The following is a 57,671-nucleotide window of genomic DNA, read 5'->3' on the forward strand; positions in this document are numbered from 1 at the left end:
GCCATGAGGAAGCGACACCGCCTCCAAAATCCAGAGCGGTTTCAAAACACACTCTGAGCTGTCTTTTCCGCGATTACCCCACGTTGAGGGGTGAAACGGTCGGAGGTGGACGGTTGCCGCCGCACCTGACGTCCGGCCCGCACCCCGGCTCGCCCTACCGGCCGCAGGCGAAGCGGAACAGGATCTCGGCGGCGGGTTCGAGCTGCGACAGGTCGATCCATTCGTCCTTGGTGTGCGCCTGTTCGATGTCGCCGGGGCCGAACACGACCACGGGAACGCCGGCGTTCGCCACCGTCGAGGCGTCCGTTCCGAACGGCACCGGGTGAACCGTGTGCTTCCCCACTACCGAGTCGATCGTCGCCCCGAGCCGCGTCACCAACTCGCCGGACAGCGCCGGGCTCAGCGGCGGGCACGCGGCGTGCGACTGCGTCAGCGTGAACGGGAAGTCGAACCCCCTGCCCTTCAAGAAGTCCGAGAGGTGCGCCGCCCCGGCCGCGGCGGTTTCGCCCGGGACCAGCCGGCGGTCCACGTCGACGCGGCACACGTCCGGGACGGTGTTCGCCGAGACGCCGCCGGTGATGCGGCCGACGGAAATGGTTCGCGGCCCGAGCACCGGGTCGGCCGGGAGCGCCCGCAGCTGTGCGGCGTACTCCTCGACCGCGGCGACGAGCCGGGCCATGCGGTAGATCGCGTTCACGCCGTTCTCGGGCCGCGAACTGTGGCACGCCCGGCCGGTCGTCTCCAGCACCCAGCGCACCACGCCCTTGTGCGCGTTCACGATGTTCAGCAGCGTCGGCTCGGCGACGATGGCGTAGTCCGCACGCACGCCCGACTTCATCAACTCTTGGATGCCGAGGAACGTGTGCTCCTCGTCCACGGTGAACGCCATGGTGACGGCGGCGCTGCCCGCGGGCCGCTCCGCCACGAGCCGGGCGAACGCGGCGAGCATGACCGCGCCGCCGGCCTTCACGTCGCACGCCCCGCGGCCGTAGAGCCTGCCGCCCTCGACCTTCGCGCCGAACGGCTCCACGATCATCTCGTCAACGGGAACCGTGTCCTGGTGCGCTTCGAACATCACCGAGAACGGGGCGGGGTGCGGCGGGGCGTAGGTGGCGACGAGGTTGTCGCGCCCGGGCCGCACCGTGTGCCGGCGGACGGCGCACCCGAGGTCCCGGAGCCGCGCTTCGAGGAAGTCGGTGACCCGCGACTCGTAGAGGAGGTCCGCGGGGATGTCGGTGCGGCCCATCGGGTTGACCGACGGCCGGCGGACGAGTTCGGCGAGCAGTTGGGGCAGTGGGAGCATGCCTCTCATTGAACCACAAACCGGCTCGGCCCGCTACCCGCGGCGTACCCGCGGTCACACGACGTAGCTGTCGGCGGCCGCACGAGCGTACGTCGCCTCCAAGTCGATCCGGACCGAGGCGTCGAGGGTGAGGGGCAACGGCACCGGGGGCAGCGGTTCGTCGATCGCGAGGAGGTGCTGCCAGACCGCCAGCATTCGCCCGCCGGTCGCAGCGGTCGCGCCGACCCGGTAGCTGACCGCGGACGGCGCGGCCGCGGACGGGAGCGTTTGCGCGAAGCTGGCCGCGATTAACTGGGGGAACGAGAACTCCAGTGGCCGCCGGTGGACGTCGACCAACAGCAGGTGGACGCCGCCCCGGAGGTAGCCCAGGTAGCGGCTCGCGTACTGTTCGCGTGCCGACGGGCGGTCCTTGTTCCGCGGCGAGATCAACTCGACCACGGCGACCAACCGGCCCTCGCGCTCCACCTGAATGGACGCGTCTTCTTCCAGGGTGGCGACGGCGACCTCCACGTCCGGTTCCGGGGTGGAGCCCGCCGCAGCCGGCCCGGTCGGGGGCGGGTGGGCCGAGCCGTTCGTGACCGCCACGTCCGGCTTCACGGGTGAGACGCCGACCGCGACGAGGGGACTCGACCCGATCACGGCCCGGTAGCCGGGCGGGAGGTCCCCGCGGAGTGACCGCGCGATCTCGGTCATCCAAAAGATGTGCATCCCCTCCCAGCCGGGTCGGTCGGTCCAGTCGTGGAGCGGCACGGGCTTACCTCCTCGGGCCGGCGGTTCGGGTCGTGAGCCGCACGGGTCACGGCCGGCGGTACAGTTTCGGCCGCCCGGCCCCGTCTTGCGTAAAACACCTCCCCAAGTGTAACCTCCGCGCGGGATCCGCGCTTCTCGTATCTCGGGGCGACTCATGGCCGGGGAACGGTACTTCGTCGGGCTGGACGTGGGCGGCACCACCATGAAGTGCGCCGTGGTCAACGACCACGGGCACCCGCTCTCGGCCCCCGCGGTCATGGACACGCACCCCGAGCGCGGGCAGGACGCCGGGCTCGAAACGATGTGCGAGACGATCCGCCGGGCCGTCGCGGCCGCGAACCTGACCCTCGACGACGTCACCGCCATCGGCGTCGCCACCCCCGGCCTCATGGACATCAAGGCCGGCCTCATCCTCGACCCGCCCAACCTCAAGCCGTGGAAGAACGTCCCGGTCCGGGACCACGTCAAGGGCGTGTTCAAGAAGCCCACCGCGTACCAGAACGACGCGAACGCGGCCGCCTACGGCGAGTTCTGGGTCGGGGCCGCCCAGGAGGCCAAGAGCATGGTGCTGTTCACCCTCGGCACCGGGGTCGGCGGCGGCATCATCATCAACGACGTCATTATCGAGGGCGAACACAGCCACGGCGGCGAACTCGGGCACCTCCGCATCGACACCCCCGACCGCGGCCGCATCTGCGGGTGCGGCGCCCGCGGGTGCCTGGAGGCCTACGCCAGCGCCACCAACGTCGTCCGCCGCGCCCGCGAGGACATGGCCGCGTACCGCGGGACCACGAAGCTCCGCCAGTACTACACCGCCAACGACGACGTGTTCACCGCCCGGGTCATCTTTGAACTCGCGATGGCCGGCGACGAACTGGCCATGAAGGTCGTCGACGACACCGCCTACTACCTGGCCCTCGGGGCGTCCGCCCTCATCGCCACCGTGGACCCGGACACCATCGTGTTCGGCGGCGGCATGGTCGCGGCCGGCGAGCGGTTCCGGTCGCTCATCGACGGCCACGTCAAGCGGTTCGGCCTCCCGTACCCCACCAAGTCCGTGAAAATCACCTTCGCCAGCCTGGGCTCCGACGCCGGGTTCATCGGCGCCGCCGGGTGCGCCCGACTCCTTGTGCAGCAAGCGAAGCCGGAGTGAGTCGGCACGCATTTCGCGGTTTCGGCCCGTCGTCCGAGCCCGAGCGCCGAGCGAGGGTCCACCCTCACCCCTCGCTCGGCGCTCGGGCTCGGACCGATCAGCAAGTCAGTTCACCGCCACCACCGTACCGGTCTTCACCGAATCGCACTCGCGGTGGCACAGCACGAGGGCGTCGCGTGCGAGCTGGCCCGACAGCAGGTCCGGTTCGGTGCCGCTCGCCACGCCGTCCACCGCCGTCTGAAGCTCGTCCGCGAAGGCACTGAGCGGGTCGCCCCCGCCCGCGAGCGTCGGTTGTTCGGACTTCCCGTCGGCCGTCAGCAGCGTCAGCGGCGTGCCGCCCGAGTCGTAGATCAGGCTCGCCCGTTCGAGGTAGATCTCGAAGCCGTGAGCGAACGGCCGGCCGCCCATCGCCACCGCCCCGCTCGAACACGTCACCGCCGGCCCGCCCGGCCCGTACAGGTAGGACGTCGTGAGGTAGGTGACCGCGTCCTTCTCCACCCTCCCGACCGAGAAGACCTGCTTCGGCACGCCGCAGACCAGCCCGATGAAGTGCGTGTCGTGAATGTGGAGGTCGACCGCGGGGCCGCCGGTCTTGGCCGCGTCGCCGATGTCGGCCGACCAGTCCGGCTTCGCGATCACCCGCTTGAAGTGCGCTGCGACCAACTTACCGTACCGCCCGCCGCGGACCGCCTCGGCCGCGAACTTGAACTCGGGGAAGAACGGCAGCACGTGGGCGACCATCAGTAACTTCCCCGACGCCTTCGCGGCCGCGACCATTGCGTCGGCGTCGGCCGTGGTCAGCGCGATCGCCTTCTCGACGAGGACGTGCTTCCCGGCCTCGAGCGCCTGGATCGCGAGCGGGGCGTGCTGGTCGGTCACCGTGCAAATGTCGATGAGGTCGATGTCCGGGTCGGCGAGGAGATCGGCGACGTTCGCGTACGCCTTGACGCCGGTGAGATCGACGTGCCCCGGTTCCGGTCCGAAGTTCCCGCGGGTGTTCCGCCAGTCGCCCGCGAGCTTCGCCGCGTCGCGACTACACACGGCCGCAACGGACCCGCCCCGGAGACGTTGCGACGCGAGGTAGTGAATCCGGCCCATGAAGCCGATCCCGACGATTCCGATCCTCACCATCCGCGTATCCCCTTGTTTTGCAGGGCATCTCCGAGTCCACCACCCCTACGGCCCCGTTGCTGGTGGTATCGCACCGTGCCGGTGATCGTGTCGTCCTTGGCGTGGTGGGCCGCGTCGGCGGCGGCTCCATTGACCTCGCCGCCCGCGTCCGTGCCACCCACCCGTCGATCACCCCCGACTGATCTGAGCGCCGAACGCGAACGTGGCCGGACAACCGCTTGGACTCGGTGTGGGTAATGAGGACGTGGGGATCGTTCCATGGCGCGGCCCCGTTCGGCAGCCAGCTCGCCGGCTGGCTCGCGGGGGTCGTCGGTGGTGACGGGGTCGGGGGCGCTGGTGCTACTCGGCGGGCGGTGTTCGCCACGCAACTCCCCCTCCTGCGGCAGCACGCCCGGCCCGAACCCGCTACCGCTTCGGCTTCGGGCCGGTCGCCCGACCGCCACCCGGGCCGGACGACCGCTCGTCCTTCGGCAGGACCGTCACGTTCTTCGACATCAGCTTTCCGGCCGCCGTCGTGTTCCGCGGGGCCGGCGGGGTGGCCGCCGCCTCGGCCGGCTTCTCCGGCTTCTCCCGCTTCTCCTGCTTCTCGCGCACGAACCGGGCCCGCTTCGGCTTCTCGGCCGCCGCCGGCCGGGCGGGGCGCTCCGCGACGACCTTGGCTGCTGCGGGCTCGGCGGCGGGCTCACGGGCCGCCGGGGCGGCCGGCGGCACCACCTCCGCGACCTCGTCCGCCACGTCCGCCTCCGCGGCGGCGGCCTTCGCCGCATCCGCTCTGGCCGCCCGGAGGGCCTGCTTCGCCGCCCTGGCTTCGACCGCTTTGGCCGCGGAGAGGGCCGCCTGCTCCTCTTCCAGTTTCTGCGCGTCCCGCCTCGACTTCTTCCCCATTGCACCGCTCCCGATGGCGAATAAAACCTCCTTTGTAGCCGATTCCCGCCCGCCGGAAAGGACCGGGCGGCCGCAGCGGGTACGGGGGCCGCGTCGTGCGGCCGAACCACGCCGATCTTTCGCGTGCCCCGGAGAATCCCACCAGCACGGGAACGGAAGCCGCCGCGGCCGAGAACGGGAGCCGTTACGCTCCCCTGGCGGGCGGTACACTATTCCTGTTTGGTCGGGCCACGCTCGACGGGATCGGCGGGAAGCGAAGGGTGGTAATTTTGTCCGACTCGACGCACGTCGGCGCCCACCCCTTCGCCGTACTTCGCCGAAAGATTCCGGGCGTCCGTGAGCGAATCTTGACCCCGCAACTCCACGAACTCGAAGCCGGTGGTTTCGTTCACCGGGAGGATTACGACGATCTGCCGCCCGAGGTCGAGTACCCGCTGGCCGACTCCGGCAAGACCCTTTGCCCCATCTCCGAGGTCACGCGCGAGTGGGCCTGCCACACGCGGGGGCTATTGACGGATACAAAGAGGTCCGCGGCGTGAGGGTGACGCCACCGGGCGCCGTTCGGACGATCAACGGGACCGCACAGGAGCCGACATGCGCGACACCTCGACGCCGCTGCCCGTGGTGAGCGAACTCACCCTCCCCCTCGAACGGGATGTGTTCCTTCGGACGCTCCTGAGGCACCTAGCGGGGACGTTGCAGAAGGTGGTCGGCCTGGAGGAAGCGTCCGGGTTCGTCAGCGTCGTCGGCCAGGAGATCGGCGACGAGATCAACCACGCCTACAAGAGCGCCCTGGGCGTGGAGGCCCTGAGTCGGGGGCAAGTGGCCGAAGTCCTGGTGGACCTCAAGCGCCGCATCCGGGGCGAGTTCTACGTCATCGAGCAGGACGAGGAGAAGATCGTGCTGGGCAACCGGGCGTGCCCCTTCGCCGAGAAGGTCGTCGGTCGCCCCGCCCTGTGCATGATGACCTCGAACGTCTTCGGCAGCATTGCGGCCGACAACCTCGGCTACGCCAAGGTCAGCATCGAACAGGCCATTGCCCGGGGCGATCCGGGCTGCCGGGTCGTGGTGTACCTCAAGCCAACGGCACAAGCCGGAGCGGCGCAGGGGCGGGAATACTTCAAGGGATGACAGGGCACGCCGTGACACCCGAGCAGTTCCTCACCTTCGCCGACCCGCTCCCGGAGCCGATGCTCCTCCTGACGGGCAGCGGCCTCGTCCTCGCCGGCAACCGGGCCGTCGAGAAGCGGCTGGGCGTTGCGGTGCACGAGGTCCGGGGGAAGAACCTGGCCGCCGTCGTGGCCGACCCGCCCGACGAGGTGGCGCACTACCTTCGGGCCTGTTCCCGCACCCGCTCGCTGGTCCTCGGCTCGCTCGCGCTCCTCGCGCCGGGCGGGGGCGTTGAGTGCCGGGCGGAGGGGACGCTGCTGAGTCCGCGTACGGAAGGGTCGGGAGCCGTCCTCATGCTCCGGCTGGTTCCGAAGGAATCGGCGGTCGGGCGGTTCGTCGCCCTCAACCAGCGGATCGCGGACCTCGGCAGGGAGGTCCACCGCCGCGAGGCCGCCGAAGCCGCCGCCCGGCAGGAGGCGGAGCGGCTGCGGGTGACGCTCCACAGCATCGGGGACGGCGTCATTGTTACCGACGCCGAGGGGCGGGTCCGGCTCCTCAACCCGGTCGCCCAGGCGATGACCGGGTGGGCGCTCGACGTGGCGACCGGTGCGCCCCTGCCGGAAGTGTTCCACATCGTCAACGAGGACACCCGCCGGCCGGTCGAGAACCCGGCCCTGCGGGCGCTCCGGGACGGCGTGATCGTCGGGCTGGCGAACCACACCGTCCTGATCGCCCGGGACGGCACGGAGCGCCCCATCGACGACAGCGCCGCCCCCATCCGGGACGCCGGGGGCAGCGTCATCGGGAGCGTGCTGGTGTTCCGGGACATCAGCGAGCGGAAGCGGGGCGAGACCGCCGTGCGGCAGAGCGAGCAGCGGTTCCGCCAGCTCGCCGACGCCATGCCGCAGATCGTCTGGACCGCCCTGCCGGGCGGCGACATCGACTACATGAACCGCCGCTGGACCGGGTTCACCGGGCTGCCGGAGTCCCTGGGGAACGAGGGCTGGGGCCAGATCCTTCACCCCGAGGACGCCCCGCCCGCCACCGAGCGCTGGGCGGCGTCCGTCCGAACTGGCACGCCGTTCGAGATGGAGGTGCGGCTGCTGGACCTGCGGCAGCGGACCTACCGCTGGCACCTCATCCGGACGGTGGCGGTCCGCGACGAGGCGGGGAACATCGCCCGCTGGTTCGGAACCGCCACGGACATCCACGAGCAGAAGCGGGCCGCGGAGGCGTCCCGGTACCTGGCCGCGGCCAGCGCCGCCCTGGCCGGGGTGGTGGACTACGAGAGCACGTTGCAGAAGGTCGCGAACCTGGCCGTCCCGTACTTCGCCGACTGGTCGGCCGTGGACGTGGCGGGCGCCGACGGCACGCTGCGGCGGCTGGCCGTCTCGCACCAGGACGCCGCCAAGGTCGCCCTGGCCCACGAGTTGATGCGGAACTACCCGCCGGGCCCGGACGCGCCGACCGGCGGGTACGCCGTCCTCCGCACGGGGCGGCCGGAACTCGTCGCCGACATCACCGACGAGATGCTGGTGCGGGGGGCGAGGGACGAGCGGCACCTGGGCCTGATCCGCTCGCTCGGGCTGCGGTCGTACCTGTGCGTCCCCCTGGTCGTGTCGGGCCGGCCGTTCGGCGTTCTGACGTTCGCCACGGCCGAGTCGGGGCGGGCCTACACGGCCGGGGACCTCGCCCTGGCGGTCGACCTGGCGCAACGGGCCGGGGTCGCCGTCGAGAACACCCACCTGTACCAGGCGCTCCGCGAGGCCGACCGGCGGAAGGACGAGTTCCTGGCGACCCTCGCCCACGAGCTCCGCAACCCGCTGGCCCCGATCCGCAACGCCCTCCAGATCCTCAAGCTGCCGCGGGTCGATGCCACCACGGTCGAACGGTCCCGGGACATGATGGAGCGACAGGTCCACCACCTCGTGCGGCTGGTGGACGACCTCCTGGACGTGTCCCGGGTGATGCGGGGCAAGATCGAACTCCGCAAGGAGCGGATCGAACTCGCCACCGTCGCCGCCCGTGCCGTCGAGACGGTGCAGCCCCTCATCGACGCCCAGGGCCACGACTTGAAGGTGCTGCTCCCCCCCGACCCCCTCCCGCTCCACGCCGACCCGGTGCGGATGGCCCAGGTCGTCGGCAACCTCCTGACGAACGCGGCCAAGTACACGGAACCGGGCGGGCGCATCTGGCTCACCGCCGAGCGGGAGGGCGGCGAGGCCGTGCTGCGGGTGCGGGACAGCGGCATCGGAATCGCCCCGAACATGCTGCCCCGCATCTTCGAGTTGTTCGTGCAGGTGGACCACGCCTCCACGAAGGCCCAGGGCGGTCTAGGCATCGGGCTGACCCTGGTGAAGAACCTGGTCGAGATGCACAACGGGTCGGTCGCGGCCCGGAGCGCCGGGTTGGGCCGGGGGAGCGAGTTCGTGGTTCGGCTGCCGGTCGCGGTGCAGGGACCCGAACAAGCCCAGGCCCAAGGTACGGGGGAGCAACAACATGCGGCGGTGCCCTCGGGGCACCGCCTGTTGATCGTGGACGACAACCGGGACGCCGCCGACAGCCTCGCCGTGCTGCTCGAACTCCAGGGCCACGAGGTCCGGGTGGCGCACAACGGCCCGGCCGCGCTGGAGGTCACGAAGGGATACAGGCCGGACGTGGTGTTCCTGGACATCGGGATGCCGGGGATGGACGGGTACGAAGTGGCCCGCCGGTTGCGCCAGCAGCCCGGCCTGGAGAACGTGGTGCTAGCGGCGCTGACCGGGTGGGGGCAGAAGGAGGACCGCCGCCGCACGGCGGACGCCGGATTCAATCACCACCTCGTGAAGCCGCCGGAACCGAAGGCGGTGGCGGGCGTGCTGGCCGAGGTGAAGCGAGCAGGGGCCCGTTAATCGCGGGCGGCGGGCCGCGCCCGCGAAAACGGAGCGAGCCGAACACGAACGGCCCCGTGGGTACAGAGCCGGCAGGTTACCGGCCGCGTCGTCACCGGGGTTCCCACCCGAGGGTCTTCGACGAGCCGGTGCCCAACGACGCCCAGTAGTTCCCGCACCGGCGTCCGTGTTCAGTACGGCGTGACGGGCAGCGCGTTGCCGGGGATCGCGGTTCCGGCCGGCGGGCGCACGGCCGCGTGGGCGTGAAGGACCTCCGCGGCCCGGGTCGAGTCGCCCCCGCGGACGGTGACGACGACCCGGCCGGCCTCCAGTTCGCCCGCGTACCACCGGGCGTCCTCCTCCGGCACGCCCAGGCCGGCCAGCCCGCCGACGACCGTGCCGACCGCGGCCCCGGACCCGGCGCTGGCGATGAGCGCGACGAGCCATCCGCCCGCGACGACCGGGCCGAGCGGGGACATCAGACCCGCGGCGATGGCCGCGCCCAGTCCCAGCCCGGCCAGCCCGCCGGCCGCGGCCCCGATCCCGGCACCTTCCTCCCAGCGGGTGTGCGTCGGGTCGTTCGGCAACCCGGACCGCTCGCCCTGCGGCGGCACCGTGTTCGGTCCGAGGACGCCGATCTGATCGTCGCGGTAGCCGCACCGGCGCAGCTCGTACACCGCACGGTGGGCCGCGGCGTAGTCGGGGAACACCCCGATCGCCGTGATCACCTCGGAACCGCTCGCACCGACGCCCGTGTTGGCAGGGGTCATGACTTCCTCTGGTGTAGTGCCGGCCCTTGTGATCCCGCGGTCCGGCCGGCATCGGCCACGGGGTGCCTTCACTCCCCGGGAGCGGCGGCAGGGCCGGCGATGAGCACGCCCCGGGTGAACTGGGCACGGCCCGCGCCCGCCGCGTCGGCGGTGGCAAGGTGGGCGGTCACGGTGCGGGGCCCCGGAAGGATCGGAGGGCCCGGGCGGCGCGCCGCGGCCGCGTACCGAATCACAGGCCGGGTGCCGGTGACGGGGAGGTGCGGGGGAACTGTACCCCGCCCAGGGACGGGTTCGGGCCGGCTCCCATCACCGCCCCGCCGATCGCCGCGGCCATCGACAGCGCGACCCCGGCGAACGACCACCACGCCGCTGCGGCCGACACGTCCTGTACCCGCGCCGCGGTCGGCATCTCGGCCCGCATCTGGTTGACCTGGGCGTCGGTCAGGTTCGCCCGCCGCGCCGCCTGCTCCCAGTTCTCCGACTGGGGCGCCGCGTTGGCCGCCACGTTCATCGACCCGACGGCCATGGTCGCGCCGGTGCGGAGCACCGAGCCGGTGGCCCACAGGATCATGGCGAAGGCCGCGCCCCACATGACGACCCCGTACACCACCGCCTCCGCCCGCGACTCGCCGGTCGTGAACCGGCTGACCACGCACCCGCCGCACAGGAACGCGACCAGGGCGGTGGCGACCGCCCAGACCCCCGCGCCGGTCGCGATCGTGTCGCGCGAGGCGGCATCGGCCGACGAGACCCCGACCGCCACGCCCAGCGTGCTCAGCAGCACGAACACCGCGAGCGTCACGAACAGGCCCGCCAGCAGCGCCCCCCAACTGATCCGGCTGAACACGGGAGCCGCGTCCCGGGTGCCGACCGCTTCCATCGTTGCCATGGAGTGTCCTCCTGATAGGTGTCCGGCACCGGAGTCGCCGGTGCCACCTGATTGCCTGCAACACCGGTGCCCGGCCCGAAACCGGGCGCGCCCCGGGAAGTCGGGAACTGCCCGTCACCGATCCCCCGACACCGGGATCGCGGCGAATCGGCCGCCGACCGCACCGGCCCGGGGGTGGCTGAACGGGGCAAGGCCGGCCCCTGGCTGGGACGTTCAGCGGTCCCGTCGCTGAGCAAGTTCTGACCCGCGGGCGATGACGCACCCTGGCCGTGCGGCGGAGGGTGCGGGGGTGCGGTGTTCCCCCACGTGAAGAAGCTGATGGACACCGCCCGCGTTGAGTCCCTGGACCCGCGGTTCGGCAACGTGCTGCTCGAACGGTCCTCTCCGCGGCCCTCGAGGTCCCGGGAAGGACACGTTATCGGTCGGGTGGATCCGCCGTCGAAAGCCCGGTCAACAAGTTCTTCGACCCGACCGGGGAGGGCGAGGTGGGCAAGGACGCGCGCGGCCCGTGGAACGAGGGGGGCGAGTGGGCGTTCGGGGGGGCTCCGGCGTTCGCCGGCCCCAAGAATGGGAAGACGGGGCCGGGTCCTTACTCGACGCGGGCCTGTACCCACCGAGGCAGTGGGACGAGGCCCACGACCGGGGCCGGCCACTACCCCGGTGGTTTTTGGGCCGGGGCGGGAACGTCGAAGTCCCGGGTGCTGTCCGCGGCCGGGAACTCGACGGCTTCGACGCGCGGGGCGGGGAGCAGCGGCTTGCCGTCGAGCGAGTCCCCGAACGGGGTGCCGCTCATCGGGGTGATCCGGACGACGTACGCCCCGCCGACGACCCCGAGCCCGGGTTCCGTCTGGTAGCGCCCGTTCCTGATTCGGACCACGCTCCCGGGGCCGTTGTTGCCCTTGGCTGAGTCCGGTTCGAACACGATCTCCCCGGCGGGAACCGGGCGACCGCCCAGCGTGACCGCCCCGGACACCGAGTACCGCTTCGCCCCGCCGTCGGCGCACCCCACGGCGGGCGCGGCGACCAGGGCGACGAGGACCGCACGGACGAGGTGGCACACGCTCACGGCGCACCTCCGAGCGGCAGCCCGTCGTTCCGGACGGCGAGTTGCTGGTAGGTCGCGAGTGCGATCGTGTCGGACACGAACCGCACCGAGCCGTCGCACATCACGAAGTTGCACCCGCCCGTGTGGAAGCTGCCGAACAGCCGCGAGAAGTTGCTGAGCTGGTCGGCGTTCCCGCCGTTGGTGGTGATCGAGTTGATCTGCAGCACCGCCGCGGCGACCCCGTACGGGTTCCCGAACTCTTGCAGGTTCGTGCCCGACGCCCACCCGACGTGGATGCCGTCGCTACGCCCGGTCGGGGTCGTGCAGTACTTCGTTTCCCCGACCAGGAACGTGTTCGTGGTGCCATCGGTGATGTCGCGGATGGCGGTGGCCGAGTTGAGGTACAGGGTGCCGTTGCGGAAGAACATGCGGTTGCCGCCGACCGTCGAGCAGAAGTCGGGCGTCGTGGCCGCAGGGGGCGTCCCGCCGCCTTGGACCCCGTGGTAGTTGGTGTTGTTGACGCCCGGACCCGAGTTCGGGTCCGACGGACACTGGAACCTGGCGTTCGGCCGCGCGAACGCGGCCTGGTTGTTGGCGTTCGTGCTGGGGACGTTCGAACTCGTCGTGAAGTTCGCGGTGAGGGTGAACGTGTTGAACCTCGCGCCCTCCTCCAGGTACGGAAGGATCATCACCGTCCAGGGGGCGCGTGAGTTGGCCACGTCGCCAGGGTTCGCGGGGTTCCCGCACCAGTTCGTGGCGGTCGCGTAGTTCGGGTTCAGGGCGTTGCTCACCCCGGACGGGAACTTACTGTTCACGTCGTGGTGGTTGTGCAGGGCGAGGCCGATCTGCTTCATGTTGTTCTGGCACTTCATGCGCGCGGCGGCCTCGCGCACCTTCTGGACCGCGGGGAGCAGCAGGCCGATCAGGACCGCGATGATCGCGATGACAACGAGCAGTTCAATGAGCGTGAAGCCGGCGGCGAGCCGGCGCGGGCGGAGAGACATTCCAACCTCCGGGAGAATGGAGCCGAACGACGACGTGAACGGAATAAAAGTCCGTTGTCAGAGAGCGGGTCCGGCTCCGATTGGACGGGGTTTTCTCGCACACCAGCGGTCGCGGGTCCGGCCGGCGGCCCGCGTGCCCCCCCCGGCCGACCTCCGAATGGTGCCACCCGGGAAACTTCATGGCCGGCAGCGCCGCGATTACCGAAAACAAACTCGGTCCAATCCCGACGGTCGGCCGTTAGGTTCGTTCGCTCGCGGAGAACGTGTTCATGGGGGCCACCTCCGACTCGACGACGAGCCTGACGCTGCTGGGCCGGCTCCGCCGCGACCCCGGCGACCAGGGGGCGTGGAACGCGTTCGTCGACCGGTACGGGGGCCGTGTGTACGCCTGGTGCCGGCGGTGGGGGCTGCAGGAGGCCGACGCCAGCGACGTGACCCAGAACGTGATGCTCGAACTGGCCCGGCAGATGGGCTCGTTCGAGTACCGGCCCGGGGGCAGCTTCCGCGGGTGGCTCAAGACGATCGCGTTCCGGGCGTGGCGCGACTTCCTCGCGTCCCGCAAGCGGGTCCCGTCGGACGGGTACGACGCGGTGATCGAGCAACTCGCGGACCCGGGGGCCGCCGACGACCTGTTCCGCCGGCTCGAAGAGGAGGCCGAGCGGGAGACGCTCGAAGTGGCGATGGGGGCCGTCCGGCTCCGGGTCCACCCGCACACCTGGCGGGCGTTCGAACTCACCGCCGTCGAGGGGAAGTCCGGGGCCGAAGCGGCCGCGGAACTCGGAATGCAAGTGGGGGCCGTGTGGGTCGCCCGCAGCAAGGTCCAGCGGTTCCTCCGGGACGAGGTCCGCCGGCTCGAGGGCGACGCGGACGGTCCGTGACCCCGCCCCGCCCGCCGCGAACTCACCCGCTCCCCGGAGGCACCGCCGTGACCCCCTGTCCCCCGGCGGAGCGGTTGGCCGCCCTCCTCGACGAGCCCGTTCCCGGTGCCCAATCCGCCGTCATCGAGCGCCACCTCGGCGACTGCCCGCGCTGCCAGCAGACGCTCCTCGGGCTCGCGGTCGAGACCACCGAACTCCAGCGCCATGACCGATTGCTCCGCCCCGACGCGGCCGATGCCGGCGCGCCGCCCGAACTGCTCTCGCGGTTGAAGCAGGGGTGGGCGTCGGTCGCCCGGCCCCGGCCCGCCCCCGAGCCGGGGCCGCCCCCGCTCGTCCCGGGGTACGAGATCGAGGGCGAGTTGGGCCGCGGGGGGATGGCGGTGGTGTACCGCGCCCGGCACGTCGACCTGAACCGCCCCGTCGCCCTGAAGGTCGTCCTGGCCGGCCGCCACGCCTCGCCCGAACTCCGCGCCCGGTTCCGCCGCGAGGCCGAGGCCGTGGCGCGGCTCCGGCACCCCGGCGTCGTCCAGGTGTACGACGTCGGCGAGTACGACGGCCTGCCGTACCTCGCGATGGAACTGGTCGAGGGCGGCACCCTCAGGGACCGGTTCCGCGGCGCGGCACTGGCCCCGGCCGCGGCCGCGGAACTGATCGAGGCGCTGGCGCTGGCGGTCCACGCGGCCCACCTGGCCGGCGTCGTCCACCGCGACCTGAAGCCCGCGAACATCCTCGTCGGGCGCGGCGACGCGACCGAGCCGAAGGTCGCCGATTTCGGTCTGGCGCTCCACGGCGACGCGGCCGACGGGTGGACCCGAACCGGGGACGTGCTCGGCACGCCGCAGTACATGGCCCCCGAGCAGGCCCAGGGCCGCCGGGCCGACGTGGGGCCGGGCACCGACGTCCACGCCCTCGGGGTCATCCTGTACGAGGCCCTCACCGGCCGCACCCCGTTCGCGGGCGGGGACGAGGTCGCCACCCTGCTCCGCGTGAGCTTCGACGAGGCGGTGCCGCCGCGGCGGGCGCGGCCCTCGGTCCCCCGCGACCTCGAAACGGTCTGCCTCAAGTGCCTCCGCAAGGCCCCGGCCCAGCGGTACGCCTCGGCCCTGGACCTCGCTGCGGACCTGCGCCGGTTCCTCGCGGGCGAGCCGATCCGCGCCCGGCCCGTGACCGGCCGCGAGCGCCTGGCCAAGTGGGCGCGGCGGAACCCGGGCGTCGCGGCGCTCATGGGCCTGGTCGCGGCCGTGACCCTCGCCGGGTTCGCGGGCGTCACGGCCGCGATGCTCGACGCCCGCACGGCCCGCGACGAGGAGGCCCGGCAGCGGGGCCGCGCCGAGGGCGCGCTCGACCGGTCCGAGCGGAGCGTGTACCTGGGCAACATTGCACAGGCCCGGTCGCAGTGGCTCCTCAAAAACGTCGGGGCCGCCGGGCGCCTGCTGGAGCGGTGCCCGCCGGAGCGGCGCGACTGGGAGTGGCACTACCTCCGCAACCTGAACCACGGCGACCTCCTCACCGGTCCCGACGCGGCCCCCTGGGCGACCGGCGTGGCGTACAGCCCCGACGGCCGCTGGCTCGCGAGCTGCGGGGGCGACCCGATCGCCGCGCCCGAGACCGGCACCGTTCGGGTACTCGACGCCGCAACGGGGCGGCCCCGGTGGCGCGCGGCGGTCCCGCACCTGGCCCGGTGCGTCGCGTACAGCCCCGACGGCCGAACGATCGCCGTGGGGGGCGAGAACTGGCGGGGGGGCGGCGGGTTCGTCCAGCTCCGGGACGCGGCGACCGGCGGCGTGGTCCGCGAGTTCCCGGGCCAGGCCGCCGACGGGGCGCACGGGGTCGCCTTCAGCCCCGACGGCCGGCTCTTGGCCGCGGCGCACGACACGCACCCAGTGCGGGTCTACGACGCGGCGACGGGCACCGAGGCGTACCGCGCCTCGCCCACCCGCCTGGGCCGCGCCGCGTTCACCCCGGACAACCGCTTCCTCGTGCTCGACGGCCCGAACGGGCTCGAACTCCGCTCCGCGGCCGGGGGGCACCTGGTCCGGGCGTTCCCCGAGGTCCAGGGGGCGGTCGCGGTCAGCCCCGACGGCGCGCGGCTGGTGGCGCTGGCCGACGACCAGATTTCGATCTGGGACGTCACCGCGGGCGCGGGCGACGGGGTGACGGTGGCACTGGCGAAGTCGTTCTCCGGGAACGACGGCCGGGTGACGGCGGCGGCGTTCCGGCCCGACGGGCAGGCCGTCGCGACCGCCGGCACCGACGGGACGGTCCGGGTCCGCGAACTGGGAACGAACCGCGACCCGGTCGTGTACCGCGGGCACACCGGGCGCGCCACCGCGGTCGCGTTCCACCCGGACGGGCGGTCCCTGGCCTCGGCCGCGGTGCAACCCGGGGAGGTCAAGGTGTGGGACGGCACCCGCGGGGCCGAGTTCGTCGAGGCCGCGTCGTTCGCCGCGGGCCGCCGCGACGTCGCTGCGGTCGGGTTCGCCGGGGGCGGCCGCGAGGCACTGGTGCTGAGCCTCGGCGGCATCCTCCGGCGGTGGGATGATCGCACCGGCGGCACGACCGGGTGCGACCTGCCGTGCTCGAACACCTGGTTGGTGCCCGCCGCACCGAGCGCGTTCTCCGCCGACGGCACCCGGCTCGCCGCGGTCGGTGACGGGAACCTGGTAGTCCTGGTGCTCGAAACGGCAACGGGGCGGGAGGTCGCGTCGCTGCGGGGCCACACCGTCCGCGTGCGGTACGTGGCCTGCGACCGCGAGGGCCGCCACGTCGCTACCGCCGCCGACGGGGTCCGCGACGGTCGCATCGTCCGCGAGTTGAAGGTGTGGGACGCCGCGACCGGCCGCACCGTCCGCGAGGAATCGTCCGCCGACGAGGTCACCGACGCGGTCGCGCTCAGCCCGGACGGGGGGGAACTGTTAGAAGCTCGCCGCGGCTTCGACCGCTCCGCCGAGGGGCGGCTCGCCGCCCGACCCGGGAGCGCGACACTGACCGTGGTCCCGCTCTCCGGCGGCCCCGCACGGGCGCTGCCGGTGCCCGGCGACGGAGTCACGGCCGCGGCGTTCAGCCCCCGGGGGCGGTACGTCGCCGCGGCCGGGGACGGGGGCGTCCGCGTGTGGGCGCGCGACGGGTCGCCGCTGCACGAGGGACCGCTCCCCGTGCCGGGGCAACTCGGCGACCTGGCGTTCAACCCGGACGAGACGCGGCTCGCCGGCGTCACCCGTGAGCGGGTTCAGGTGTGGGACGTGGCGTCGGGTCAGGACGTGCTGTTCCTCCGCGGGGCCGGCCCGCGGCCCGGGGACAACGGGTTCAACCCGCGGGTCGCGTGGTCCGGCGACGGGGCGAAGTTGATCGCGTCGAACTGGGACCGGACCGCAACCGTGTGGGACGCGACCGACGCCTCGGCCCCGGCGGGCAAGGCGGCCCTCGCGGCGCAGGCCGCGGGCCGGGCGTTCGCCTGGCACCAGGCCCGGGCCGAAGGGTCCAGTGCGGCACCGTTTGCCTTCGCGTTCCACCGCGACCGGGCGCTCGCAGTTGGCAACCTGTCGCCCCTGGAGCGGGAACAGCGGGGCGACCTCCTGGCCCGGTCCCGGCGCTGGGCCGAGGCCCGCGCCGATTACGCGACCCTGTTCCCCGGCGACGGGATACAGAGTCCGCGAACGACGGAGGCGTACGCGGCGCTCCTGCTGAAAGCGGGCGACGCAGCGGGCTACCGCGGCCTGCGCGCCGAGGTACTCGCGAAGCGCACCCGGGACGGCGACGCGGCGGACCCGTACCCGACGCTCCGGCTCGGCGGCCTGCTCCCGACGGGCTCCGAAGAGTCCGCCCGCCTCGTCGCGCTCGCAAAGCGGTACCACGCGGCGCACCCGCTCCGGGAGACCTCCTGGGAGTGTCTGGGGCTGGCGCACTTCCGGGCCGGGGACCACGCCGCCGCCCGACAGGCACTCACCCGCGCGAAAGAGTTGTTCCGCGACAGCCCGGCGGCGACCACCCAGGTGCTTCTCGCGCTCCTCGCGCTGAGGGAGGGGAAGCGCGACGAGGCCGCCCCCCTCCTGGCCCAGGTTGATGCGTGGCTCGCGGACCAGCAGAGGTGGTTCCTTCCCGCCCCGCCGCCGCCGGAGACGTGGGACTGGGTGGCGACCCTCCAGGTCGAACTCTTGCGGGCCGAGGCCGAGGCGCTGCGGGTGGGCGACCCGAAGCGCCCGTGACCGACGACGCGGGACAGGGCGGCCCGTGTCACTTCGCCTCGGCCACCTTGACCACGTCCATCTGCACGAACTGCCCGTTGAACGGCTTCGGGGCCGGCTTGACGTCGGTCACGACGAGCTTGAGGAAGTTCGAGATGAGCCGCCCGTTCTGCCCGTCGCCCAGGAACGACACGGTCGCCCCGCCGTCGATCTCGATCGTCTTCGTGTAGTCGATGGTGAAGATCTTGTGGCCGACCTTGTCCTGGCGGTTCAGGTAGTAGTGCGCCTTCGGCGACGAGACCGAGATCTTGTAGATGTTGTACGTCCCGTTGTCCGGCTCCCCGCCGATGTAGAAGTAGTCGCCGTCCTTGGTCCCGTTCTTGTACATCATCGGCTCGACCACGCCGCGGAACCGTAGCGTCACCTTGTACCGCTTCCCCTTCTCCCCCCCGAACGCCTTCTCGGCGGCGAAGTTGTCCGTCTTCTTCGGGTCACCGGTCACGAGCCCCGACACGCAGTCGGCCCCCTCCTTCGGGGTCTCGGGCATCGCGTCCTTGCACGGGAACTCCCAGCGGTAGCCGTCGATCGTTGAGGCGACCGCCTTCAGATCAGCGGCCTTGTCGGCCCGGGCCGCGGCGAACGGACCGGCGAGCCCGGCGCAGGCCGCGAGCAGGGCGGCGGCGGTGAGGCGCTTCGTCATGTGGGGTGAACTCACGAGCGGAGACGCGACCCGGGTGTGGGAGCGGCCGCCGGGGTCGCACGGCGGGCGTGCGGGACAGTGTAGCCCGGCGGCGGGCCGCCCGCGACCGGATACCTCGCACCACTCGCACCGGGGGGCCCACTCACCAGAATCTCAAGGCACTCCGCCGCCCCGCGGGCTACACTCGGCACCAGAAGGTAATGCAAACCGGCGTCGCGGCTCGTGGGTTCTCCCGCGACCGGGCCGCGACGCGCGGGACCGACCCGACCCCGACGAGGTACCATGAACCGCTCGACCATCCTGACGGCGGCCGCGGTCGCGACCGCGGCGCTCGCCGTGGCGTACCGCGGCCCGGCCCAGTCCCCTCCCCCGGCCGTCGCGCTCCCGGCCGCTCAAGTCGTCGCCGCGGCCGCGCCCGACGACGCGGATCGCGTTGCGGTCGTCAAGTCGGCCCGCGACTTCGAGGCGGCGTTCAACACGGGCGACGCGAAGGCCGTCGCCGCACTGTGGACCGCGAACGGCGAGTCCCGCGAGGCGACCGGCGAGACGTTCCGCGGCCGCCTCGCCATCGAGAAGGCGTACGCCGAGTTCTTCAAGGCGAACGCCGGCGCGAGGGTCGAGGTGCTGGTGAAGTCGGTGCGGTTCCCTGCCAAGGACGTGGCCGTCGAGGAGGGGCTGGTCCGCCAGACCCGCGGCCCGAAGGACCTGCCGGGGACCACGTCCTACGTCACCGTTCACGCCCGCGAGGGCGGGCAGTGGAAGATCGCGCTTTCCAGTGAAGCCGGCGTCGGCAATGACCGGCTCGAGGACCTCGACTGGCTCCTCGGCAACTGGACCGCCAGGGTGAAGGACGACGCGGTGACGTTCACGTTCGCCCGCGACCCGAAGAAGCCGAACCTGACCGCGACGTTCACCCGCACCCCGGCCGGCAAGGAGCCGGTCACCGGCACCGTTCGGATCGCCGCGGACCCCGAGACCGGCCGCATCCGCTCGTGGGCGTTCGAGGACGACGGCGCGCACTCGCAGGGGCTGTGGTTCTGCGACGGCAAGAGCTGGGTGATCGACGCCCACGGGGTGCTGGCCGACGGCACCCCGACGGCCGAGCGGATCATCCTCCAGCGGGTCGCTCCCGATGCGATCACGTGGCGAGTGGTCGACCGCGTCCTCGGCGACGCCCGCGTCAAGGACGCCCCGCCCGTGCGGCTCACCCGCGCCGCGGCGAAGTAACCCACACCCACACCGAACCACAGGAGCGATCACCGTGAAGCACGTCATTCTGTTTGCGTTCGTGAGCGCCGGGGCGCTCGCGGCGGTCAACGAGGTCAGCGGCCGCGGGTACGGCGGCGGCGGGTTCAGCCGCGGCGGGAGCTACGGCGGCAGCTTCGAGCACAGCTACAGCGGCGGGTTCGACCGGGGCTACGGGAGCAGCTTCAGCAGCTTCAGCGGGGCCGACCGGTACGGCGGGAGCTACTCGGGCTCGCGGTCCACGGCGTCGGTCGACGGATGGGGCGGCCGGGCCGCGGGCGGGAGTTACGACCACACCTGGAGCGACGCGGCCGGCGGCAGCGTCACCACCTCGGGCTCCCGCGGCATCGCCGAGGGCCGGTACGGCGGGGTCGCGGCGGGCGGCACCCGCGACACGACGGTGACCACCGCGGGCGGCAAGACGTACACCGCGGACCGCTCGGCCGGGGTCGCGTCCGGGCCGGGCGGGCGGACCGTCGGCGGGACGTCGGGCTCGGTCGACGGGCGGTACGGCGAGAGCAGTTGGAACACCGCGTTCTCGGGGAACCGGTACACGGGGAGCATGAGCCACTACGCGAGCGTGTACGGGGCCAACGGGGTCCACAGCACCGCGTACTGGTCGAGGGGGTACCTCGGCACGCACGCGGGCTACGTCCGCACCGGGTTCGGGTACTACGGTGCGTTCTACCCCGGGTGGTACACCGCGCACCCCGGGTGCTGGGCCGCGGCCGGGTGGGCCGCCGGCGCCGCGTGGACCGCGGCGAGCTACGCCGACGTCGCCGCGTACTGCGGCCTCGCGGCGGCCTCCGCCCCGGACTACGACTACGGCAGCACCGTCGTCATCCAGGACAGCAACGTGTACGTGGACGGCCAGGCCGGCGGCACCGCCCAGCAGTTCGCCGACGAGGCCACGGCGATCGCCACCCAGGGCCAGGCCGCGGCCCCGACCCCGACGGACGAGTGGAAGCCCCTCGGCGTGTACGCGCTCGTGTCCGGCGACGAGAAGACGTCGAACAACATCTTCCAGCTCGCGGTGAACAAGGACGGCGTCATCCGCGGGAACTTCTACGACGGCGTGGCCGACACGACGACCGAGGTCTACGGCTCGGTCGACAAGAAGTCGCAGCGGGCGGCGTGGACCATCGGCAAGAAGAAGGACCGGGTGTTCGAGGCCGGCCTGTACAACCTCACGCAGGCCCAGTGCCCGTGCCTGCTGCACGTGGGCACGCAGACGACCGACCAGATGCTCCTCGTCCGCGTCGAGCAGCCGAAGACCGGCCAGTCGCAGCCGCCCGCGGCCGCGCCCTGAGTCGCCGCGGGGTCGCGCCGGCACGGCGGCCCCGCTCAGTCGCGCGGCGGGTGCGCGAGTGAGGGCCAGTGGAACCACGCGTAGAAGTCGGAGCCCCGCAGGGCCGCCCCGAGGTAGCCCGACCGCACGGCCTCGGCGGGGCCGTCGAGGCCGAAGCAGTCGGCCACCACGTCGGCGCAGTTGGCCAGTCCAATGCCGGTGCCGCCGCGGGTGATCCCCCCGCCGAACAACCGCCCGAGATCGCCCCCGACCCGCTCGGCGAGGAACGCCGCCTGGTCGGGGGCGATGGCGTTCTGCACCACCCACCGGGACAGCCCCGCGCCGGCCGGGACGACCCACAGGGTCACCGCGCCGTCGGCCGAGAACCGGGCCGCGTTGTTGACGTAGTTGTACACCACCCGGTCCACGCTCGCGGTCTCCAGGCACCGGGCCGACACGTCGCCGGCGAACGCGCACCGGACGGCCACGGTCGCCCCCGGGCCGACCCGCGCGCCGGCCCACTTGGTGGTGAAGTGGTCGATCCCGTGCGGCTTCGCGGACTCGTCGGCGGCGCGACCGACGGGGTCGATGTCGGGCAGCAGGTTCCGCATGATCTTGGCGTGGTCCCGGGCGGCGTCGGCCGCCATCCGGAGCAACCCGCGGTCGCTCGGTGCGGCGGCCAGGAGTTCCGCGGCCCCGAGGAACACCGTGAGCCCGCCCCCGCGGACGTCGTGGAGCGCCTTGTACACCTCCGGTGTGGCGCGGCCCGCCGACCGGGTGGCGTCGCCCAGGGCGCTCGCGGCCGCCATGAGGCCGCCGTCCGCGGTGGCCCCGACGACCGCCCCGACGAACGCGGCCTCGGGGCCGCCGGCCTGGCGCAGCGCGTGAACCTGTTTCACCGCGGCGTAGAGCCGCCGGATGATGTCGCGGTCCGGCGGGTCGAACCGGTCGAGGGGCACTTCGCACCCGGTGCCGTCGAACCGGGCCGATCGATTGGTGGGGAGGTCGGCGGGGGCGAGGGACAGCAGCACGTCTGGAACGGTCCACATGGCGGGCACCCATGAACAACAGTAAGCATCAGGACCGGGGCAGTGCAACACGCGCGCCGCCGACCGCACCGTAACTCGTCCGTCCGCTCGGGACAAAATTGCTCAGAAAATGCTCACAATCAGTTACCCGAGCGGTCGCGCGTGTATAACCTGTCTCCGGCGGCCCCGACCGACTCGCGGTTCGAGCGGGCCGCCCACCCGCCCCTCGGGGCGGTGACAGAGTCAACCCATTCTCCAGGAGTCTGACATGGTGCGTCGCACGTTCGTGGCGGTTGCGCTGGTGGCGTTCGTGGCGTTCAACGGCGTTGCCCTCGCCGAAGAGAAGGCCGGGACCCACGAGGGGAAGGTCGTCAAGGTCGCCGACGGCAAGCTCACGATGACGGACAAGGAAGGCAAGAAGGAGCACACCCACGCGATCCCGGCCGACGCCAAGGTGACCGTTGACGGGAAGGAAGGCAAGCTCGAGGACCTCAAGGCGGGCACCGCGGTCAAGGTGACGACCGAGTCCAAGGACAAGAAGGTCGTCGTGACCAAGGTCGAGGCGACCACCAAGTAAGGTGACCGGTTCGCGACTGACGCGCCCCGGGCCGGGTTCACCCCCGACCCGGGGCGTTTTTGCGCGCCGCTGGCCCCCGAGTTCTCTTTCCGGGATCGTTCGCCCTCACGGGCCGCCACGGGGGGCTCCGCCAACCACCTGGAGCGGATCCCGACCGGCGTCCGCCGGCTCACTTCTTGCGCTTCAGGTCGTCGAGGATGTCGTCGACGTCCTTGTTCTTCTTGGGACCGATCGGGGCGTCGAGGCGGGACTCGTCGCCGCGAGCCCCGTGGAACACCGCGTGGCCCCACAGGTGCGGGCTGAGCCGGGCCTCGGACGGCGCGTCGGCCACGATCTGCGCCGCCTGGTTCGCCCAGTACACGCGCTTCATGACCTCGGTCCCCTCCGGACCGGACACCAGCACGCCCCAGTCGAGTTTCACGCGGGTCCCGGCCGCCGCCTTCAGCCCCAACTCGCTCAGAGGGAGCGCCGCCTCCAGCGTGTACTGCGTGCCGGACCCGCCGATCACGACCCGCGGCCCGGTCACGAGCCGCACCTCGTCGATCGTGACCTCACCGATCGGCGACCGCACCCGGTACGCCCTGTCGGGCGGGGTGCCGGGAACGACCGGGCGGTACAGCACGGCCTTCCCGCTCCCGCCGAGGTGCGTCAGCAGCACCCGCACGTCGCCGGCCACCGGCCCCTTGCGGGCGTGGTCGGCCTTCGGGTCGGTCTCGATGTACAGGTCGGCCGCCGCGCCCGTCTTGAACGCCCGCTCGAACTCGGCGCCGGCGTTCTTGAGCGGCCCCATCTGGCTGGCGGCGTAGCCCACGTACAGGAACTTGTCGTCGTACGCGGCGTAGAAGTCCACCCCGCTACCCTCGGCCGCGCCGTCGAGCCGCGCGGCGACCGGGCCGAACCCGGAGAACCGGCCGTCGAACGCCGGTGGCTTCGCAACACGGTACACGTCCAGCACCGGCGCCTTCGCGTACACGGCCGCCGCCGCGCGTCGCGTCTCCCACTCGCGGGCCTTCTCGATGTCCTCGGCGGTCACGGTGAGGGCGCCGCCGAGCCGCACGTACTTGTCGAGCCCGAGCACCTCCATCACGCTGATGTGGTTGTGCCCGGCGACCGCATAGAACTTGCCGTCGGCGGTCCTGGTCAGGTAGCCGTTGAAGTGCTCCTGGCCGACGGTCAGGTCGTCCCACACCGTACCCCGGGCGTGCTCGCGCATGCTCCACGGTCGCGACCGGCCCGAGCGGAAGTCGCGGAACAGCGTGCCGGCGAGCAGGCCGTCCGACGACCACACGTTCCAGCACCCGACGTTCGTGTTGCACACGACGAACTCGCCGAGGCCGCCGGGGGCCGTCTCGTTGCCGACGATCATGAACTGCGACACGATCTGGTCGGGGGTGTACGGCTTGGCGTGCTCCAGGGCGTGCGTGCCGGGGTTGCCCTCCTGCGGGTACGTCCATAGCGCACTGCCGTCGGGCCGCAGCACGGCCTCCTTCAGATTGTCGGAGCCCATGCGGTAGAAGTTGCCGTCGGCGAGTTGCTGCAGGTACTGGCCCTTGAGCAAGTCGTTCGGCTTCTCCTCGTACACCGGCACGCCGCTGGGGAGGAACTCCTTCACCGCGTACCGCAGCGAGCCGCCCTGAATGCCGAGGTCGCGGCTGAAGTTCGACAGCGAGTGGAACTTGCCGATCGGGGTGAACGCGACCTCCTCGAACTGCACCTCGCCGTCGCCGTTGCGGTCGGTCCAGATGAACCGGAAATCGGTCAGCGCCTTGGTGCCGTACTTCGCGACGAGGTCGGGCCGCTTCAGCGGCTCGAACGCGGTCGCCTTGCCCATCGCCGCCGCCGGGATCGCGCGGCCGTTCTCGTAGCGGTACACCGCCCCGCACTCGACCGAGTGCAGGTCGGAGCGGTTGACAAGGTACGTGCGACCGTTGGCGTAGACCGGCACCTGCCCGGGGGGGCCGGAGCCCATGTACGTCAGGTTCTTCAGCCGCGACTTGCCGGTCTCCCAGTTGATCTCGAACTCCAGCGGGCCGTGGAACAGCCGCGTCTTGTCGCGCGGGTCGAGCGAGCCGCCGCCGCCGTAGGGCGTGTTGCCGAGCAGCTCCTTACGGAACGTGCCGTCCGGGTTCCACACCGTCACCCGCTTCGGGTGGTACTGGGTCTCGACGCACCAGAGCTGGCCCTTCGCGTCGACGTCGATGGCCGTGACGTGCCCGAGCCGCGTCGGGTCCCACGCGCCGGTCACGAACCCGCCGGGGGTGCCGACGGACCGCAGGAACTTCCCGGCCGCGTCGTACACGCGGACGACCTGCCGTCCCTTCCCGCCGTCGAACACGTACAGCTTGCCGTCCTTGTCGAACGCGAGGTCGGTCGGGGCTTCGAGGTCGGTGACGACGGCCTGGTGCGCCTTCCCGGTCGGGTCCACGCGGACGACCTGCTTGCCGCTGATCGCGTGCAGCACGCCGGCCGGGTCGAGGCAGATTTCGCCCGCGTTGAGGAGCGGGATCTCGGCCGTGACGGCGCCGGTCTTGGCGTCGTGAACATCGATCCGCTCGGCCGACGCGGCTTCCACCTGCGGCTCGCCGCCGACGTACTTCAGCGCCGCGACGCCGAAGACGCGGCAGCGCGTCGGGTCGACGGTCTGCCCGCCGAGGTCCTTGCGGGCGCCGCGCGTGCCGCGGTCGCCGCGGTCGGTCCACTGCTTGACCACGCGCAGCCGCACGGCGCGGGTTTTGACTTCCTTGCCGAAGTCCACGTACCCGTCGAGGTAGCGGGCGAGGCTGTTGTGCGAGTCGTCCGGCTGGTACCACTCGCGGCGCGGCTGGGTGTACTCCGCGACCGTCTGCCAGCCGTCGCTGCCGGCGAGTCCGGGCACCGCGTCGGCCGCGCCGGTGAACACGTCGATCTTCGTCACCTCGCCGTCGATCTCCTTGATCGCCAGCCCGCGGAGCGACTGCTCGGCCTTCCACTCCAGCATGTACACGCCGGGGTCGGCCTCGGTCAGCGCGGTCGTTCGCTGCGCGTCCCAGGTGCCGTCGGCCGCGACCTTGCCCGAACTCACGCGGACCGTGGCCTCGGGCGCGACGTTGGCGAACCGCCGGCGGAGCAACTTCAGCCCCTCGATGCGGCCCTTCCACTGCGACTTGTCGGCACCGAAGTCGAGCCCCGTTCCGGGCGGCCCCTTCGGCTTGTCGATGTCCGGGAAGTCCACCTTCGGCGTCTTCGTCGGGCCGGTCTCCTTGGCGAACGGGTCGTCGCCGCCGGCCTTGCCGCCCTTGGTGAACGTGAGCCGGACGGCGCGGGTCGTCGTGTCGGCCGGCGGGAGGGCCACGTCCCACGGCGCCTTCGCGTTGCTCGCGAACGGGACCCACTGCGAGGCGTCCTCGGGGTTCGGCGGGTACGTTCCGTTCGGCTTGAGAACGCTCAGCGTCAACTTCACGTCCGGGTCGAGCGGCGGCGGCAGCACGGCGCAACCGATCGGCACCGGCTTGCGGAACGCCAGCACGGCGTGCTGCTCGGCCACGCGGCTCGCGGCGGTCTCGATGTGCGTCAGCGAGTAGCCGGTCGCGCCGCCCGGCGGGGCGCCGGCGAGCCGGAACAGCTTGAGGAAGTCGCCCTGCGGGTCGGGCACGGCCTCGTACGCCACGCGGGGCGGCCGCTTCGGCGCGTACAGCGGCAGGCACGCGGCGAGGTCGGCGTCCTCGCCCGCGGCGGCCCCGTTGAGCCACGCCTCGCCGCCCTTCACGGCGACGTACAGCTTCCCGTCGCGGGCCGCGAGGCCGCGCATCCCGCGGGTCCGCCGCGAGGTCGGGTTCAGTTTGAACACCTCGCGGACCTTGTGCGTGGCCAGGTCGACGCCCCACACGGCCTCGGTCGGGCTGCCGACGATCTCCATGCCGGCGAACACCTCCTTGCCGTCGCTGGCCAGGAACCGCGCCCCGGTCCACGCCGCGAACGAGTGGTGGCCCCACGACTTCTTGCCGTCGGTGTCCACCTCGATGAGCGACACGCCGCTCTCGGCGACGCACGAGCCCAGGAACATCTTGTCGCCCGCGGCGCACCCGCTCATCGGCGGGGTGTGGTCGGCCATCCAGCCGCCGGGGCCGTCGTGGCCGTTGAGCCACGGCGAGTTGTCCGGCGCGTGCACCTCGACGTTCGGGTACACGGTCATCTCGTACTTGGCCTTCAGCTCCGGCCCGGCCAGCGCGACCCACTTGTACGTCCCCGGTGGGACGAAGTTGCCGTCCGCGTCCTTGAGGTCCCACGCGGCGGTGTGGGCCCCGGCCTTCTGCGTGCTGCGGGCGGCCAGGTTCCGCAGGCGGCGGCCGTCGGGGCCGTTGACGCCGAGCGACACGACGCTCTCCTCCGCGAGCGCGTAGGGGATCTTGAACGGGGGCGGCTCGTCGGCATTGACCGGCGCCGGCGGCACCGGGTCGTCGCCGAGCCGGGTGAGCGCGTGCAACCCGTGGATCTTCGCGACCGCTCCGTCCTCGGAGTGTGTGGCCCAGAGCCTCAGCCCGCGGGTGCGGACCGGGGTCGCGAACCGCACCCAGCGGCCGCCGGCCGGGTCGGTCGCCTCGGTCGCGTCCTTGAGGGTCTGCCACTCGTCCGGCGTGCCGGCCCGCGGGTTCACGCCCGGGGCACCGACGAACGCGGCCGCCGTGAACTTGTCCAGGTTCGACGCGAGGAACAGCCCCTCGACCGTGCGCTCGACCGGCCACGACACGATGAACCACGCCGGGTTGACGTCCGAGAGCGGGGCCGCGGGAACGAACCCGTTGTTGTCCTTCCCGACGTTCACCCAGTGGCCGTCGCCGGTGGTGACGCTCGCCGCGGGCCACGGGTTGAACTTGGTGTTGGGCGGCCGGTACTCGCGGTCGGCGTAGGCCAGCGCGAACGGCACGGCGTTGAACAACCTCTCGGCGAACAGCCGCGCGCCGTGCAGCGCGTGCCGCTGCTCGTGGCCCGGGGGCGCGGTGAACAGCACGGCCCGGGTGCGGGTCCCGACTGCCAGGGGCACGAGCGCCCCGCCCGACTGCCTCCCGGGGACCGGCGGCGCGACCCACTGCGCCTCGGCGAACGGGTCGGGGGCGCCCTCGTGCCCCGCCCTCAGCAGGGCGAGTGTGAACCCGGCCGGCACCTGCACGGTCCCCAGCGACTTCTCCTCGCGGAACGCGACGAGGAACCGCACGGCCGCCGGTTCGTCGCCGTCGGCGCGGCCGGCCTCCCACTTCTTGGCGCGAGCGCTCAGCCCCAGCGCGGCTGCGACCGTGTCCGCCTCGGCGGCGTACCGGGTCTTCCCGCGGAAGCTCGCGCACGCGACGGGGTCGAGGTCGGCGCGGGTGACCGCGGCCCGGAGGGCGTCGCCGGCCGCCGGCGCGGCCGTCGAGAGGGCGACGACCACGCCCGCCAGCGCGAGCGGGGTCAGGGTGCGGACGGTCAGAGCGGCACGCATGAGAGGTTCCTGCGGGGAAGGCACGCGGCGCCGCGGGCGCGGCGCCGCGCTCGACGCCATCGGGCATAGGGGCAGCGCTCGGTGTCGCGAGGGCGTGGGGCGGGGGCGCGGTTAGGGGGGTCGGGTCGCGGTGCGCCCGGAGTGCGGTCCGGGCGCGTGCTCTGGCAGTTCGATGAGTGTTACCGGAAGTGGGCCCGAGATCAAGTGATAAATGGCCGTGTCCGCGGCGCACTCACTGCGGCGTTTGGGGCACCTGAACGGGGGCCGGGTCAGCGCCCGGGGCGGGGTCGGCCCCGAGTTGCCGCCGCCGCCAGCGGCTGAGGACCGCGGCGGCCGGGGGGAGGAAGGCGTACCACCCGGTGAGGAGCGGGACCACGACCCGCGGGGCGGCCACGACGACCGCGACCGTCACGATCAACCGCGTCACGATGATCCGGGTCCGCCGCCGGCCGCGCGACAGCCAGTGGAACACGTGCGGGTACCGGACCCGCGACACCATCAGGCACCCGACGCCGAGGGTGACCATCGGGATCACCTGGGCGACGGCGGCGTCCACCGCCTCCCACCCGACCCACGCCGCGTCCCCGGCGAGCACCTTCGGCCCCTGGACCATGAGCGGGAACGACGCGACCACGGAGGCCGCGCCGGGCGACGGGAGCCCGCGGAACACGCCCGGGTCGCGGTCCGTGGCCGCGTTGAACCGCGCCAGCCGGAGCAGCGCGCAGACCATGTAAACCGCGGCAGCGATCCACAGAACGGTGGGCTGGTACCCGTGCGGCCGGGCCAACTCGTACATCACGACCGCCGGGGCGACCCCGAAGCTGATCGCGTCGCACAGCGAGTCGAGGTGCGCGCCGAACTCGCTCGTGTTCTGCGTCCACCGGGCGGCCGCCCCGTCGAGCCCGTCGAACAGCATGGCCAGGAAGATGAGGCACCCGGCGGCGAACAGGCCCGTTGCGGCGTCCCCGTCGGTCATCCGGGTGGCGAGGGTGATGGACCCGAACCCGCACACCGCGTTCCCGAGGGTCAGGACCGTGGGCAGGAGGTTGAGCGGCTTCGGGCGTGACTGGTAGCGCTTAATGGCCGGTCCCCCCGTTCGACGTGACCGCGGCGTACTCGGCCAGCACCGTCGCGCCGGCCCGGACCTTGTCCCCGAGCCGCGCCCGGATCGTCAGCCCGGCCTCGCGCGGCAGCACCAGTTCGGTCCGCGACCCGAGCTTGATCATTCCGAACTTCTCGCCCCGGCCCAGTTCGTCGCCGGGCCTCAGCCAGCACACGATCCGCCGGGCGATCGCGCCGGTGATCTGCCGCACGATGTACCGGCGGTACGGGTACGCGGTCTCCTGCATCCGCAGCGCGAGTTGCTCGTTCTCGCGGGCCGACTCGGGCCGCAGCGCGTTGAGGAACTTGCCGGCCTGGTACCGGAGCCCGATCACCCGCCCGGCGACCGGCGCGCGGTTGATGTGGACGCTGAAGATCGACAGGAAGATGCCGATCCGCACCGCCGGGCCGCCGATGAACTCGTCGTGTGCCAACTCGTCCACGTCGGTGATCGTCCCGTCGGCCGGGGAGATGACCAGCCCGGGCTCGACCGGGACGCGGCGGGGCGGGTCGCGGAAGAACCACACCGCGAGCGCGCCGCAGACGCCGAGCCCCGCGGCCAGCACCCACCCGGCCGCCAGCAGCGGCGCCGCGAGGGCGGCCCCGGAGGTCGCCAGCAGCGCCGCGAGGGCGGCCGCGGGGCCGAACGTGACCGCCGAGAAGACCAGCAGTTCGGCGAGCCCGACGCGGGCGAACGGGATGCGGTCCCGCCACCGGAACGGGTCGTCCTTCGGCTCCCAGTGGTACCCGCCCTGGTTGCGGAAGAACTTGAGGTCGCGGGGGTCGAGCACCTCGTGCGGGCACCCGTTGAAGTCGCCCTTGCGGAGCGCGGCCATTCTGCGGACGTACCCGGGGCGGACCGTCCGGAGCCAGCACCGCCGCACGCGGCCCCAGGCCAGCTCGAGGCGGCACACGACGCCCCCGCCGGGCTGAATCGACGTCAGCTTCGGGTCCAACGGTTCGAGCGGGAGCGGCCCCGCGGGCGGCTGGAGTGCGGGCGCGTCGGCGGGAGCGGAAGACATTCGGCCACCGGAACGGGAGCGGAACGGAACGGGCACCCCGGCGGGCAGGGTCGTCAAGCGCCGGACGGCGATCAGGTAATGATAGCTGCCGGCCGGCCGCGCGGCCCGTGCGATCGGTCAGTTCCCGTTGCCCCGCGGCCCCGGCCGGCCGTTAGAATGGTCCCGACCTCTCCGCCCCGCCGACCCGAGTGAGGCCACCCGTGACGTTGCGAACCTTGCCCCTCGTGAGCGCGGCGCTCCTGGCCGCCGCGCCGAACGGCCGCCCCGCCGACCCGCCCGCGACCGCGGCCGAGCGGATGAAGGCCCACGTCGCGTACCTCGCGAGCGACCGCCTGGAGGGCCGCGGCCCGGGCACCCGCGGCGAGGAGCTGACGACCGACTACCTCGCCGCCGAGTTCAAGAAGGCCGGCCTCAAGCCCGCCGGGGCCAACGGCACGTACCTCCAGCCTGTGCCCCTGGTCCGCGTCGTCACCAGCCCGAAGTCCACGCTCACCGCGACCAGGGCCGACGAGAAGGCGGCCGAGTTCGCGTGCGAGGAGGAGTTCTCCGGCACGAGCCACACGCAAGCCGACCTGGAAGAGTTCGACGCCGAGGCGGTGTTCGTCGGCCACGGCATCACCGCCCCCGAGTTCGGGTGGGACGACTACAAGGGCACCGACGTGAAGGGCAAGGTCGTCGTCCTCTTCACCAACGAGCCGCCGTCGGACGACCCCGCGTTCTTCGGCGGCAAGGCGCTGACGTACTACGGCCGGTGGACGTTCAAGTTCGAGGAGGCCGCCCGCCGCGGGGCCAGGGCGTGCTTCATCGTCCACACCACCGAAACGGCCGGGTACCCGTACTCGGTCGTCCGCCCGCTCGACGGCGCGCAGCTCAAGCGCGACCCGGAGCGCCCCGCCCTCGCGTTCGCCGGGTGGCTGTCGCGGAAGGCCGGCGAGCGCCTCCTCGGACTCGCCGGGCAGACCGTGGACGGCGCGCTCAAGGCCGCCGATACGAAGGGCTTCAAACCGTACTCTCTCGGCGTCAACCTGAAGGGCAACGTCCCAACGAAGGTCGAGCGGATCGTCAGCAACAACGTCGCCGGTATCGTCGAGGGGAGCGACCCGAAGCTCAGGGACGAAGTGGTCGTGTTCACCGCACACTGGGACCACCTCGGCGTCGGCCGCGGCGTGGCCGGCGACACGATCTACAACGGCGCGGCCGACAACGCCACCGGCTGCGCGCTGCTCCTGGAGCTGGCCCGCGAGTGGGCGGCGCTGTCGCCGCGGCCGAAGCGGTCGGCGCTGTTCCTGGCCGTCACCGCCGAGGAGAAGGGGCTGCTCGGGTCGAAGTTCTACGCGCAGAGCCCGGTCGTGCCGCTCGGCAAGACGGCGCTGAATCTGAACTTCGACATGATCCTACCGATCGGCGTGCCCGAGTCGGTCGTGGTGACCGGAGCCGAGCGCACGACGGCATGGCCCCTCGTGAGAGCCGTGGCCGAGCGGAACAAGCTGGAGATCGAACCCGACCAGCGGGCGCACCTGGGCGTCTACTACCGCTCGGACCACTTCTCGATGGCCCGCGCCGGGGTGCCGGCGTTCTCGGTCGGCGCCGGGTCGAAGCTCAAGGGGAAGCCGGCCGACTTCGCCCGGAAGGCAGCGCAGGAGTTCAACGACACGGCGTACCACACGCCCCAGGACGAGATGAAAGCCGACTGGGACTTCAGCGGGTTCGCGGTGCTGACTGCGTTCGCCATCGAGGTCGGCCGCGCCGCCGCTGACGCCGACCGGCTCCCGACCTGGAACCCCGGCGACGAGTTCCTGCCGGCCCGCGAGAAGAGCGGCGTGAAGTGACGCGCCTGGATGTGACCTCTTGTTTTGGTTGTCTTGGCGAGCGGGGGACGTGAGTCCCCCGGTAGAAGTACGGTTCACACTCCACTGCCGTGAGCCCGCCGCGCGGCTCCCCAGAGCGACCTCACTTCTCGCTCTTCGCGGCCTTCAACACGAACAGGTGCTGATTCGGCCCGGCCTTGAACTCCTTCGGGGCCTCGCCGCCCGGCAGGGCGTAGACGATCGTGAGCGTGTCGCCGTCCTTCTTGACCAACCCGACCGCGTCGGCGGACTTCGGGGCGGTACTCTTCATCGCGATCGCCCACGGGGTCTTCGTGGTGTCGAGCGTGTAGTTCGCGGCGAAGAACTCCTTCTTGTCCTTGTCGGTGCCGGTGATCTTGTCCGCGGTGAAGCGGACCATCCCGCCCTTGATCCGCTCCTCGGGGATCGCCTTCCCGTCCTTCTCGCCGGAGACCAGCATGAAGGTTCCCTCCAGGGACTTGGCCGCCTTCTTGTCTTCGGCGCGGGCGGCCGTCGCAACGAGCGCGAGGGTGCCAGCGACGAGGAACGCGACCGGGAGCACGTAACGAGCGACACGCATGGGGAACTCCATGGGGGTGAGACCGCAGCCGGGAACCGAGTGAGACCGTGCAACGACTGTGCCACTCACTGACGGCCGGGAGTGGGAACCGTCTCATCTTTCCGCGACCGCGCACTATGGTGAGTTCACGGCCGCCCGGTACTCTCGCACGCCGGCCGGCCGCCCCTCGCTCGATCCGGGTCACGATGGCCGCTCCCGCTCTCCCGAACCCGTTCGGCCCGTTCTGCATCGTTCGCCCGCTGGGCGAGGGCGGCATGGCCGCGGTCTACGAGGTCGAGGACACCCGCCTGGGGTGCCGCCTCGCGCTCAAGGTCGCGCACGCCGACCCGTCGAGCCCGGCGGCCCTCGAGCGATTCCACCGCGAGGCCCGGTTCGTCCAGCGGCTCCACCACCCCTACGTGTGCCCGGTCTACGAACGGGGCGAGGTCGCCGGCCGGCACTACCTCACCATGCCGCTGATCGAGGGCACGTCCCTCGAGAAGCGGATCGGCCTGACGCACCAGTGGGCCGAGGCCGAGGCGGTCGAGGTCGTGCGGCGGCTCGCGCTGGCGCTCCAGGCGGTCCACGACGCCGGGGTCGTCCACCGCGACCTGAAGCCGCACAACGTGATCCTGCGGCCGACCGGCGAGCCGGTGCTCATGGACTTCGGCCTGGCCCGCGACCGCACCGGTCAGGAATCGCGGCTCACCCCGCCCGGGGTGGCGCTCGGTACGCTCTCCTACGTCGCCCCGGAACAGGCCCGCGGGCTCACCGACGAGATCGGCCCGGCGACGGACGTGTACTCGCTCGCGGTGCTGCTGTACCTGCTCCTCACCGGCCGCGTCCCGTTCGACTCGCCGAACCAACTGACGATGTTCAACAAGATCGTCGGGGAGCCGCCGCCGCGACCGGGGGGCTACCGGCCGGGTCTGAGCCCGCTGGTGGAAGACGTGATCCTGCGGGCGCTGGCCAAGTCGCCGGCCGAGCGGTTCGCGTCGATGGACGAGTTCGCGGCCGCACTCGCGGCGTGCCGGTCGGCGGCGCGGCCCTCCCCTGCCCCGCCCCCGGCGGCGAGTTCCGACGAGTGCGTCGTCCCCGGCGTGTGGCTCGCCCGCCCGGCCGACCGGCCCGACGCCGAGTGGGTCAAGGCGGCCGCGACCCCGGGGAAGGTGCCGCCCAAACCGGGGCACGTGTACCGACTCGTTGCGGACCGCGAGGCGACCGACCGGCACGTCGAGACGCTCGCGCCCCGGGCGGACCTGGAGGGGCTCGACCTCGGCCGCTGCGAACTGGTGACGCCCGCGGGGCTGGCCGCCGTCGCCCGGCTCCGGGGGCTGCGGACGCTCGTCCTGACGCGGGCCGGGGTCGGCGGGGTGCCGCTCACGAACGACGCGCTGGCCGCGGTCGCACAGGTGGAATCGCTCGCGTGGCTGGAGGCCGCGCTGCCCGGGGTCACGGACGCGGGACTGGCGGCGGTCGCGGGGCTCCCCGAGCTGGCGCACGTGGCGCTCTACGACTGCGGCCGCGTGACCGACGCGGGGGTCACGCACCTCGGCAAGCTCCCGGCGCTCGCGGCGCTGACGCTGGGCGGGTGCGGGGTCAGCGACGTGGGAATGCGGCGACTGGCGGGACTTTCGAACCTCACCGAGCTGACGCTCGAAGAGTGCCACCGGGTGACGGGCGCGGGCGTGGCGCTCCTGGCCCGGCTCCCGCGGCTGCGGGCGCTGACGCTGGCCGGGGGCCGCGGGGTCGGGGACGACGCGGTCCCGGCCGCCGCGGCGCTGCCCGCGCTGGAGTGGCTGGAGGTCCGCAACTGCCCGCGGGTCACGGGCGGCACGCTGGCGAGCCTGGCCGGGGCGAAGCGGCTGCGGGCGCTCGTCCTGGTGGGGTGCCGCGGGCTGACCGACGAGGGCGCCGCGGGCCTGGCGCAGCTCGGGACCCTGGAGCACCTCATCGTGACCGGGTGCGAGCGGGTGACGGCCGCGGCGGTCGACCGCGTGCGCCGCGCGCTGCCGCGGTGCGCCGTCGAGTTCACCCCGCCGAGCCGGTGACGCGGGGCCCGGGCGCGTCGAGCACCTCGCGGACCTTGCACGCCAGGGCCACCGGCGAGAACGGCTTCTGGAGGAAGTTCGCCTGCTGGGACAGGACCCCGTGGCGGACGACCGCGTCGTCCGTGTACCCGCTCATGAACAGGACGCGGGCCTCGGGGTGCCGGGCCGTCACCCGCTCGGCCGAGACCCGGCCCCCGCCCCCGGGGATGACCACGTCCGTCACCAGCAGGTGGATCGGCCCCCGGTGCTCGCCGGCGACCCGCACCGCCTCGTCCCCGTCGCCCGCGGTCAGCACCGCGTACCCGCACCCGGTCAGCACCTGGCGCGCGAAGTTCCGCACCGCGGTCTCGTCCTCGACGAGCAGGAGCGTCTCGGTGCCGGTGGGGATCTTCCGGACCCCCGACCGGGGCGTGGCCCCGTTGCCGCCCTCGACGCGGGGGAGGTACACGCGGAACGTGCTCCCCGCGCCCGGGGCCGACTCCACGTCGATCGCGCCGCCGCTCTGCTGGACGATCCCGAAGACCGTGGCGAGCCCCAGGCCGGTCCCCTGGCCCGGCCCCTTTGTGGTGAAGAACGGCTCGAAGATCCGGGCCCGGACCTCCGGCGTCATCCCGCCCCCGGTGTCCCCCACCGAGAGGACCACGTGCGGCCCCGGCTGGGCCCCGTGGTGCCGGCGGGCGGCGTCCGCGCTCAGGTCCGCGTTCCGGGTCCGGATGGTGAGCCGGCCCCCGGTGGGCATGGCGTCGCGGGCGTTGACCGCGAGGTTGAGCACCACCTGTTCCAGTTGCCCCGGGTCGGCGCGGACCGCCCCCAGCTCCGGGTCCAGGTCGGTCGCGAGGGCCACGTCCTCGCCGATCACGCGGCGGAGGATCCGCTCGGCGCCGGTGAGGACCGCGTTGAGGCTGAGCACCCGCGGGGCCAGCACCTGCTTGCGGCTGAACGCAAGGAGCTGCCGGGTGAGCCCGGCCGACCGCTCCCCGGCCCCGTGGATCTCCTCGACCATCTCGCGGGCCGGGTCGCCGGGGAGGAGCGTGTCGAGGAGCACCTCGCTGTACCCGTTGATGACGGTGAGCAGGTTGTTGAAGTCGTGGGCCACGCCCCCGGCAAGTTGGCCGATCGCCTCCATCTTCTGCGCCTGGCGGAACTGCTCCTCCAACTGCCGCCGGGCCGTCACGTCCACCTGGACCCCGACGAAGTGGGTCAGCCGCCCGGCGTCGTCGCGGACCGGGGAGACCGACAGCTCGTTCCAGAACGGGGTGCCGTCCTTACGGTAGTTCAGCAGCTCCACGGTCCACGGCTCGTGCGCGGCGACGGCGCCGCGGACCCGGGCGACGGCGCCGCGGTCCGTGTCGGCCCCCTGGAGGAACCGGCAGTTCCGCCCGAGGATCTCGGCGGCCGAGTACCCGGTGAGCCGCTCGAACCCGGGGCTGGCGAAGATCACCGGGTTGTCGGGCTGGCCCGCGTCGGTGATGACGATCCCCTGGGTCACGGCCCGGATCGCCCGGTCCCGGAGCAGCAGCTCGTGCTCGACCCGGACCCGGTCGGTCACGTCCTGGGCGGTCCCCGCGACCCGGTGGGGGCGGCCGGCGGCGTCGGCGAACACGTGCCCGACCTCGTGGATCACGCGGACCCCCGCGCCGGTGACGACCCGGTACGTGTGCTCGAACGACGCGGCGGCGGCCTCGGCCTCGGCGATCCGCGTCCGCACCCACCCGCGGTCGTCGGGGTGGACCAGGCCCAAGAACGCCTCGAAGGTGAGCTCGAGCGCGGCCGGGTCGGTCCCGAAGATGGCGTGCAGCTCCTCCGACCACTCCAGGGCTCCGGTCGCGGCGTCGCGGGTCCAGTACCCCATGCGGGCGAGCCGCAGCGCCTCGGCGAGCTTCGCCTCCTTGTCCCGTAGCGCCGCGTCGGCCTCCCGGCGGTCGGTGACGTCGAGGACCGCCCCGACGAACCGGACCGGGCGGCGGCCGGGGCCGGTGCCCTCGAACCACACCTGGCCCCGCGCGGCGACCCACCGGGGCGCGGCCCGGTCCGGGCCGAGCACCCGGTACTCGGCCTGGAACGCCCCGCCGCCGGTCGGGTCGAGGGCCGCCCGGACCTGCTCGGCCGCCGGCCCGCGGTCGTCGGGGAGGAGGCGGGCGAGGAACGCGTCCAGACCCGTGTTCTCGCCCGGGGCGACTCCGAACACGGCCCGGCCCCGGTCGTCCCAGTCGATCCGGTCCGCCGCCACGTCCCAGTCGAACGTCCCCATCCCGGTCGCCTCGACGGCCAGCCGGAGCCGCTCCTCGCTGGCCCGGAGCGACTCCTCGGCGAGCCGCCGCTCGGTGACGTTGACGTGCATGACGACCGCGCCGCCGGCCCGGCCCGGGGCCAGCGCCGTGGCCATCATCCGGTACCACCGCCGCTCGTGGGGCGAGTGGCACGGGTACTCCAGGACGAAATCGGTCCCGTCCCCCGCGAGGACGGCCCGGACGCCCGCGGCCTCTTCGGCGCACTCGCCGCGGGCCCGGAGGCACACCCCGATGTAGTTCTCGCCCGTGCCCGAGCCCGCCCCGGTGTGGGCGTTCGCGTGGGCGAACCGCTCCCACGCCTCGTTCACGGCGACGATCGTCCCGTCCCCGTCGAGGAGCGCGATGTGAGCCGGCAGCGCGTTGACGATGGCGCGGGTCGTGGCCGCGGCCCGGCGCTCGGCCTCGGCGCTCTGCCGCAGCGCCTCCTCGGCCCGCCGCTGGGCGGTGACGTCGCGGCCGACCGCCTGGAACTCCACCAGCTCCCCGGCGGGGCCGAAGAACCCGCGGTTGACGAACTCCATCCAGCGGACCGAGCCGGCCGGGTCGACGAGCCGGTTGACGACCCGCACCACGGGGTTGCCGGGGGACAGGTTCGCGAGCGCCGCCTCGACGACCGCCACGTCGTCCGGGTGGGTCACGGCCGGCCCCGTGAGGCCCACGAGGTCGTGCGGGGCGCGGCCGACGAGCCGGCAGAACACCTCGTTGGCGAACACGATCGTGCGGTCGGCGCGGACCCGGCACACCGCCTCGGTCTGGGCCTCGACGACCGCGCGGAGCTGCTCCTCGCTCGCCCGCAGCGCCTCCTCGCCCCGCTTCTGGGCGGTGACGTCGCGGGAGACCCCCACGAGCCCGACCACGGCCCCGTCGGAGTCCCGGTACGGGGCCTTGGTCGCCTGGTAGACGCGGGTGACGCCCCCGGCGGTGAGCACCTCCTCCTCGGTCGTGGCCCGGCCGGACTCCATCACCTCTTGGTCCCGGTCCAGGACCCGCCGGGCGCTGTCGGGCTCGAACAGCGCGGTGTCGTCCCGCCCCAGCACCTCCTCGATCGGCTTGCCGACGAACCCGCTCGCGGCGGCGTTGAACAGCAGGTACCGGCCGGCCCGGTCCTTCACGAAGATGGCGTCGGTCGTACTGTCGGCCACCGCGCGGAGCAGTTGCGAGGTCCGGTCGAGTTCCTCGGTCACCTGCTTCCGGTGCGCGTCGATCGCGACCCGCGCGGTCACGTCCCGGAAGTTGCACACCACCGCCCGCAGGTCCGGGTCGTGGAGCAGGTTCGTGTGGGTGATGGCCGCGTGCCCCCACACCGCGTCGTGCCGGCGGAACCGCACGACGCAGAACGTCGTCCCGCCCGGCCGGCGGAGCACCTCCGCCCACCGGCCGTCGAGGACCGCCGCGTCCTCCGGGTGGACCCACTCGCGGACGGTCCGGCCGGCGTACGCGTCGAGCCCCTGGCCCCCGACCCGCACCCGCGACGGGCTCGCGTACAGTACGGTCCCGGCCCCGTCGAGCAACAGGAACCCCTCGAGGCTGTTCTCGACCAGCGCCCGGAACCGCCGCTCGCTGGCCGCGACCGCCTCGGCCGCCCGCACCTTGTCCCCGATGTCCCGCAGGACCCGCGAGTAACCGACCACCGCCCCCGCCGCGTCGAGGATCGGGGCCACGGTCGCGGCCACGTGGACCCGGCCGCCGTCCCTGCGGAGGCGGACGGTCTCGAAGTGGTGGGGCGCGGCGGTCGCCCGGACCAGGGCCGTGGCAGCGTCGTGCTCGGCCCGCCCGTCCTCCGGGACGAGGACCGCGAACGGCCGGCCGAGGACCTCCGCCGCCGCGTACCCGAACAGCCGCTCGGCCCCGGGGTTCCACGACGTGAGGACGCCGTCGGGGGTCTCGGCGGTGATCGCCTCCTCGGTCGAGGCGACGATCGCCGCGAGCCGGAAGGCGTCCCGCTCGGCGGCCCGCCGGGCGCGGCGGTCGGCGGCGGCGCGGACCTCCCGCTCGACGGCGGGGCCGAGGCGGCCGATCTGGCCCTTGAGGATGAAATCGTTGGCCCCGGCCCGGATCGCTTCGGCCGCGCGCTCCTCGCCGATGGTGCCGGACACGACGACGAGGGGCAGATCGGCGTCGTGGCCGCGGACGATTTCGAGGGCGGGGAGCCCCCCGAACCCGGGGGCCTCGCAGCCGCACAGGACCGCGTCCCACGGGCCGGCGGCGAGGGCCGCGCGGAGGGCGGCGGCGGACCCGACCCGCTCGCACGCCGGCTCGAACCCGCCCTGGCGGAGCGCGCCGGCCATCCCGTCGGCGGCGGGCTGGTCCTCGACGATCAGGACGCGGAGAGGCGTTGGCATGGTGCTTCTGACCAGCGACCCGGGAGAGCGGCCCCGGACGAAACTGAACTGCCCGTACCCGCGCACCCTGGGTCGAATGGGGTGCGGCACGACCCGTCGGGCCGTTGGGAGGTTTCGTGCCAGTATAACTTGCGGAGAGTGCCGCGGGGCACAAACCCCAAAAACCTCACCACGCTGCGAACGTGCGACCTCTCACGCCGCCGCTCGCGCCCGAACCGACCCGGTCGCACGCGTGTCGCTACCCCGGTATCCGTCCCGCCCTCGCCCCGTGGAACGCCGCCGATGTACGTTCCCCCAGCGTTCGCCGAAACCGACCCGAGCGTCCTCGGCGCGTTCATCCGGCGGCACAGCTTCGGACTGCTCGTGTCGCACGTCGGAAGCGAGCCGTTCGCCACGCACCTGCCGTTTCTCCTCGACACCGCCGCCGAGCCGCACGGCACCCTCGTCGGCCACGTCGCGCGGGCCAACCCGCACTGGCACCACCTCGACGGCCAACAGGCGCTCGCGGTGTTCTCGGGGCCGCACGCTTACGTCTCCCCGACGTGGTACGCGGCCGAGAACGTCGTCCCCACCTGGAACTACACGGCGGTCCACGCTTATGGCCGCGTCACCCTCGTCCACAAGGCGGAGCCGCTCCTCGAGATCGTGCGAGAGACGGTCGCGTATTACGAGGCCGCCATGCCCACCCAATGGGCGTTCGACGGCAGCACGCAGTTCGCGGCGCGGTTGGTGACGCAGATCGTCGGGTTCCGCATCGAAATCGAGCGGCTCGAAGGGAAGTTCAAGCTGAGCCAGAACCACCCGCTCGAGCGCCGCGAGAAGGTCGCGACGGCGCTGCTGGCACAGGGCGACGAGAACGCCGTCGGGGTTGCCGAGTTGATGCGCCGCACCCTCACCCCGGGAGGCTGACTCGTGCCGATCACCTACCAGCTCGAACCGGACCTGTCGCCGGCGGAGTTCATCGACGTGCTGGTGCGCTCGACGCTCGCCGAGCGGCGGCCGGTGGACGACGCACAGCGAATCGCCCTGATGTTGAAGAACGCTGACGTGATTGTGACCGCCCGGCTCGACGGGCTGCTCGTGGGCGTGAGTCGCACAATCACCGACTTCGCGTACTGCGCGTACCTGTCCGACCTCGCGGTGGACGAGGTGCACCAGAAGAAGGGCATCGGCCGCGAGTTGATCCGCCGCACGTACGAGGCCACGGGACCGGGTACGACGCTCGTGCTCCTCGCCGCTCCGAAGGCCCGCGACTACTACCCGCACATCGGCATGACCCGCCACGACTCGTGCTGGATCGTGCCCCCCCGCGCTGCCCGAGGTGACGCGTGACCGCCACCCGCCCGCTCCGCTACTTCGTCGTGGACGCCTTCACCGACCGGCCGTTCGCGGGCAACCCCGCGGCCGTCGTCCCACTCGATCGGTGGCCGGACGACCGGTGGCTGCAGAGCCTCGCGATGGAGATGAACCTTTCGGAAACGGCCTATCTGGTCCCGAACGCCACGGGGTACGACCTCCGGTGGTTCACGCCGCGCGTCGAGGTCGATCTGTGCGGGCACGCGACCCTCGCGTCGGCGGTCGCGCTCGCGCGGCTCGGGAGGCTGGTGGACGGGACCGATGTCGCGTTCGCGACGCGCAGCGGTGTCCTTCGGGTCGCGCGGCGCGGCAACCAGTTCGCACTCGACTTCCCGTTGAAACCGGAGGAGGAGTCGCCGCCGCCTCCGGGGCTACTCGAGGCGCTCGGTGTCGCCGCGCGGTACGTGGGTCGGAACCAGTTCGACTACCTCGTTGAGGTCGAGTCGGACGCCGCGGTGCGGGCGGTTGTGCCCGATTTCGCGAGTTTGCGAGCCGTTCGGTGCCGCGGGGTGATCGTCACGGCCCTCAGCGGGGACCCGCGGTACGACTTCGTGTCACGGTTCTTCGCGCCAGCGGTGGGGGTGGATGAGGACCCGGTCACCGGGTCCGCCCACTGCTGCCTCGCGGGGTACTGGGGCCGTTGCCTGGGAAAGACCGTTCTGGTCGGCTACCAGGCCTCGGCACGCGGTGGCGTGGTGAGTGTCGAAATCCGTGGCGACCGCGTGGTGCTCGGAGGCGAGGGCGTCGTCGTCGCCGAGGGCGACCTGGTCTTCGAGTGATCGCGACACGTTACGCCGCGGCGGAGGCGAGCGCCTTCCGGAGCGGGCACGTCGCGGGGATCGGTGCGCCGCTGCGGTACAGCCCGAGCAGTTCGACCGAGCGGCGGGCCAGCACCCGCCGGACCTCGCGGCGCTTCCCCTTCACGCGGGCGATCGCCATGCCGTCGTACCCGGTCGTCTGGTGCCGCATCCACGCGATGACCGCGGCCTCGGCCCGCTCCTCGATCGGGATCCGCTTCGTGCGGGCGACGGTGCCGCTTCCCACGGGCGTGGCGTGTGCGGTCACGGCGCGTGCGAACGCATCGGCGAGGGCCGCGTGGGCGGGGTGGAACGCGAGGTACGCGACGACCGCGGCGTGAAAGTCCTCGGTGTACTCGGCCTGCACCTTCTCGCGGCGGCGCGCGTCGGCCTCTTTCTTCTTCGCGAAGCCCTCGGTCGCGCGCTCAGCTTCGAGTTCCGTCTGGACGCGCGCGACGACCTCCCGCGGAGCCCACACGCCGCGGGAGAACACCTTGCGGCCCCGCTTCTCCTGCACCACCCAGTGGTCGCCGGCGGCCTTTACGCGGCGCGTCAGGCCCGCGTCACCGGGCGGCACCAGCACCCAGGCGTCCGGGGCCGTGAGGATGTCACCCTTTGGGGTGCGGACCGTGTTCGGCTTCGGGCCGGGGGTGTAGGTCGTCGTCTCGCTCATCGGGCAGTCGCCTCCTGCTGTGCGCCACCATACCTATCGGCGCTCCGCGTGCGAACCTGAAGCCGACACCGTCGGTCACTCGCTCCGCGAGTGACACCAACGGCGTTTCGAGACTCACCGGAGTGCGCCGGAGCGCCGGGGCGCGACTCGCGGAGCGAGTCGCCTACCTTGGCACCGCGAACTTCGCTGCGGTGCTTGCGGAACACTCGCCCTGCGGCTACTCTCACCCCGTTCTCGCGGTCGGTTTAGCTCGGTGCTCTGCACCAGGGCGATGTTGCGTCGCCCGAGCATTTGGCCCCTCATGCGTCCCGGGGAGGGCTGTTCCAGCACCGCTATCGGCCCCGGGGGTACCGGTTCGGTCACGGTCTGGAGCAACCCCGCGGGTCGTGGTTCCGTGCCCGAACCGGGACCCCCGGGGCCGGCGGGGCCGGGGGCCTTCCGCGGTCCCGGATGAGAAGTAGACGCCACGAGAACGCGACGGGGCCGGGGTCACACCCGGCCCCCGCTCGTTTTGCCGGTGCGTTCCGGTACGCTGTGTGCGACAGCTCGAACGGGTCGCACACGAGGCGCGCATGGCACCACCTAACAACGCCCCCACCCGCTCCGGATTCGTCTGCGTCCGCGGTGCCCGCACGCACAACCTCAAGTCGGTGGACGTGGACGTGCCGCGGGACGCGCTGGTCGTGTTCACCGGCGTGTCGGGGTCTGGGAAGTCGTCGCTCGCGTTCGGCACGCTCTACGCCGAGGCCCAGCGCCGCTACCTCGAATCGGTCGCCCCGTACGCGCGCCGGCTGTTCCACCAACTCGGCGTTCCGGAGGTCGATCTCATCGACGGCCTGCCGCCGGCGGTCGCGCTCCAGCAGCAGCGGGGAACGCCCACCACGCGATCTTCCGTAGGCAGCGTTACCACGCTCTCGAACCTGCTGCGGATGCTGTACTCGCGGGCCGGCGACTACCCCCGCGGCCAGCCGATCCTGTACGCCGAGAGCTTCTCGCCGAACACGCCCGAGGGGGCGTGCCCGACGTGCCACGGGCTGGGCCGCGTGTACGATGCGACGGAGGCGTCGATGGTCCGCGACGCCTCGCTCTCGATCCGCGAGGGCGCGGTCGCCGCGTGGCCGCCGGCGTGGCAGGGGCAGAACCAGCGCGACATCGTCACCGCACTCGGCATCGACATCGACACGCCGTTTCGCGACCTCCCGAAGAAGGACCGCGACTGGGTGCTGTTCACCGACGACCAGCCTCAGGTGCCGGTGTACCCGCACCGCCCGCTGGCTGAGGTGCGGCGGCTCCAGCAACGGAAGGCGCCGCACGACTACCTCGGCACCTTCACGAGCGCCCGGCGGTACGTCGTGGAGACGTTCGCGAAGACCGAGAGCCCCGCGATGAAGCGGCGCGTCGCGCAGTTCCTCGTCAGCACCGACTGCCGGGCGTGCGGCGGCAAGCGACTGCGACCCGAGGCGCTGGCGATCACGTTCGCGGGGCTCGACATAACCGACATGTCCCGGCAGTCGCTGAAGCGGCTCGCGGCGATCTTCCGGCCCTACACGGACGGCTCCGCACCGGGGTGGAAGCGGTTCGCGGCCGAGCACCCCGAGAAGGCCGAGGCCGCGCGGCGCATCGCCGACGACCTCGTCGGCCGGCTCGCGATCCTGCTCGACCTCGGCCTCGGCTACCTCACGCTCGAACGCACCACGCCCACGCTCTCCCCCGGCGAACTCCAGCGGCTGCGGCTCGCCACGCAGGTGCGGTCGAACCTGTTCGGCGTCGTGTACGTTCTCGACGAGCCGTCCGCGGGGCTGCACCCGGCCGACACCGAGGCGCTCCTGCGGGCGCTCGACCGCCTCAAGGCGAGCGGCAACTCGCTGTTCGTCGTGGAGCACGAACTCGACGTCGTCCGCCGCGCCGACTGGATCGTGGACGTCGGCCCCTCCGCGGGCGAACTCGGGGGCCGGGTCCTCTACAGCGGCCCGCCGGACGGCCTGCGGGGCGTCGCGGAGTCGCACACCCGCCGCCACCTATTCGCCGACCACGCGCCGGAACCCCGCACGCCGCGCGCCCCGGCGGGCTGGCTCAAGCTCAGCGGCGTCACCCGCAACAACTTGAGGAACCTCGACGTCGCATTCCCGCTCGGGGTGTTCACGTCCGTGACCGGCGTGTCCGGGTCGGGCAAGTCGAGCCTCGTCAGCCAGGCGCTCGTCGAGCTGGTCGCGAACCACCTGGGTCACGCCGCGACCGCTGAAGACGAGGCCGAGGACCTGGAGCGGAGCCCGGCCGCGCCGGTCGGTGGGCGGATCGCCGCGGGGGCCGAGCGGGTCAAGCGGCTCGTGGTCGTAGACCAGAAGGCGATCGGCCGCACGCCGCGGTCGAACCTCGCGACCTACACCGGCCTGTTCGACCACGTCCGCAAGTTGTTCGCGGCGACGAAGCAGGCGCGCGCCCGCAAGTACGGGGCCGGGCGGTTCTCGTTCAACGTCGCGGGCGGGCGGTGCGAGACGTGCGCCGGCGAGGGGTTCGTGATGGTCGAATTGCTGTTCCTCCCGAGCGTGTACTCGCCCTGCCCCACCTGCCACGGGACGCGGTTCAACGCGAAGACGCTGGAGGTCGAGTACCGCGGGAAGAACGTCGCCGACGTGCTCGGCATGACGGTCGATGCGGCGCACGAGTTCCTGACCGACGAGCCGCACGTCGCCCGGTCGCTCGGCGTGCTCCGCGACGTCGGCCTGGGCTACCTGCGGCTCGGCCAGCCGGCGACCGAGCTTTCGGGCGGCGAGGCGCAGCGAATTAAATTGGCGACCGAACTACAGCGGGCCGGCCGCGGCGACGCGCTGTATGTCCTCGACGAGCCGACGACCGGCCTGCACCCGACCGACGTTGAGAAGTTGCTCGCGCAACTCGACGGCCTGGTCCTCGCCGGGAACACGGTCGTGGTGGTCGAGCACGACACGCAGGTGATCGCCCGGAGCGACTGGGTGATCGACGTCGGCCCCGGGGCCGGCGACGAGGGTGGCGCGGTCGTCGCCGCCGGGCCGCCCGGCACGGTCGCGCGGGCCGCCGGGAGCCGCACGGCACCGTACCTCGCTCGCTCACTGGCGTGACGGGCGTAAACGAAGACGGGCCGCGCGACAGGTGTCGCGCGGCCCGCTCTCTCGCTCTCGGAATCGACTCACGGGTTGCGGCGGTCGATGCGGCGCAGCTCGCGCGGGGTCAGGTTGTAGAACTTGTAGGTCGTGGTGCGGTAGTCGGGGGTCCAGTAGTCCGGGTACGTCGTCGGGGTGTACGTCGGGATCGTGCGGTACACTTCCGGCGTGATGGTCAGCGTGGCCGTCTGGCTCTTCACGTCGAACCTCGCGGCGTCCCACGGCACGGTCACGAGCTTCCCGTCGTTGTTCACGATTAGGTACTCGAGGTTGCCGGCACTATCGAACACGATGTCGTCCACGGTGCCGGCGGCCGCGTTGCCCTGGAGCACGATCTTGGTGCCAAGGATCTGCTTGGCACGGTACGTGGCCACCGCACCGGCGGCCGGCTGGGGCTGGGCCTGGACGCGGACGCCCGCCTGCGGGGCGGTCGCGGGGACCGCGCCCGGCTCTTGGGCCGTGATGAAGCCGGCGGTGAGGAGGAAGGCCGCTGCCGCGCTGGTGCGAATGACTTTGCTCAGCATCTGATAAGACTCCTTGAGATTGGTTCGTGTAAACTGGCCGGGCGCGCACGACGTCCGCACGGTTCCCGGGGCGTCCACCGCCCGGCCCGAAGGAACCATCATGCAAGTGTCGCGCCCCCGACGGCCCGCGGGTCAAAAGAGTTTTCGCCCGGGTGCCCCGCGGCCGGTTCGCGGGGCGCCCGCGAAATCGCCCCGCCCCCAACGCGGTTCGCCGCTCCTCCGGCGGCGCGTACAACGGTGGTAGGTTCCTTCTGCTCTCACGGACGCCTCCAGGCATGACAGACACGTCGCGCACGCCGCAGGGGTTGGCGGAGAACCTCGCGGCCCTCCGCCACAACGTCGGCAAGGTGTTCCTCGGGAAGCCCGAGGTGATCCGCCTGGCGCTCGTCGCGCTCCTGGCCGACGGGCACCTGCTCCTGGAGGACGTGCCCGGGGTCGGCAAGACGCTCCTGGGCAAGGCGCTGGCCCGGAGCCTGTCGTGCAAGTTCACCCGGGTCCAGTTCACCCCGGACCTGCTCCCCGGCGACCTGATCGGCGTCACCATCTACCGCGACAAGACGGGCGAGTTCGCGTTCCAGCCCGGCCCGCTGTTCACCGAGGTGCTGCTGGCCGACGAGATCAACCGGGCCACCCCGCGGACCCAGTCGGCGCTGCTGGAGGCGATGAGCGAGCGGCAGGTGACCGTGGACGGCGAGACCCGGCGGCTCGGCCCGCCGTTCCTGGTCATCGCCACCCAGAACCCGCACGAGTTCGAGGGGACGTACCCGCTCCCCGAGAGCCAGCTCGACCGGTTCCTGCTCCGGGTCAAGGTCGGGTACCCGGACCGCGCGGCCGAGCGCGCGATCCTGACCCAGCACCGGGCCGGGGAGCCGGTCGAGGGCCTCACCCCGGTGTGGGGGCCGGCCGACGTGCTCGCGCTCCAGGCGCACACCCGGAGCGTCCGCGTGGACCCGGGCGTCGCGGACTACGTCCTCGATGTGGTCAACGGCACCCGCGGGCACCCGGAGGTGGTCCTCGGCGCGAGCACCCGGGCGGCGCTGGCGCTGTACCGGGCGGCCCAGGCGTTCGCGGTCACCGCGGAGCGGGACTACGTCGTCCCCGACGACGTGAAGGCGCTGGCCGAGGCGGTCCTGGCGCACCGGCTCGTGACCCGCGGGTGGACCCAGGGCGGGCACGGCGACTCCGGGCCGGTGGTCCGCGACATCCTCGCCAAGACCAAGGTGCCGGCGTGACCAAGCCCGCGGACCGCGCGCCGCCCCCGCTCGTCCTCACCCCCGAGGGGAAGACCTGGGTGTGGGTGACCGTGCTCCTCGTGGCCGTCGGGTGGTACAAGAGCATCACCCTCGTCCTGGTCCTCGGGTACCTGATGCTCGCGCTGCTGGTGATCAACGGGTTCCTGGCGCGGCGGCACGCGAAGCGGGCAACGGCCGCGCTCGCCCCGCCCGCCCCGGGCGCGGCCGGCGCGGAGGCCCGTCTCCAGGTGGCGGTGACCAACGGGGCCGCCCGGCCCGCGACCGTCGGCGTCGAGGTGAGGGCCGGCCCGCACGCCCGGACCTGGCTGGTCCACGCCCTCCCCGGGGGCGCGACGGTGCCGTGCCGGGCCGCGCTCACGTTCCCCCGCCGGGGCCGGTTCCGGACCCAGTCCCGTGTCGCCTCGGGGTTCCCGTTCGGGCTCCTGCGGTACGCGGCCCCGCCCGTGAGCGGGCCGGACGTGGTCGTGCTCCCGGCGGAGGGTGCGGCCGACGTGAACGGGCTGCGGCGGTGGCTCCGCCAGGCCGGCGGCGACGGCCGCTCGCGGAAGCTGCTCCGCCGGGTGACGAACGACGAGGCCGACGTCCGCGGGGTGCGGCCGTTCCGCCCCGGCGACGCGATCCGCTCGGTCCACTGGCGGTCCACGGCCCGGCGGCGCGAACTCATGGTCCGCGAGTACGACGCGGCCCCGTCGCTCGACCTCGTGCTGGTCGTTGAGCCGTGGGTGCCGGTCGCGCCGACCGCGGCCCACCTGGAGGCCGTCGAGGCCGCGCTGAGCCTGGCGGTCACGCTCGCGCTGGCGTGGGCGCGCGAGTACGGGACCGGCGTGGTGGTCGCGGTCGCCGGGGCCGGCGACTCGGTCCGGTCCGCCGGGCCGACCGAGGCCGCGGTGCGGGCGGCCCTGGAGCCCCTCGCGGGGGTGACGGGCGCGCCGCGGTTCGAGGCGTTCGGCCCGCGGGCGTTCAGCCGCCCGCTCGGCCGCGCGGTCCGGCTCCTCGTCAGCAGCCGCCCGGACTCGCCCTACGCCGGCCAGATCAGCGGCGGCCTGGGCCGCGCGTTCCTGCCGCTGTCCCCGGCCGACCCGCTCCCGTGGTACCGGCCGCCGGCCGGCTCAAAGTAGGCGACGCGCTCCGCCCGTCGCACCCCGGCGCGACGACACCCCTCCGGTGGCCCGCAGACGCGCCCGGTGTCACTCGCGGAGCGGGTGACCTGCCGCGGGCCGGTCGTGAGGGTTTTTCCGCCGGCACTTGCTTCCGCCCCGCACCGGGGTAGAACATTCCGACACCAAAGGGGGAGGCGCGTGGATGCGCGTCCCCGTTGCGTTGGCCAACCGACTCTTCGGTCCGTGGAGGCTGTCACCGTGGTTCGCATCCGATTCGGCTCGTCCGCCGCTCTCGTCTTCGCGCTCGCCGCCCTCGTCTCCGGCCAGGACAAGAAGGACCCGCCCAAGGCGGACCCGAAGCCGACCGACCCCAAGGTGGACGGCAAGCGGTTCGAGACCCGGTTCGACTTCGACAAGAAGACGAAGTTCTACCAGGAGTCCACGACCACGCTGACCCAGGTGATTAAGGTCCAGGGCCAGGACCTGACCCAGACCCAGCGGAGCACGTTCTTCTTCGAGTGGACCCCGGTGAAGCTGGAGGGCGACAAGGCGTTCGTCAAGCAGCGGGTCGAGGGGGTCCAGATGACCATCGACATCTCGGGCAACCAGATCAACTACGACTCGACCAAGGGCGACACCCCGACCGCCGGGAACCCGGGGCTCACCGAGTTCTTCAAGAAGCTCACCGGGGCCGAGTTCACCGCGGTCATCGAGAAGGGCGTCAAGGTCGTCGAGGTCCAGGGCAAGGCCGACTTCATCAAGAACCTGGCCACCGGCAGCCCGCAGATGGAGACGCTGCTCAGCAAGATCCTGACCGACGACGCGCTCCGGGACATGTGCGACCCGACCCTGAAGCTGGTCCCCGAGGACGGCCCGAAGAAGGTCGGCGACACCTGGACCCGCAAGGGCACCATCAACCTCGGGCCGATCGGCACCTACACCGTGACGTACAACTTCAAGTACGCCGGGGTCGAGAAGGACTTGGACAAGATCGAGGTCGAGACCAAGCTCGAGTACGCCGCCCCGAAGAAGGACGACCCGAACGCCGGCGGCCTCCTGTTCCGCATCAACGACGGCAAGCTCGGCATCAACCCGGACAAGCCGGCCAAGGGCGTCATCATGTACGACCCCAAGGCGGGCCGGGTCGCGTCGGCCGAGATCACGATCAACCTCAAGGGCGAGCTGACCGTCGCCATCGGCGGCACCGACACGAAGGTCGAACTGCTGCAGGAGCAGAAGACCACCGTGAAAACCAGCGACGCCAGCCTGCTGCCGGTCAAGAAGTGACCCCGCCGCGAGTCTGACCCACGAACACGGGCGGCCCCTGCCGCCCGTGTTTTCGTTCCCGCCCACCGGGCCCACCCATGCGAATCGCCGTCCTCGGAGCGGCCGGGCAACTCGGCCGCGACCTGTGCCCCCGCCTCGCGGGCGAAGTCGTCCCGCTCACGCGCGCCGACCTCGACCTCGGGAACCCGGCCGGCGTCCCCGCGGCGCTCGCGGCCGCCCGGCCGGACGTGCTCGTGAACTGCGCCGCGTACAACTTCGTCGACAAGGCCGAGACCGAACCCGACGCCGCGTTCGCGGTCAACGCGTGGGGCGTGCGGGCTCTCGCGCAAGCTTGCGCCGCCGCGAAGGTGCGGCTCGTCCACTTCAGCACCGACTACGTCTTCGGCCTCGACGCGGCCCGCTCCACGCCGTTCGCCGAGGGCGACGCGCCGGGGCCGGTCAGCACCTACGGCTTGAGCAAGCTCGCCGGGGAGTACGCCGCACGCACGTTCGCCCCCGACGCACTCGTGGTGCGCACGTGCGGGCTCTACGGCGTCCACGGCACCGGCGGCAAGGGCGGGAACTTCGTCGAGACGATGCTGCGGGTCGCCGGCCAGGGGAAGCCGCTCCGCGTCGTCGCCGACCAGCACTGCACCCCGAGCTACACCGTGGACGTGGCCGAAGCGACGGCGGCCCTCGTCGCCGGCGGCGCGAGCGGGCTGTTCCACGTCACGAGCGCGGGTACCTGCACCTGGCACGAACTCGCGGCGGAGACGTTCCGACTCGCGGGCGTGACCGCGGACCTGACGCCGATCACGTCTTCCCAGTTCGGCGCTCCCGCACTGCGGCCGCCCTACAGTGTGCTGTCGAACGCGAAGCTGGCCGCAGCCGGCGTCGCCCCGCCGCGGGACTGGCGCGCCGCACTCGCCGCGTACCTCGCCGCGCGCGCCACGGCGAAGTAGCCCAGGGGCCGCGTCCATCGGCCCCGGGGTTTGCACTCAGGAGACCCAGGGTTTGCACCCTGGGCTACGGACTGTCGTCCCTCCGGGACTCAAAACCCACCAACCACCCAAGCCCCCGAAGGGGGCGACAGTCCGTAGCCCAGGGTGCAAACCCTGGGTCTCCTGGGGCCGCCGCGGTTCCATTCTCGATTTCTCGCGCACGGCACCTTGACACCGTGCGTCTTTCTGCCGAAACTATGTGAGACCCAATCTCAATAACGACCCGGGTCCGCGCGGGTCGCGAGGCAGTGATGTTGATGCCGTTGGACATGCTCCGGGCCGGCGAGGTCGGCGAGGTCGAGGAGGTCTCGGGCCAGCCGGCGTGGGTCGGGCGGCTCGCCGAACTCGGCATCCGCCAGGGCTCCCGCGTCCGCGTCGTGCGGTCGGGCACCCCGTGCCTCCTCGACGTGAACGGGTGCAAGTTGTGCCTCCGCGGCGGCGAGTGCTCGCAGATCCTCGTGCGGCCGGTGGCGTGACCATGTCCCAACTCAGCGACCTGACCCCCGGCCAGCGGGCCGAAATCGTCTCCCTTGCGGGCGACCCCGCCCTCGTCCAGCGGCTCTACGAGTTCGGCCTCCTCGAGGGCGAGGCCGTCGAGTTCCTCGCGGTGGCCCCGCTCGGCGACCCCATCGAGATCCGCTTCGGGAACACCCGGCTGACGCTCCGCAAGGCCGAGGCCGCGGGGATCGCCGTCAGACTCGTCTAGCGCCGCCGCGCCTCCCCCGGTCCGCCCGCCCGCGGCTCATCGGAACCCCCACTCATGCTGCCGAAGACGCTCACCGTGGCCCTGGTCGGGAACCCGAACGCCGGGAAGTCCACCCTGTTCAACGCGCTCTCGGGGTTGCGGCAGCGGGTCGGCAACTACCCCGGCGTCACCGTCGAGATGAAGAAGGGGCAGTTCACCGCCGGCGGCGTCGCCATCGACCTGATCGACCTGCCGGGGACGTACAGCCTCGCGGCCCGCAGCCCGGACGAGATGGTCGCGGTCGACCTGCTCCTGGGCCGCCGCCCCGAGGAGCCGCGGCCCGACGTGGTGCTGTCGATCGTGGACGCGACCAACCTCGACCGGCACCTCTACCTCACGAGCCAGCTCCTCGACCTGGGCGAGCCGGTCGTCGTCGCGGTCAACATGATCGACGCGGCCGCGGCGCAGGGCGTGAAGGTCGACTGCACCGCTCTGAGTGCGAAGCTCGGCGTCGCGGTGGTGCCGATCCAGGCGAACAAGGGGATCGGCATCGAGTCGCTGACGCGCGCCCTAATCGATGCGGCGGAAGCGGCGAAGGCCCCGGTCGGGCCGAAGTTCCCCGAGCCGTTCGACGCCGAGGCCGAGCGGCTTCAGCCCGAACTCGGCGACGTGCCCGCGTTCCTCACCCGCCGCGTGCTCCTCGACGTCGGGGGGTACGTCGAGCAGTGGCTCGTCGAGAAGCACGGCGCGGGCCTGAAACAGAAGCTCACCGACGCACGGGCGCGGCTCGCGGACGCGAACTGCGGCGTCCCCGGCGTCGAGGCGCGTTCGCGGTTCGCCTGGGTGAAGGCCGCCGTGACCGCGGCCGTCACCCGGCCCGCCGAGCGGCCGGTCACGTTCTCGGACAAGCTCGACCAGGTGCTCACCCACCGCGTCTGGGGCACGCTCGTGTTCCTGGTCGTGATGTTCCTGATGTTCCAGTCGATCTACCTGTGGGCGAAGCCGCTCATGGACGTGATCGACGGCACCCGCGAGTCGGCCGCCCAGGTGGTCGAGTCGCACATGGACCAGGGGCCGCTGCGGTCGCTGGTCGCCGACGGGATCATCAAGGGCGTCGGCAGCGTCCTCATCTTCCTCCCGCAGATCATGATCCTGTTCGGGTTCATCGCGTTCCTCGAGGACTGCGGGTACATGGCCCGTGCGGCGTTCCTCATGGACCGGCTCATGAGCCGGTGCGGGCTGAGCGGCAAGTCGTTCATCCCGCTGCTGTCGAGCGTCGCGTGCGCGATACCCGGGATCATGGCGACCCGCGTGATCGAGAACCGCCGCGACCGGCTCGCGACGATCCTCGTCGCGCCGCTCATGAGCTGCTCGGCCCGGCTACCGGTGTACGTCCTGCTGATCGGCGCGTTCCTGAAGGACGGCTACCCGGCGTGGCTCCCGGGGCTGGTGCTGTTCGGCCTGTACATGATCGGGTTCACGGTCGCGCCGCTGGTCGCGCTGGTGCTGAAACGGTCGCTGCTGCGGGGCGCGACGCCGGTGTTCGTGATGGAACTCCCCGCGTACCGCCGGCCGAAGGTCGGGGCCGTGCTGCGGCGGGTGCTCGAAGCCGGGTGGGCGTTCACGGTGCGGGCCGGGACGATCATCTTCGCCGCGATGATCCTCGTGTGGGCCCTACTGTACTTCCCGCACACCGACCCGAACGGCCAATCGTACCCGACGCGGATCGAAGAGGCCGAGAAGGCCGCGAAGGAGTCCGAAGACAAGCTGAAGGAGTTGAAAGAGAAACCGGACGCGACCGAGGAGGAGAAGGCGGAGCTGGAGAAACTCGAAGCCGCGGCGGGCGAGGCCGACCACCTCAACGGTGAGTGGAAGCGGCAGAGCCTGCTGGGCCGCGCCGGGCTGTTCCTGGAGCCGGCGTTCAAGCCGCTCGGGTGGGACTGGAAGGTCGGCATGGCGGCGCTCGCGAGCTTCCCGGCCCGCGAGGTGATCGTCGGCACGCTCGGGCTGATCTACGACGTCGGCGACGTGGACTCGGGCGCGATCGGCGACGACGAAGCCGACGACGAGGCGAAGGCCAAGGCGACCGGCCTAGCGACCGCGGTGAAGGACGACTGGGCGAAGGACCAGGTCCGCGGCAAGTACGGCGTGGCGGTGGCCGCGTCGGTGATGGTGTTCTTCGCACTGTGCTGCCAGTGCGCGAGCACGCTGGCGGTGATCCGCCGCGAGACGCGGAGCTGGGCGTGGCCGGCGTTCACGTTCGCCTACATGACGGCCCTGGCCTACGTCGGCGCGTTCGCGACGTTCCAGATCGGCTCCCTCCTCACCGACGCTCTGAGGTGACCCGTGTCCGAGTCCACCCAACTGCTAATCGTCGCCGTCGCCGTCGCGGCGGCGGCGCTGTACGTCGCACGGGCGTCGTTTAAGACGTGGTTCGGCAAGACCGCGGCGGCGTGCGGCTCCGGCTGCGGCAAGTGCGCGACCACCACCGACCCGCCGCCGAAGGGCCGCATCGAACTGCCGCAGGTGTAAATTGGCGACCGGAGACGTGTGAGTCCTCGGAACCAGTTACAGGCGGTGTTCCTCACGCGCGACTCCAGGACTCGTCGCGACCTCGCCCCGTCGGGACGGGGCGAGGTGGGGCACCCGCGGCCCACACTCGCGCCGGGGTCGGATCAGCTCACATGCGAACCAGCCACCCCACCTCACCCCGGCTCTGCGGGGGCGAGGTCGCGACGAGGCTTTGCGAGTCGCGGGTGAGGGGGTCTTCTCCTGGCGCTGTCACCGAGCGGTTCGCTCTATGAACGCCCCACCCCTGATCCTGCTTCCCGGCATGGGGGCGGACGCGAGACTCTTCGCCAGTCAGATCGCGCGGTTTCCCACGCTCCGTGTTCCCCAGTGGCTCCCGCCCAAATTGAACGAATCGCTGCGACACTACTCCGGACGGTTCGCGAGTCTCATCGACCCCGGCGGTCCGTGCATTGTCGGCGGGGCGTCGTTCGGCGGTATCGTCGCTCTGGAAATGGCGGCGCAACTGCGAGCGACCGCGTGCGTGCTGATCGGCAGCATCCGATCACCGGCGGAACTCTCGCGGACGTGGCGGAGCCTGCGCCCGCTCGCGGCGCTCGGCCCCGACCGGCTGTGCACGCTTGCGGGTGCGTTATCGCACGTCCCGTGGCTGGGGACCGGTACGCGGCGGCGGTTGCGGCGAATTGCGAGGCCCGAGGCGGCCTTGGTGCGTTGGGCGATGTGTGCAGTTCTTCGCTGGCAACCCAGCCCGGCTACGCGAGCGGTGCGCGTCTTCCAAATCCACGGCGAGTGCGACCACACACTCCCCGCGGTGCTCTCGCGCGCCGACGAGATCGTCCCCGGCGGTCAACACGCGCTGTCGCTGTTCAACCCGTCCGCGGTGAACGACTACCTCGAACGGGTGGTGCGTGCGGTCACTTCTTCAGCGGCTTCGTCGGCTTGACGCGGACCGTGAGCTTCAGGCCGTTTTCGAGGTCGCGGCGGGTGAGATCGATGGTGTCGATCAGCTCCAGCACCTCGGCCGCACCCGCGGCGTAGGCCCGCAGCGCCGTCTCGTCCCCCGCGCCGAGGTCGGCCAGGAACTTCGCGAGGCGGTCGCCATGCGCGACGAGGTACGCCCGGGTGTGCGTGCCGGAGAAGCGGGCGAGCAGCGCGGCACCGTCCTTCGCGGAGTCGGCCGGTGACGGCGGCCCGGTGAACGCCTTGATCGCGTCGGGCGAGGTGGCGACGACGAGGTAGCCCTTCACCAGCGCGAACGACGGCCGGAACCCCGCCGGGAACCCCTTCTCGTTCACCAGCGACTTGATGACGAGGCCGGTCGCCGCGTCGCGCGTCTCTTCGAGGTCGATCTGGTCGGCGTGCCGCGTGTTGTAGGCGACGCGGGCCATCTGGAACCCGAACTCGACGGTCTGGAGGAGCGTCTTCTCCGCGGTCGCCCGCTTCTCGCCCCCGCCGCTCACCTCGACGGCCGCGACCACGGTGGGCAGGAACCCGTCCTTCACCGGCGGCACGGCCCACGCGGCCCAGTTCGGCCCGAGCGACTCCAGCACCAGCGACAGCTTCTGCGGGACGACGACGACACCGAGCGTCTTCGCGACCCACTCCTTTACCCCCGGCTTGCCGGCGGGCTCGGGGGCGAGCGACGCGGCGAGGTCGAGGAGTTCCGACGCGCGTGCGTGCCCGGCGAACCCAAACATCGCGTTCTCGGGGATGAGCTGCGCGGCGGCGACCGGCTCGCGCGGCCCGACCAGCCACGTCTTCACGTCGCCCGGCACCTTGCCCGGGTGGAAGCGTAACGAGAGCGAGAGTTCGGCGTCGGTTCCGACGGCGACTGAGACGGCCGCGAACTCGAGCGCCTCCCAGAGTTCGCCGAACCGGGCGAACAGCCGCCGCTCCTCGGGCTTCGCCGCAGCGATCTTGGCCTTCACCTCGGCGTCGAGCGGCCGCGGGTTCACCAGCACCACCGCGAGCGCGTCGGCGACGCCGAGCTTCTGCATCCGCACCACGAGGGGCGGAGGCACGTCCTTCGGTGCGGTCCGGTCGCGGTCGAGGACGCCGGTGACCTCCGCCTCGTTCGAGGAGAAGGCGAACACACCGTTGAGGAAGCAGTAGAACTCGGGCTCGCCGCCGTCGGGCTTCTGGCGCTCGAAGTACTCGGCCCCGGCGTGCTCGCGGCGCGTGACCGCCTTCAGCTCGCCGCTCTGCTTCTGCAACTCGTTGATCTTCTCGACGATCTTCGCGAGCGCCTCGGGCTTGCCGGGGCGGATGAGGATGACGGCGCGCTCGTCCTTCGGCTTCCCGTCGGGGGCCGGCGAGTACGCGAACGCGACCGCGTCGCCGATCACGTCGTCGAGCAGCGCCTGCGGGGTGGTGCCGAGTGCGGGGAGGATCGTCGCGCCCGCGTCGCGCACTTGTTGAAGATCGATCACTTGAAGCAACTTCTTGCCAACGGCGGTCCGCGGGAGCGCCTCGGCGAACGGCGATCCCGCCAGCGTGCGCGCGTGGTCGCGGGCGTTCTGCACCACGACGACGAGCGCGGCATCGGCCGGCGCGACGCGGAGGAGTTGGTCGCGCGGCCCGGCGAGGAGCGGCGGCGCGGCGAGGAGCAGCACGGCGATCGGGGCGAGGCGACATCGCATGGGTTGGTTACTTCTTGGTGGGGCAGGCATTCATGCCTGCCTCGCGACGCGGTTGGAGGCAGGCATGAATGCCTGCCCCACCAAAGAACGGAGGCTCACGACTTCGGTTTGACGCTAACGGTGCCGACGTCGCGCATCAGGCGGGCGAACGCCTTCTGGGCGGTGCCGCGGAGCGGTTCGAGGCCGGTCATCGCGACGTCGGGGAGTTCGGCCAGTGCGCTGCGGCCGGCGGGCTCGTCGGGCACGGGGGCCATCGGCTTCGTGAGCGCGTCGGTGAACTTCGCGAACACCTCCGGCGCGGCGGCCGCGGGCTCGGTAACGACCTTCGGCGCTTCGAGCAGCGCGACCCCGGCCTTCGAGAGTTCGTCGCCGATCCGCAGTGGCCGCGCGTCGGCCATCACCGGCCGCGGGGCGGGGGCGAGGGCCGGCTCAACAATCCTCGGCATTTCCATCCCGTGCGGCACGGCCACGGGCTTCAACGGCGGTTGGAGCCACCCGACCAGCGCGACCGAAGCTGCGATCGCCAGCGGTATGCCGAGTGCGCCCGCATAAGCCTGCCGCCGAATGCGCCGGAACCGCTGCTCCTTTTCGGCAACGCGGTCGGCGCACACGGCGGCCACGATGCGGTCGTGGAGTCCGGCGGGCAGCACGACCGGTTCGGGCGTTGCGAGAACCGACAGGACAAGCCGCGCGGTTGCGATGCGGTCGCGGCACGCGGAACACACGGCCGGGTGCGGATCGGCGTCGAGTGCGGCCGCTCCGAGGTCACCGTCCATGACGAGGTGGAGGCGGTCCACGGTGGCCCGGCACTCGGGGCCGACGCGGACGGCCGCGTCGTCGGGGAGGTCCGGGAAGTCTGGGGTGCGAGCGGTCATGGTCGTTCGCCCCTGGTCGGGGGCGCGTCGGGGGCCGGTTCGTCGGCGACGAGGCCGCGGGTCTTGAGGCGGTCGAGCAGTTCGAGCCGGGCGCGGTGCAGCCACGTCTTCACGGTGCCCACCGGGCGGCCGACCGCGGCCCCGATCTCCTCATAGCTCTGACCGTGCTCGTGGAACAAGACGAACACCTCGCGGTACTCGTCGCGGAGGGCGTCCACGGCGGCGCGGATCTCCGTCCGCATCTCGGTCGAGTCGTCGGCGGGCCGGTGGTCGGGCGTCTCGTGCAGGTAGTCGGCGAGTTCCGGGCGGGTGGCGCGGCGGCTCATCCACGTCCGGCACCGGTTCACCGCGATGGTCATCACCCACGGCCGCAGCG

Annotated in this window: 44 protein-coding genes (1 of these 44 running past the window's edge); 24 read left to right on the plus strand and 20 right to left on the minus strand. The window is 72.4% G+C overall.

The features are described 5' to 3' along the window. Positions 1 to 154 precede the first annotated feature (154 nt). Both ACTIGN_RS19990 and ACTIGN_RS19995 read right to left on the minus strand, forming a co-directional pair. Entirely contained in the window at positions 155 to 1,303 is a 1,149-nt protein-coding gene (locus ACTIGN_RS19990) for a M20 family metallopeptidase (protein WP_439627056.1), read from the minus strand. Between the two features lie 54 nt (positions 1,304 to 1,357). Continuing rightward, positions 1,358 to 2,053, minus strand: coding sequence for a DUF4058 family protein (locus ACTIGN_RS19995; protein ID WP_439627058.1), 696 nt, complete (start codon positions 2,051 to 2,053; stop codon positions 1,358 to 1,360). A 154-nt stretch (positions 2,054 to 2,207) separates the two neighbouring features. Between ACTIGN_RS19995 and ACTIGN_RS20000 the strand changes: the two genes are divergently transcribed. Next, complete coding sequence (locus ACTIGN_RS20000) at positions 2,208 to 3,206, plus strand: ROK family protein (RefSeq protein ID WP_439627060.1); 999 nt, start codon at positions 2,208 to 2,210, stop codon at positions 3,204 to 3,206. Positions 3,207 to 3,311: 105 nt separating this feature from the next. Here ACTIGN_RS20000 and ACTIGN_RS20005 read toward each other — a convergent pair whose 3' ends face one another. Both ACTIGN_RS20005 and ACTIGN_RS20010 read right to left on the minus strand, forming a co-directional pair. Beyond that, positions 3,312 to 4,337, minus strand: coding sequence for a Gfo/Idh/MocA family protein (locus tag ACTIGN_RS20005; protein WP_439627062.1), 1,026 nt, complete (start codon positions 4,335 to 4,337; stop codon positions 3,312 to 3,314). Between the two features lie 405 nt (positions 4,338 to 4,742). Beyond that, the gene (locus ACTIGN_RS20010; RefSeq protein WP_439627064.1) at positions 4,743 to 5,222 is read right to left on the minus strand and encodes a hypothetical protein; all 480 of its coding nucleotides are present in this window, start codon (positions 5,220 to 5,222) and stop codon (positions 4,743 to 4,745) included. 95 nt (positions 5,223 to 5,317) lie between these two features. Between ACTIGN_RS20010 and ACTIGN_RS20015 the strand changes: the two genes are divergently transcribed. Genes ACTIGN_RS20015 through ACTIGN_RS20025 form a run of 3 tightly spaced genes read left to right on the plus strand, consistent with a single transcriptional unit; the run spans position 5,318 to position 9,223 of the window. Continuing rightward, positions 5,318 to 5,761, plus strand: coding sequence for a winged helix-turn-helix transcriptional regulator (locus tag ACTIGN_RS20015; RefSeq protein ID WP_439627066.1), 444 nt, complete (start codon positions 5,318 to 5,320; stop codon positions 5,759 to 5,761). 55 nt (positions 5,762 to 5,816) lie between these two features. After that, positions 5,817 to 6,353: a methanogen output domain 1-containing protein gene (locus ACTIGN_RS20020; RefSeq protein ID WP_439627068.1), complete on the plus strand. Its 537-nt coding sequence runs from the start codon at positions 5,817 to 5,819 to the stop codon at positions 6,351 to 6,353. Beyond that, positions 6,350 to 9,223 carry a PAS domain S-box protein gene (locus tag ACTIGN_RS20025; RefSeq protein WP_439627070.1) on the plus strand — a complete coding sequence of 958 codons (2,874 nt, stop codon included), beginning with the start codon at positions 6,350 to 6,352 and terminating at the stop codon, positions 9,221 to 9,223. Before ACTIGN_RS20020 ends, ACTIGN_RS20025 begins: the two co-directional genes overlap by 4 nt. Positions 9,224 to 9,393: 170 nt before the next feature. Here the strand turns inward: ACTIGN_RS20025 and ACTIGN_RS20030 are convergent, their stop codons facing one another. From ACTIGN_RS20030 to ACTIGN_RS20045, 4 genes are all read right to left on the minus strand, one after another. Continuing rightward, positions 9,394 to 9,972, minus strand: a complete 579-nt coding sequence (locus ACTIGN_RS20030; protein WP_439627072.1) for a general stress protein — start codon at positions 9,970 to 9,972, stop codon at positions 9,394 to 9,396. 229 nt (positions 9,973 to 10,201) lie between these two features. Continuing rightward, complete coding sequence (locus ACTIGN_RS20035) at positions 10,202 to 10,861, minus strand: hypothetical protein (protein ID WP_439627074.1); 660 nt, start codon at positions 10,859 to 10,861, stop codon at positions 10,202 to 10,204. Between the two features lie 652 nt (positions 10,862 to 11,513). Further along, entirely contained in the window at positions 11,514 to 11,927 is a 414-nt protein-coding gene (locus tag ACTIGN_RS20040) for a hypothetical protein (protein WP_439627076.1), read from the minus strand. Continuing rightward, on the minus strand, positions 11,924 to 12,910 hold the full coding sequence (locus ACTIGN_RS20045) for a DUF1559 family PulG-like putative transporter (protein WP_439627078.1): 987 nt from the start codon (positions 12,908 to 12,910) through the stop codon (positions 11,924 to 11,926). The genes ACTIGN_RS20040 and ACTIGN_RS20045 overlap by 4 nt, the downstream gene beginning before the upstream one ends. Before the next feature lie 269 nt (positions 12,911 to 13,179). On the opposite strand from ACTIGN_RS20045, the gene ACTIGN_RS20050 reads away from it, so the two are divergent. Together ACTIGN_RS20050 and ACTIGN_RS20055 are read left to right on the plus strand one after the other, a co-directional pair. Next, complete coding sequence (locus ACTIGN_RS20050) at positions 13,180 to 13,788, plus strand: RNA polymerase sigma factor (protein WP_439627080.1); 609 nt, start codon at positions 13,180 to 13,182, stop codon at positions 13,786 to 13,788. Positions 13,789 to 13,835: 47 nt separating this feature from the next. Beyond that, positions 13,836 to 17,993 carry a protein kinase domain-containing protein gene (locus ACTIGN_RS20055; protein WP_439627082.1) on the plus strand — a complete coding sequence of 1,386 codons (4,158 nt, stop codon included), beginning with the start codon at positions 13,836 to 13,838 and terminating at the stop codon, positions 17,991 to 17,993. A 28-nt stretch (positions 17,994 to 18,021) separates the two neighbouring features. Here ACTIGN_RS20055 and ACTIGN_RS20060 read toward each other — a convergent pair whose 3' ends face one another. Beyond that, positions 18,022 to 18,672 carry a hypothetical protein gene (locus ACTIGN_RS20060; protein WP_439627084.1) on the minus strand — a complete coding sequence of 217 codons (651 nt, stop codon included), beginning with the start codon at positions 18,670 to 18,672 and terminating at the stop codon, positions 18,022 to 18,024. A 282-nt stretch (positions 18,673 to 18,954) separates the two neighbouring features. Between ACTIGN_RS20060 and ACTIGN_RS20065 the strand changes: the two genes are divergently transcribed. Together ACTIGN_RS20065 and ACTIGN_RS20070 are read left to right on the plus strand one after the other, a co-directional pair. Next, a complete protein-coding gene (locus ACTIGN_RS20065) occupies positions 18,955 to 19,899 on the plus strand; it encodes a YybH family protein (RefSeq protein ID WP_439627086.1) in 945 nt (314 codons plus the stop codon). Between the two features lie 34 nt (positions 19,900 to 19,933). After that, positions 19,934 to 21,226: a hypothetical protein gene (locus ACTIGN_RS20070; RefSeq protein WP_439627088.1), complete on the plus strand. Its 1,293-nt coding sequence runs from the start codon at positions 19,934 to 19,936 to the stop codon at positions 21,224 to 21,226. A 35-nt stretch (positions 21,227 to 21,261) separates the two neighbouring features. On the opposite strand, the gene ACTIGN_RS20075 is transcribed toward ACTIGN_RS20070, so the two are convergent. Continuing rightward, complete coding sequence (locus ACTIGN_RS20075; protein WP_439627090.1) at positions 21,262 to 22,254, minus strand: ATP-binding protein; 993 nt, start codon at positions 22,252 to 22,254, stop codon at positions 21,262 to 21,264. A gap of 247 nt (positions 22,255 to 22,501) precedes the next feature. Between ACTIGN_RS20075 and ACTIGN_RS20080 the strand changes: the two genes are divergently transcribed. Further along, positions 22,502 to 22,810: a hypothetical protein gene (locus ACTIGN_RS20080; RefSeq protein WP_439627092.1), complete on the plus strand. Its 309-nt coding sequence runs from the start codon at positions 22,502 to 22,504 to the stop codon at positions 22,808 to 22,810. Between the two features lie 169 nt (positions 22,811 to 22,979). On the opposite strand, the gene ACTIGN_RS20085 is transcribed toward ACTIGN_RS20080, so the two are convergent. The 3 genes from ACTIGN_RS20085 to ACTIGN_RS20095 form a co-directional block, all read right to left on the minus strand. Continuing rightward, entirely contained in the window at positions 22,980 to 28,265 is a 5,286-nt protein-coding gene (locus tag ACTIGN_RS20085; RefSeq protein WP_439627094.1) for a hypothetical protein, read from the minus strand. Between the two features lie 232 nt (positions 28,266 to 28,497). Beyond that, entirely contained in the window at positions 28,498 to 29,346 is an 849-nt protein-coding gene (pssA, locus tag ACTIGN_RS20090; protein ID WP_439627142.1) for a CDP-diacylglycerol--serine O-phosphatidyltransferase, read from the minus strand. Continuing rightward, on the minus strand, positions 29,342 to 30,388 hold the full coding sequence (locus tag ACTIGN_RS20095; protein WP_439627096.1) for a phosphatidylserine decarboxylase: 1,047 nt from the start codon (positions 30,386 to 30,388) through the stop codon (positions 29,342 to 29,344). The genes pssA and ACTIGN_RS20095 overlap by 5 nt, the downstream gene beginning before the upstream one ends. A 200-nt stretch (positions 30,389 to 30,588) precedes the next feature. Between ACTIGN_RS20095 and ACTIGN_RS20100 the strand changes: the two genes are divergently transcribed. Continuing rightward, positions 30,589 to 32,217, plus strand: a complete 1,629-nt coding sequence (locus tag ACTIGN_RS20100) for a M28 family peptidase (RefSeq protein ID WP_439627098.1) — start codon at positions 30,589 to 30,591, stop codon at positions 32,215 to 32,217. Positions 32,218 to 32,338: 121 nt separating this feature from the next. On the opposite strand, the gene ACTIGN_RS20105 is transcribed toward ACTIGN_RS20100, so the two are convergent. Beyond that, the gene (locus ACTIGN_RS20105) at positions 32,339 to 32,794 is read right to left on the minus strand and encodes a TIGR03067 domain-containing protein (RefSeq protein WP_439627100.1); all 456 of its coding nucleotides are present in this window, start codon (positions 32,792 to 32,794) and stop codon (positions 32,339 to 32,341) included. A gap of 185 nt (positions 32,795 to 32,979) precedes the next feature. Here ACTIGN_RS20105 and ACTIGN_RS20110 point away from each other — a divergent pair, with 185 nt between their 5' ends. Further along, on the plus strand, positions 32,980 to 34,824 hold the full coding sequence (locus ACTIGN_RS20110; protein WP_439627102.1) for a protein kinase domain-containing protein: 1,845 nt from the start codon (positions 32,980 to 32,982) through the stop codon (positions 34,822 to 34,824). Here the strand turns inward: ACTIGN_RS20110 and ACTIGN_RS20115 are convergent. Then, on the minus strand, positions 34,805 to 39,457 hold the full coding sequence (locus tag ACTIGN_RS20115) for a PAS domain S-box protein (protein ID WP_439627104.1): 4,653 nt from the start codon (positions 39,455 to 39,457) through the stop codon (positions 34,805 to 34,807). The two genes, ACTIGN_RS20110 and ACTIGN_RS20115, sit on opposite strands and share 20 nt — an antisense overlap. 282 nt (positions 39,458 to 39,739) lie before the next feature. Between ACTIGN_RS20115 and ACTIGN_RS20120 the strand changes: the two genes are divergently transcribed. From ACTIGN_RS20120 to ACTIGN_RS20130, 3 genes are read left to right on the plus strand one after another with little or no spacing between them, the layout of a single operon-like run. Beyond that, positions 39,740 to 40,366, plus strand: a complete 627-nt coding sequence (locus ACTIGN_RS20120; protein WP_439627106.1) for an FMN-binding negative transcriptional regulator — start codon at positions 39,740 to 39,742, stop codon at positions 40,364 to 40,366. A gap of 3 nt (positions 40,367 to 40,369) precedes the next feature. Further along, positions 40,370 to 40,789 (plus strand): GNAT family N-acetyltransferase, encoded by a 420-nt coding sequence (locus tag ACTIGN_RS20125; protein ID WP_439627108.1) that lies wholly within the window; start codon positions 40,370 to 40,372, stop codon positions 40,787 to 40,789. Then, positions 40,786 to 41,592, plus strand: a complete 807-nt coding sequence (locus tag ACTIGN_RS20130) for a PhzF family phenazine biosynthesis protein (protein ID WP_439627110.1) — start codon at positions 40,786 to 40,788, stop codon at positions 41,590 to 41,592. The genes ACTIGN_RS20125 and ACTIGN_RS20130 overlap by 4 nt, the downstream gene beginning before the upstream one ends. A 10-nt stretch (positions 41,593 to 41,602) precedes the next feature. Here the strand turns inward: ACTIGN_RS20130 and ACTIGN_RS20135 are convergent, their stop codons facing one another. Continuing rightward, on the minus strand, positions 41,603 to 42,283 hold the full coding sequence (locus ACTIGN_RS20135) for a DUF2293 domain-containing protein (protein WP_439627112.1): 681 nt from the start codon (positions 42,281 to 42,283) through the stop codon (positions 41,603 to 41,605). A gap of 572 nt (positions 42,284 to 42,855) precedes the next feature. On the opposite strand from ACTIGN_RS20135, the gene ACTIGN_RS20140 reads away from it, so the two are divergent. Further along, the gene (locus ACTIGN_RS20140) at positions 42,856 to 45,381 is read left to right on the plus strand and encodes an excinuclease ABC subunit A (protein ID WP_439627114.1); all 2,526 of its coding nucleotides are present in this window, start codon (positions 42,856 to 42,858) and stop codon (positions 45,379 to 45,381) included. Between the two features lie 68 nt (positions 45,382 to 45,449). Here ACTIGN_RS20140 and ACTIGN_RS20145 read toward each other — a convergent pair whose 3' ends face one another. Continuing rightward, positions 45,450 to 45,947 (minus strand): PRC-barrel domain-containing protein, encoded by a 498-nt coding sequence (locus ACTIGN_RS20145; protein ID WP_439627116.1) that lies wholly within the window; start codon positions 45,945 to 45,947, stop codon positions 45,450 to 45,452. A gap of 275 nt (positions 45,948 to 46,222) precedes the next feature. Here ACTIGN_RS20145 and ACTIGN_RS20150 point away from each other — a divergent pair, with 275 nt between their 5' ends. From ACTIGN_RS20150 to ACTIGN_RS20190, 9 genes are all read left to right on the plus strand, one after another. Continuing rightward, complete coding sequence (locus ACTIGN_RS20150; RefSeq protein WP_439627118.1) at positions 46,223 to 47,179, plus strand: AAA family ATPase; 957 nt, start codon at positions 46,223 to 46,225, stop codon at positions 47,177 to 47,179. Further along, positions 47,176 to 48,318, plus strand: a complete 1,143-nt coding sequence (locus tag ACTIGN_RS20155; RefSeq protein WP_439627120.1) for a DUF58 domain-containing protein — start codon at positions 47,176 to 47,178, stop codon at positions 48,316 to 48,318. Before ACTIGN_RS20150 ends, ACTIGN_RS20155 begins: the two co-directional genes overlap by 4 nt. A gap of 240 nt (positions 48,319 to 48,558) precedes the next feature. Continuing rightward, positions 48,559 to 49,587, plus strand: a complete 1,029-nt coding sequence (locus ACTIGN_RS20160; RefSeq protein ID WP_439627122.1) for a DUF6263 family protein — start codon at positions 48,559 to 48,561, stop codon at positions 49,585 to 49,587. 77 nt (positions 49,588 to 49,664) lie between these two features. After that, positions 49,665 to 50,528, plus strand: coding sequence for a dTDP-4-dehydrorhamnose reductase (rfbD, locus tag ACTIGN_RS20165; protein ID WP_439627124.1), 864 nt, complete (start codon positions 49,665 to 49,667; stop codon positions 50,526 to 50,528). 290 nt (positions 50,529 to 50,818) lie between these two features. Further along, complete coding sequence (locus ACTIGN_RS20170) at positions 50,819 to 51,043, plus strand: FeoA family protein (protein ID WP_439627126.1); 225 nt, start codon at positions 50,819 to 50,821, stop codon at positions 51,041 to 51,043. 2 nt (positions 51,044 to 51,045) lie between these two features. Further along, a complete protein-coding gene (locus ACTIGN_RS20175) occupies positions 51,046 to 51,273 on the plus strand; it encodes a FeoA family protein (RefSeq protein ID WP_439627128.1) in 228 nt (75 codons plus the stop codon). Between the two features lie 54 nt (positions 51,274 to 51,327). Beyond that, positions 51,328 to 53,595 (plus strand): ferrous iron transport protein B, encoded by a 2,268-nt coding sequence (gene feoB, locus ACTIGN_RS20180; RefSeq protein ID WP_439627130.1) that lies wholly within the window; start codon positions 51,328 to 51,330, stop codon positions 53,593 to 53,595. Between the two features lie 3 nt (positions 53,596 to 53,598). Beyond that, complete coding sequence (locus ACTIGN_RS20185; protein WP_439627132.1) at positions 53,599 to 53,784, plus strand: FeoB-associated Cys-rich membrane protein; 186 nt, start codon at positions 53,599 to 53,601, stop codon at positions 53,782 to 53,784. A gap of 268 nt (positions 53,785 to 54,052) precedes the next feature. Beyond that, positions 54,053 to 54,724, plus strand: a complete 672-nt coding sequence (locus ACTIGN_RS20190; protein ID WP_439627134.1) for an alpha/beta fold hydrolase — start codon at positions 54,053 to 54,055, stop codon at positions 54,722 to 54,724. Here the strand turns inward: ACTIGN_RS20190 and ACTIGN_RS20195 are convergent. From ACTIGN_RS20195 to ACTIGN_RS20205, 3 genes are all read right to left on the minus strand, one after another. After that, on the minus strand, positions 54,696 to 56,420 hold the full coding sequence (locus ACTIGN_RS20195) for a hypothetical protein (RefSeq protein ID WP_439627136.1): 1,725 nt from the start codon (positions 56,418 to 56,420) through the stop codon (positions 54,696 to 54,698). The two genes, ACTIGN_RS20190 and ACTIGN_RS20195, sit on opposite strands and share 29 nt — an antisense overlap. A 95-nt stretch (positions 56,421 to 56,515) precedes the next feature. Beyond that, complete coding sequence (locus tag ACTIGN_RS20200; protein ID WP_439627138.1) at positions 56,516 to 57,295, minus strand: hypothetical protein; 780 nt, start codon at positions 57,293 to 57,295, stop codon at positions 56,516 to 56,518. Beyond that, a protein-coding gene (locus tag ACTIGN_RS20205; RefSeq protein ID WP_439627140.1) for an RNA polymerase sigma factor crosses the window boundary here: on the minus strand, positions 57,292 to 57,671 show its 3' portion. It continues 199 nt past the right edge of the window; only the last 380 of its 579 coding nucleotides appear in the window; its start codon lies off the right edge, out of view; it ends in the stop codon at positions 57,292 to 57,294. Before ACTIGN_RS20205 ends, ACTIGN_RS20200 begins: the two co-directional genes overlap by 4 nt.

Source organism: Gemmata sp., assembly GCF_051859125.1.
Lineage (GTDB): Bacteria > Planctomycetota > Planctomycetia > Gemmatales > Gemmataceae > Gemmata.

What these genes read in the sequence shown, in the direction of transcription:
- ACTIGN_RS20110 (WP_439627102.1), top strand. Translation starts at nt 32,980, where the DNA reads ATGGCCGCTCCCGCTCTCCCGAACCCGTTCGGCCCGTTCTGCATCGTT.
- ACTIGN_RS20170 (WP_439627126.1), top strand. Translation starts at nt 50,819, where the DNA reads ATGTTGATGCCGTTGGACATGCTCCGGGCCGGCGAGGTCGGCGAGGTC.
- ACTIGN_RS20020 (WP_439627068.1), top strand. Translation starts at nt 5,817, where the DNA reads ATGCGCGACACCTCGACGCCGCTGCCCGTGGTGAGCGAACTCACCCTC.
- ACTIGN_RS20075 (WP_439627090.1), bottom strand. Translation starts at nt 22,254, where the DNA reads ATGTGGACCGTTCCAGACGTGCTGCTGTCCCTCGCCCCCGCCGACCTC.
- ACTIGN_RS20045 (WP_439627078.1), bottom strand. Translation starts at nt 12,910, where the DNA reads ATGTCTCTCCGCCCGCGCCGGCTCGCCGCCGGCTTCACGCTCATTGAA.
- ACTIGN_RS20145 (WP_439627116.1), bottom strand. Translation starts at nt 45,947, where the DNA reads ATGCTGAGCAAAGTCATTCGCACCAGCGCGGCAGCGGCCTTCCTCCTC.
- ACTIGN_RS20105 (WP_439627100.1), bottom strand. Translation starts at nt 32,794, where the DNA reads ATGCGTGTCGCTCGTTACGTGCTCCCGGTCGCGTTCCTCGTCGCTGGC.
- ACTIGN_RS20200 (WP_439627138.1), bottom strand. Translation starts at nt 57,295, where the DNA reads ATGACCGCTCGCACCCCAGACTTCCCGGACCTCCCCGACGACGCGGCC.
- ACTIGN_RS20035 (WP_439627074.1), bottom strand. Translation starts at nt 10,861, where the DNA reads ATGGCAACGATGGAAGCGGTCGGCACCCGGGACGCGGCTCCCGTGTTC.
- ACTIGN_RS20080 (WP_439627092.1), top strand. Translation starts at nt 22,502, where the DNA reads ATGGTGCGTCGCACGTTCGTGGCGGTTGCGCTGGTGGCGTTCGTGGCG.
- ACTIGN_RS20150 (WP_439627118.1), top strand. Translation starts at nt 46,223, where the DNA reads ATGACAGACACGTCGCGCACGCCGCAGGGGTTGGCGGAGAACCTCGCG.
- ACTIGN_RS20000 (WP_439627060.1), top strand. Translation starts at nt 2,208, where the DNA reads ATGGCCGGGGAACGGTACTTCGTCGGGCTGGACGTGGGCGGCACCACC.
- ACTIGN_RS20135 (WP_439627112.1), bottom strand. Translation starts at nt 42,283, where the DNA reads ATGAGCGAGACGACGACCTACACCCCCGGCCCGAAGCCGAACACGGTC.
- ACTIGN_RS19990 (WP_439627056.1), bottom strand. Translation starts at nt 1,303, where the DNA reads ATGCTCCCACTGCCCCAACTGCTCGCCGAACTCGTCCGCCGGCCGTCG.
- ACTIGN_RS20120 (WP_439627106.1), top strand. Translation starts at nt 39,740, where the DNA reads ATGTACGTTCCCCCAGCGTTCGCCGAAACCGACCCGAGCGTCCTCGGC.
- ACTIGN_RS20030 (WP_439627072.1), bottom strand. Translation starts at nt 9,972, where the DNA reads ATGACCCCTGCCAACACGGGCGTCGGTGCGAGCGGTTCCGAGGTGATC.
- ACTIGN_RS20190 (WP_439627134.1), top strand. Translation starts at nt 54,053, where the DNA reads ATGAACGCCCCACCCCTGATCCTGCTTCCCGGCATGGGGGCGGACGCG.
- ACTIGN_RS20050 (WP_439627080.1), top strand. Translation starts at nt 13,180, where the DNA reads ATGGGGGCCACCTCCGACTCGACGACGAGCCTGACGCTGCTGGGCCGG.
- ACTIGN_RS20025 (WP_439627070.1), top strand. Translation starts at nt 6,350, where the DNA reads ATGACAGGGCACGCCGTGACACCCGAGCAGTTCCTCACCTTCGCCGAC.
- ACTIGN_RS20005 (WP_439627062.1), bottom strand. Translation starts at nt 4,337, where the DNA reads ATGGTGAGGATCGGAATCGTCGGGATCGGCTTCATGGGCCGGATTCAC.
- ACTIGN_RS20195 (WP_439627136.1), bottom strand. Translation starts at nt 56,420, where the DNA reads ATGCGATGTCGCCTCGCCCCGATCGCCGTGCTGCTCCTCGCCGCGCCG.
- ACTIGN_RS20010 (WP_439627064.1), bottom strand. Translation starts at nt 5,222, where the DNA reads ATGGGGAAGAAGTCGAGGCGGGACGCGCAGAAACTGGAAGAGGAGCAG.
- ACTIGN_RS20065 (WP_439627086.1), top strand. Translation starts at nt 18,955, where the DNA reads ATGAACCGCTCGACCATCCTGACGGCGGCCGCGGTCGCGACCGCGGCG.
- feoB (WP_439627130.1), top strand. Translation starts at nt 51,328, where the DNA reads ATGCTGCCGAAGACGCTCACCGTGGCCCTGGTCGGGAACCCGAACGCC.
- ACTIGN_RS20085 (WP_439627094.1), bottom strand. Translation starts at nt 28,265, where the DNA reads ATGCGTGCCGCTCTGACCGTCCGCACCCTGACCCCGCTCGCGCTGGCG.
- ACTIGN_RS20115 (WP_439627104.1), bottom strand. Translation starts at nt 39,457, where the DNA reads ATGCCAACGCCTCTCCGCGTCCTGATCGTCGAGGACCAGCCCGCCGCC.
- ACTIGN_RS20060 (WP_439627084.1), bottom strand. Translation starts at nt 18,672, where the DNA reads ATGACGAAGCGCCTCACCGCCGCCGCCCTGCTCGCGGCCTGCGCCGGG.
- ACTIGN_RS20095 (WP_439627096.1), bottom strand. Translation starts at nt 30,388, where the DNA reads ATGTCTTCCGCTCCCGCCGACGCGCCCGCACTCCAGCCGCCCGCGGGG.
- ACTIGN_RS20140 (WP_439627114.1), top strand. Translation starts at nt 42,856, where the DNA reads ATGGCACCACCTAACAACGCCCCCACCCGCTCCGGATTCGTCTGCGTC.
- ACTIGN_RS20175 (WP_439627128.1), top strand. Translation starts at nt 51,046, where the DNA reads ATGTCCCAACTCAGCGACCTGACCCCCGGCCAGCGGGCCGAAATCGTC.
- rfbD (WP_439627124.1), top strand. Translation starts at nt 49,665, where the DNA reads ATGCGAATCGCCGTCCTCGGAGCGGCCGGGCAACTCGGCCGCGACCTG.